A 55,095-nucleotide genomic window follows, 5' to 3' on the forward strand; every position below is an offset into this window, starting at 1 on the left:
CATCACCGGCGAAACGCCGAGCACGGTGCGGGCACGCGCACGGGCGGCGGGGCATGACCTCGGTCGCGTGCCGGCCTGCGTCCTGAGCGCCGCGCACCGGCCCGATCTGACGATGGCAGTTTCGGAGAAGCGGCGCCGCGGGGCCGGCGGTACAAAAGCGCCTGGCAACCAGGAGCTTTGAAATGAACCCAGGCATTGATGTGGTCGGCGTGTACGTGCGCGACCAGGACGAAGCGCTCGCCTTCTACGTCGAGAAACTCGGCTTTCGCGTGCAGGCAGACGTTGGCAATGGCGACTACCGCTGGCTCACCGTGCAGCACCCGGAGCAGCCCGGCTTCCAGCTCGGGCTGTTCAAGCCCGGCCCGCCGGTGCACGACGCCGCCACGGCGCAGACGCTGAATGCGATGGTCGCCAAAGGCGCGATGCCGCCGCTGGTGCTGCGCGTGGCCAACTGCCGCGCCGCCTACGACCGGCTGCTTGGCCTGGGCGTGGAGTTCACACAGGAACCCACGGACCGCTACGGCACCGTGGACGCCGGCTTCCGCGACCCGTCGGGCAACGGCTGGAAGATGATCCAGATGCGCGGCTGAGCTTGGCTCAAGGCGCGCCCGGCGTGCCGACCACGCCGACCACGAACTTCAGGAAGGCCTGCACCTTGGCCGGCACCTGGTGGCGGGACGGGTGGATCGCGTGCAGCGGAAAGCGCTCGTCCGGCCAGTCGGGGAACAGCTCGACCAGCTGGCCCTGCGCCAGCAGCGCCTGTGTGCCGAAGTCCATCACCTGGGCAATGCCGTAGCCGGCCAGGCAGGTGCTGAGCAGCGTGCCGGCATCGTTGACGATCAGCCGGCCATCGGTGGGCACCACCAGCCGGCGGCGCTTGCGGTGGAACTCCCAGGCGAAGGCGCGGCCGGTGGCGGCGTCGCGGAAGTCGATGCAGGCGTGGCCGTCGGCCGCGATGGCCTGAGGCGTGGCCGGGCGGCCGCGGCGCGCCAGGTAGGCGGGCGCGGCGACGGTCAGGATGCGCGTGTCCAGCAGCTTGCGGGCAACCAGCGTGGACGAGGGCAGGTGGCCGAAGCGCACCGCCAGGTCGAAGCCGTCGGCCACCATCTCGCCCAGCTGGTCGCGGGTCACCAGGTCCAGCGTCAGCTCGGGGTGCAAGTTCAAGAACTCGCCCAGGCGCGGGCCCAGCGCCATGCGCGAGAAGAACGGGTCCAGCTGCACCCGCAGGCGGCCCCGAACGGCAGTGGCACCGGCCGCCGCCGTGTTGGCCGCGTCTTCCAGGCCGGCCAACAGTGGCAGCACCTGCGCGTGGAAACGCCGCCCTTCGTCGGTGAGGCTGACCACGCGGGTGGTGCGGTCGAACAGGCGGATGCCCAGCCGCTTCTCCAGCCGGGCCACGGCGCGGCTCACGCCGGGCTGCGACATGGCCAACTGCTCGGCCGCCGCCCCGAAGCTGCCGGCGTCGGCAATCGCCATGAACACGCCCATGCCGCCGAGCAGCCGTTCGTCAAAACCTGGCATTCATGCCTCTGTGTCATCAGTGTTGTGCCATCCATGCTATCGGTGAACGAGCGGTTTCTCCACAGAATCCGGCAGACGCGGCGATGGGCCGCGGGTTTTCTGGAGAGTGAGCATGTGGGCATTGACGGGAATCACGGGGCAGGTCGGTGGCGCTTTGGCGCGCAGCCTGCTGGCGCAGGAGCGGCTGGTGCGGGCCCAGGTGCGGGCAATCGTGCGGGACACGGCGAAGGCAGCGACCTGGGCCGCGCGAGGCTGCGAGCTGGCGCAGGCGGACATGACAGACGCGGCGGCGATGACCGCGGCTTTTCACGGCTGCGAGGGCGTGTTCATCCTGCTGCCGCCCAACTTCGATCCGTCGCCCGGCTTCCCCGAGTCGCGTGCGGTGATCGCCGCCGTGCGCGAAGCGCTGCTGGCGGCACGGCCCAAGCGCGTGGTCGTGCTGTCCACCGTGGGCGCGCAGGCAGTGCAGCAAAGCCTGCTGAGCCAGCTCGGCCTGCTGGAACAGGCGCTGGCGGATGTGCCGCTGCCCATCACCTTCCTGCGGCCTGCCTGGTTCATCGAGAACCTGCAATGGGACATTGCCGCCGTCCGCGCGAGTGGCGAGCTGCCGGCCTTCCTGCAGCCGCTGGACCGGCGCATCCCGATGGTCGCCACCGAAGACGTGGGGCGCGCCGCGGCCGAACTGCTGCTGGAGGACTGGGACGGCCACCGCGTGGTCGAGCTGGCCGGGCCGGCGGACGTGTCGCCGCAGGACATGGCCCAGGCGCTGGCGCGGCGCCTTGGGCGGCCGGTGCAGGCGGTGGCGGTGCCGCGCGGTGAATGGGAGGCCCGCTTCCGCGCGCAGGGCATGCAGCACCCGCTGCCACGCATGCAGATGCTGGATGGTTTCAATGCCGGCTGGCTGACGTTCGAGCGCACGCCGCGGCGCGGCTTGCTCGGGCTGGAACAGGTGATCGAGCAGTTGCTGCGGCGCGCATAGACTGGACTGCGCCATCCACTGTCGATCTCCGAAACGCTGAGAGGGTGTCGTCCCGGACACCGGCGAAAGACGCTCCAGCGCTCAGCCGAAGCGCACTGCGTAGACCGGTGGCAGCCGGGCCGGCAGGGCCGCCCATTGGTCGCCGCTGTCGTGGCTGGCCCACAGGCCGCCGGTGGTGCTGCCCATCAGCAGGCCCTGGCCGCGGCTGTCCACCGCCAGGCCGTGCCGGTACATCAGGTCGTAGCAGTCCTGCTGCGGCAGGCCGGCGCGCAGCGTCTCGAAGCTGGCACCACCGTCGCGGGTGCGGTTGACCACCAGCGCGCCGTTCACCGGCACGCGGCACTGGTCCTTCACGGCAGGGACGAACCAGGCGGTCTGCGGGTCCAGCGGGTGCGCCGCCACGGCGAAGCCGAACACCGACAGCGGCGCGGTGATTTCGGTCCACTGCGTGCCGCCGTTGGTCGAGCGGAAGATGCCGTTGTGGTGCTGGCACCAGAGCACGTCCGGCGCGGCCGCGCAGCGCACGATGGCGTGCGGGTCCTGCACCTCGGGGTTGAAAGCCTGGTCCGGCGGCATGAAGTCCGCGCGCATGCCGTGGGCCGCCTGGCGCCAGGAGGCACCGTCGTCCTGCGTGAGCCACGCGCCGGCGCAACTCACGCCCACCAGCAGCGTGCCGCCGGGCTGCGGGCAGATCGAATGGATGCCGGGCTGGTCATAGCCGCCGCCGGTCCAGGATGGGCGCTCGGGGCGCTGCCACAAGGCCTGCTCCAGCTGCCAGCTGGCGCCGCCATCGCCGGAGCGGAAAAGAGCGCCGGGCAGGGTGCCGGCGAAGATGGATGCGCCAGCCCGTTCGAGCGACCAGACCATCGTCACCTTCCACGGCGGGCCCTCGGCGTCGCTGGGTTGGGCCGGCAGGCTGGGCGCGTCCACTTCGTGCCAGCTCGCGCCTGCGTCATCCGAGCGGTGCAGCTTGACGCCGAAGTGGCCCAGGTGCAGGGCGGCCAGCATGTGGCCCGAGGCGTCCGGCGGCAACACGTTGCTCACCGGGTCGCCAACGAAGCTGGCGCGCTCCACCGCCCAGGCACCTGCCCGAAGCCGGAGTTCGAACAAGCCTTTGCGGGTGGCCACCCAGGCACGATCATCCATGTCTTGTGCTCCTTGCGAGGCGGGCCAGCGCCGCCGGTCAACCGCCCGTCAGGGCTTGCAACACGTAGACCCGGTCGGCCGGGGCCAGCGGGTCGCTCAAGCCAATGCGGTCCTGCGCCCGCCGGTCCTCGATGAAGATCACCACATGCTGGCGCAAGTGGCCCTGCTCGTCCAGGATGTACGGGCGCAGTCGGGCGTTGCGCTCGAAAGCGGCCGCCAGCGCCTCGCCCAGCGTGGCCGCGGGCGTGTCGAACTCCGGCGTTTCAGTGAAACGCTGCAGTTGCGAGGTGAAGGCGATGTGGGCCACGGCGAAATGATGCCGCAAGCACGCCGCTCTGGCGCCAGGAGATGCCCTTGGCGCCGCGAGCGACTTTGCCGTCGGTGTACAAGGCACGCACCTTTTCCTCAACCCAAGGTCCTGCCATGACTCAGTCCGCTGCGCGCGTCAGCCCCACCGTCACCACGCTGGAGATCGATCCCGAGCTGTGGTGCCTGTTCGATCAGTACGTGCACGGCGACATTGACCGGCGGGGCTTCCTGGACCGGGCCACCCGCTTTGCCACGGCTGCCGGCACCACCTCGCTCGGCCTGCTGGCCGCCTTGAGCCCGGACTTTGCGCGGGCGCAGAAGGTTCCGCCCACGGACGCACGGATCAAGACCGAATCGGTCGAGTTCGCGTCGCCCGCCGGCTACGGCAAGGTGCGCGCCTACGTGGCCCGGCCGGCGCAGGCCAGCGGGCCGCTGCCGGTCGTGTTGGTCGTGCACGAGAACCGCGGGCTGAACCCGCACATCGAGGACATCGCGCGCCGGCTGGCATTGGAGAACTTCATCGCCATCGCGCCGGACGCACTGTTCACGCTGGGCGGCTACCCCGGCGATGAAGACAAGGCGCGCGACCTGTTCGGCAAGCTGGACCAGGCCAAGACCCGCGAGGACTTCCTGGCCGCTGCAGCCTATGCCCGCACGCTGCCGGGCAACAACGGCAAGCTCGGCGCCATCGGCTTCTGCTACGGCGGCGGCATGGTCAACTTCCTCGCAGCTCGCGTGCCCGAACTGCGGGCCGGTGCACCTTTCTACGGCGCGCCGCCGCCGGCCGAGGAAGTTGGCCGCATCAAGGCCGAACTGGTGCTGGCCTACGCCGACAACGACGAACGCATCAACGCCGCCTGGCCGGCCTACGAGGCCGGCCTGAAGACGGCGGGCGTGAAGTACGAAGCCTTCAAGTACGCCGGCACCCAGCACGGCTTCAACAACGACACCACGCCGCGCTTCGACGCCGCCGCCGCGCAGCAGGCCTGGGGCAGGGCGCTGGCGTTGTTCAACCGCACGTTGCGCTGAACCTGCCGAGACCGATGTTGGCGATGGTGCAACGACCTGGATGCAGTTTGTGATGAAGATTGAGGCAGTTCTTTTCGACATGGATGGCACCCTGGTCGACAGCGAAGGCACACACCACCGCGCGCTGTCCGACGTGCTGGACGGCCTGGGCTTGGCCAAGCCGGCCGGCTTCGACGCCGCGATGACCGGCCAGTCGCTGCGCGCGGTCTATGAGCACTTGGTGGCAGAGGCTGGTTTGCCGCTGAGCTACGCTGAACTCGCCACGGCCAAGTACCGCGCTTTCCTGGACCGCATTGGCGAGCTGCATTGGCGGCCCGGCGCGCAGCAGGCGCTGGCCGCGGTGGCCGAGGCCGGTTGCGCTTTTGCGGTGGTCACCAACTCCGACCGCATGCTGCTGGACGCCAGCCTGAAGGTGCTCGGCCTGACTCGGCCGGACCTGATCACCGTTTCGCGCAACGACGTGCGCGAAGGCAAGCCACAGCCCGAGCCCTACCTGCGCGCGGCCTGGCTGCTGAGCCTCACGCCCGCCCAATGCCTGGTGGTGGAAGACAGCCAGGCCGGCGCAACTGCGGGCCTGGCTGCCGGCATGACGGTGATCGGCTGGCCCGAGGCCAGTCGACCCGACATGAGCTTTGGCGCTGGTGCCCTGGTGGCGCCGCCGCACGACCTCGCCAGGCTGTTGGCCGGGCTGCTTTGATGGCCGGCGGCTTGCGCCGCCGGCCGCGGGCGCTTCAGGCCCGCTCAGTGCTCAGGGGGCTGCGTCAGAGGCAGCAGACCAGGTGCTGCAGGCAGCAGGCCAGGTCGCCGCAGCAGGCGTTGGCTGCGAGGGCGACGGTGGACAGGGTGGCCAGCGCAATGGCGGCCGAGAGCTTGAGGAAACGGGATTTCATGGTTTGCATCCTTGATGTTGAAAACTTTGTTCAGATGAGCAGAGTCTTCAGATTCGGTGGACGCCAAACGTCGCGGATCATGCCTTCGGGCGAAGGCGCCAAGTTTGCAGGCGCGGCGCGCGCAGCAGTGGCAGCACGCAACGGCGCGGTCGCCGGAGTGGGCAGCGCGGCCGGGACCTGGCAGGTCTGGCAGCCCATGTCGACGCAGTGGCCCGCGCCCTTGCAATCTTCCAGGCAACAGCCACGGTAGACCGCGGCCACGGCCATGCTGGACTGGGCCATGAACAGGCAGCCCAGCAGCAAGGCGAAGATCGCGAAATGCTTGCGCATGGGGCCGACTGTAAGCGAGCCGAGGCGGCGCGGGCCGGGAGGGCTCAATCCGGCAGGAACAGCAGGTCCACCACCCGGCGCAGCAGCGGCACCAGTTGCTGCCGATCCAGTGCCGGGCCGATGCCTTCCCGGAACAGCCGACCTTCAGCCAGCGAGGCGACGATCTCCACCCGCAGCGCGGCCTGGGCTTGGCTGAGCGCAGGCTGCTGGCTGCGCATGGTGGCCACCGCGCGTGCGTGCAACTTCAGGTCGGCCGCTTTCACCAGTTCGGCCACGGCCGGGTTGCGGGCGCTTTCGGCCTGGATCTCCAGCAGCAGCGCGCGTTCTCCCGCCAGCGCGTAGGCGTCCAGCGTGCCGGGAGGCGGCGTGGGCGCGCCGGGTGGGCGGGGTGCCGGTGTGTCGGCCGCCAGTGATTCGGCCAGGGCCTGGGCGGTGGGCGCGGCGTCTATCCAGGCCAGGCGGGCAGCAACGATCTGTTCAACCAGGAAACCGATGATGGCTTCCTTGCTGGGGAAGTAGCGGTAGATCTGGCCCACGCTCATGCCAGCCTCTTCTGCCACCTGGGCCATGCTGGCGCGGTGGAAGCCGGTGCGCAGCACGCAGCGCGCCAGCGCGTTGGCAATCTGCAGGCGGCGCAGTTCGTCCCGCTCGGCCTTGGCGAGGCGGGCCGGCGAAGCGGCGGGCGAATCAGCGGAAGGGTTCACGTTTCTTTGCACGGCGCGGTGGGTTCAGCAGCACACAGGTTCATAGAATAAATGAGAATGAACGTTCACACTCACACGTCACCATGAACTTTACCTGCCACCTCCGCCGTCCCGGCTCGCGTCCGGCCTTGTTGATCGTTGCCGCCGCTTCGTCGGTCGTCGTCGCGCTGGCGGGCTGCTCGCCGGCTGCCCAGGCACCGGCTGCACGGCCGCCGGTGGAAGTGGGCGTGGTGACGCTGAAGCCCGAAGCGCTGGCGCTGCAGACGGAGCTGCCCGGCCGCGTGCGTGCCGCCAACAGCGCCGAGGTGCGGCCCCAGGTGGGCGGCGTATTGCGCGCCAGGTTGTTCGAGGAAGGCAGCGTGGTGAAGGCGGGCCAGGTGCTCTACCGCATCGAGCCGGCCACCTACCAGGCGGCGGTGGACCAGGCGCAGGCCGCGCTGGTGAACGCCGAAGCCAGCGTGGGCGCGGCCAGGCTGAAGGCCGAGCGCTATGCCGCGCTGGTGAAGATCAACGGCATTGCCCAGCAGGACGCGGATGACGCGCAGGTCAGCTACCAGCAGGCGCTGGCCTCGGTGGCCGAGAAGAAGGCGGCGCTGGCCAGCGCCCGCATCGACCTGGCGCACACCGAGGTGACCGCGCCCATCAGTGGCCGCATCGGCATCTCCAGCGTCACGCCGGGCGCGTTGCTCACGGCCAGCCAGACGACTGCGCTGGCCACCATCCGCGGGCTGGACAAGGTGGACGTGGACCTGACGCAGTCCAGTGCCGAGCTGTTGAAGCTGCGCCGCTTGCTGGCCGGCGCGACGATGAAGGCCGGCAGCACCGCCGTCAACCTGAAGCTGGAAGACGGCAGCGCCTACGCGCAGGCCGGCACGTTGAAGCTGCAGGAAGTGGCGGTGGACGAAGCCACCGGTTCGGTCACGCTGCGCGCCTCTTTCCCCAACCCCGAAGGCCTGCTGCTGCCCGGCATGTACGTGCGCGCGGTGCTGGCCCAGGCGCAGGACAGTGCGGCGCTGCTCGCGCCGCAGCAAGGCGTGACCCGAGACCCCAAGGGCAATGCCACCGCGCTGGTCGTCAACAGCGCCAACAAGGTCGAGCAGCGCACGCTGACCACGGACCGCGCGATTGGCGACCGCTGGCTGGTCGGCAGCGGCCTGGCCGCCGGCGAACGGCTGGTGGTGGAGGGCAGCGACAAGGTCAAGGCCGGTGACACGGTGAAGCCGGTCGCGGTCGAACTCGGCGCCAAGCCAGCGGCGACCGCCGAAGCCGCGGCCTCTGCCGTGAAGGGAGGCTGAGATGCTGGCCCGCTTCTTCGTTCACCGGCCCATCTTCGCGTGGGTCATCGCCATCGTCATCATGCTGGCGGGCGGCGCGGCCATCACTTCGCTGCCGGTCGCGCAGTATCCGAACATCGCGCCGCCCACGGTGCGCATCTCGGCCACCTACACGGGTGCTTCCGCCGAGACGGTGGAGAACAGCGTCACGCAGATCCTGGAGCAGCAGCTCACCGGGCTGGACGGGCTGCTGTACTTCTCGTCGTCGAGCTCGTCGTCCGGCTCGGCCAGCATCAGCGTGACCTTCGAGGAAGGCACGAATGCCGACACCGCGCAGGTGCAGGTGCAGAACAAGGTGCAGCAGGCGCTGACCCGGCTGCCCCAGTCGGTGCAGACGCAGGGCGTGACGGTCACCAAGTCGCAGAGCGACTTCCTGATGATCGTGGCGCTCTACGACCAGACCGACAAGACCACCGCGACCGACATCGCCGACTACCTGGTGAGCAACCTGCAGGACCCGATCGCTCGTGTGGACGGCGTGGGTGGCGTGCAGGTCTTCGGCTCGCAGTACGCGATGCGCATCTGGCTGGACCCGGCCAAGCTGGCCTCGTTTGCGCTGATGCCGTCTGACGTGGCGTCCGCCATCGAGGCGCAGAACACCCAGGTCTCGGCCGGCAAGATCGGCGCGTTGCCGGCCGCCGCCGAGCAGCAGCTCAATGCAACCGTGACCGCGCAGTCCAAGCTGCAGACGCCCGAGCAGTTCCGCCAGATCGTCATCAAGCACGACAGCACGGGCGCCGCGGTGCGCCTGAGCCAGGTCGCGCGCATCGAGATCGGCAGCGAAAGTTACGACAACGTGACCCGGCTCAACGGCCACCCGGCTTCGGGCCTGGCCGTTCAACTGGCGCCAGGCGCCAATGCACTCTCCACCGCAACGCGTGTGCGCGACACGGTCTCGCAACTCCAGCACGGCATGCCCGACGGCTACCAGGTCGCCTACCCCAAGGACAGCACCAAGTTCATCAAGATCTCCATCGAGGAGGTCGTGAAGACGCTGTTCGAGGCCATCGCGCTGGTGGTGGTCGTGATGTTCGTGTTCCTGCAGAACTGGCGCGCCACGCTGATTCCGGCGCTGGCGGTGCCTGTCGTGCTGCTGGGCACCTTCGGCGTGCTGGAGGTGTTCGGCTACTCGATCAACACGCTGACCATGTTCGCGATGGTGCTGTCCATCGGCCTGCTGGTGGACGACGCCATCGTGGTGGTGGAAAACGTCGAGCGCGTGATGCGCGAGGAAGGCCTGTCGCCTCGCGAGGCCACGCTGAAGTCCATGGGCGAGATCACCGGCGCGCTGGTGGGCATTGCCACCGTGCTGTCGGCCGTGTTCCTGCCGATGGCATTCTTTGCCGGCTCCACCGGCGTGATCTACCGCCAGTTCTCGCTGACCATTGTCGCCTCCATGGTGCTGTCGGTGGTGGTCGCGTTGACGCTCACACCGGCTTTGTGCGCGACGCTGCTGCAACCCCACCACGGCCCGGCCGCCACGCGCGGTTTTGCCGGCTGGTTCAACCGCAATTTCGATTCGCTGATGCAGCGCTACGACGGCCGCGTGGCCCGCGTGCTGGTGCGCCCGCTGCGCTGGCTGCTGGGCTACGGCGCCATCGTCGCGGTGCTGGCGTTGCTGTTCCTGCGCCTGCCCACCGGCTTCCTGCCGCAGGAAGACCAGGGCGAGGCCATGGTGCAGTACAGCCTGCCGGTGGGCGCCTCGGTGGCGCGCACGATGGAGGTGGCCAAGCAGGTCGAGAACCACTTCCTGAAGGACGAGGAGGACAACACCGAAGCCATCTTCACGATTGCCGGTTTCAACTTCAACGGCAGCGGCCAGAACGCAGGCATGGCCTTTGTCGCGCTGAAGGACTGGAGCCAGCGCAGCGGCACGGCCAACCGTGCGGATTCGATCTCCGGCCGCGCCACGCAAGCGCTGTCCACCGTGCGGGACGCGCGCGTCTTCGCGCTGAACCCTCCTGCCATCCAGGGCCTGGGCCAGTCCAACGGCTTCGAGTTCCAGCTGCAGGCTGCCGCCGGCACCACGCGCGCCCAGCTGAAGGACCTGCGCGGCCAGTTGCTGGCCAATGCCGGCAAGGACAGCCAGCTCAGCGCCGTGCGCGCCGGCAGCATGGAAGACACGCCGCAGCTGAAGGTGCAGGTGGACAACGAGAAGGCCTTTGCATTGGGCCTGTCGCTGGACGACATCAACAGCACGCTGAGCGCTGCCTGGGCCGGCGACTACGTGAACGACTTCATCGACCGCGCCCGCGTCAAGAAGGTCTACATCCAGGGCGACGCGCCGTTCCGCGCCAAGCCCGAGGACCTGGACCAGTGGTACGTGCGCAGCAGCGCCGGCACCATGACGCCGTTCTCCGCCTTCGCCACCACGCAGTGGACCTACGGGCCCGAGAGCCTCTCGCGCTACAACGGCCTGGCCTCGTACGCGATCCAGGGCTCGGCCGCAGAAGGCAAGAGCTCAGGCGTGGCGATGGACCGCATGGACACGCTGGCCAGCGAACTGCCGGCCGGCACCAACCATGCCTGGAGCGGCCTGTCCTACCAGGAGCGCCTGGCCTCGGGCCAGACGCTGAAGCTCTACACCATCTCCATCCTGGTGGTGTTCCTGTGCCTGGCCGCGCTGTACGAAAGCTGGTCGGTGCCGTTCTCGGTGCTGCTGGTGATCCCGCTGGGCGTCGTCGGTGCGGTGCTGGGCGCGACCGTGCGCGGGCTGGAGAACGACGTGTACTTCCAGGTCGCGCTGCTGACCACCATCGGCCTGTCGGCCAAGAACGCGATCCTGATCATCGAGTTCGCCCAGGCCGCCGTGGCCCGCGGCATGGACACGATGGCCGCGGCGCGGGAGGCTGCGCGGCTGCGCCTGAGGCCCATCCTGATGACCTCGCTCGCCTTCATGGCTGGCGTGCTGCCATTGGCGCTGTCCACCGGCGCAGGGGCCAACAGCCGCATCTCGATTGGCACCGGCATCATCGGCGGCACGCTCACCGCCACCGTGCTGGCCGTCTTCTTCGTGCCGCTGTTCTTCGTGCTGGTGCGCCGCCTCGGTGTGCGGCGCGGCAAGCAGGCCGCGGCCACCCCCGTGATCCAGGAGGCTTGAGCCATGCGTTCCGTTTTCTCCACTCTCGCCATCGCTTCGTTGATCGCGCTGCTCGCCGGCTGTTCCACGCTGGCGCCGACCGACGCCGCACCCACCGGCGCCGTGCCCACGCAGTGGCCCACCGGCGCGGCTTACGCGCCAGCCACAACCAGCGCTGACGCCAGCACGCTGCCCTGGCGCGACTTCGTGCAGGACTCGCGGCTGCGCCAGGTCATCGAACAGGCGCTGGCCAACAACCGCGACCTGCGCGCGGCTGCCGCCAACGTGGTCGCCGCACGCGCCAGCTACCGCGTGACCGCGGCCGCCGATCTGCCCACGCTGAACACCGGCATGAGCACCACGCGCGCCAGGTCCGCCGCAGGCAGCAATGGCAACGGCGGCACCGCCACCAGCTTCTCGCAAACCGCTTCGGCCAGCGTGGGCCTGAGCGCCTACGAGATCGACCTGTTCGGCAAGCAGGCCAGCCAGTCGCAGTCGGCCCTGGAAAGCTTCCTCGCCACCGAGGCCGGCGCTCGCGCCACCCGCATCAGCCTGATCGCCGAAACCGCGCAAGCCTGGCTCACGCTGGCCGCGGACCAGAGCTTGCTCAAGCTCGCCCAGGACACCCAGCAAAGCGCCGCCAGCTCGGTCGAAGTGACCAGGCAGCGCCAGGGCTTTGGCGTGGCCTCGGCGGTGGACGTGCGCCAGGCCGAGACCGTCTACCAGCAGGCGCGCGCTGACGTGGCCGCGCAGACGACGGCCATGGCCCAGGCCCGCAATGCCTTGCAATTGCTGGTCGGCGCACCGGTGGACGATGCATTGATCCCCGGCGCATTGGCGGACGACTCGCTGCTGGCCCAGGTGCCTGCCGGCCTGTCGTCCAGCGTGCTGCTGCAGCGGCCGGACGTGCAGCAGGCCGAGCACACGCTGCTGGGCGCGCAGGCCGACATTGGCGCCGCCCGCGCCGCGCTGCTGCCCTCGCTGTCGCTCACCACCAGCGCGGGCCTGGCCAGCGCTGCGCTGTCCAGCCTGTTCACCGGCGGCGCGGCGTCCGTCTGGTCGCTCGCGCCCAGCCTCAGCTGGAGCCTGTTCGACGGCGGCGCCGCTCGCGCCACGGTCGCCAAGACCCAGGCCCAGCGCGAAGCCGCCGTGGCCGCCTACGAAAAGGCGCTGCAGACCGGGTTCCAGGAAGTGGCCGACGCCCTGGCCCGCCGCGGCTCCGTGCAGGAACAACTCGACGCGCAAACCGCCTTGCTCGCCGCCGCCCAGGACAGCCAACGCCTGGCCGACGCCCGCTACCAGCAAGGCGTGGCGACCTACCTCGCCGCCCTCGAAGCGCAGCGCACCGCGTACAGCGCCGGCCAGTCGCTGATCAGCCTGCGGCTGGTGGAACTGGGCAATCGGGTCACGCTGTATCGGGCCCTGGGTGGTGGCTTGGCGGAACCTGCGGCCAGTGGCGCACAGGTTGCCAACAACTGATCGAAGGCGGGCCTCTACGGCCGCGACGAGTCCTCCGGGCGCCGCTGCGGCCGGAGCGGGGCCGGCCCGGCTCGTCCAATACAGTGCGGGACAAACAGCAGCAGCGTGACCCCATCACGCTTCGCGTTCCATGACGCTGAGCAAGCACCTGAAGACCTGGGCCAGGCGAATCAAGCGCGACGGCGTGACGCTCTGGTTCGCCGGCAAGCATCCCCGCACGCCCTGGTACGCGAAGGCCCTCGGGGTGTTCGTCGTGGCCTACGCGCTGAGTCCCATCGACCTGATCCCGGACTTCATTCCGGTCCTGGGCTACCTCGACGACGTGCTGCTGCTGCCTGGCCTGATCTGGTTGACCATTCGGCTCCTGCCACCGGAAGTCCTCGCCGAATGCCGCGCGCAGGCGGACGCGTGGATGCAAGCCAACGGCAGGAAGCCGAACTGCCGGGCAGGGGTCGTGCTCGTGGTGGCGCTGTGGTTGGCCATCGGCTTTGCGCTCTTGTACTGGCTGCGCGGGGCGGAGTGACCCTCGGCCCGTTGGCCGATCAGTGCAACAGCCGCAACAGACCCGAGACGATCACGTTGATCACCAGCAGCACGAGCAACGGGAAGACCGCCGCGCGCAGCCGCGACCGCCCTGCGGCGGGCCCGCTGCCGCGCGGCACGAAGCCGGCAAGGGCCAGCAGTTCGAACACCTTCGCACTGCCGCCGCTGCAGTAGAAGCTCATCAAGCGCGGGTAATCCGCCTGGTTGTGCACGATGCGCACCCCACCACTGAGCCAGCGAGGCCCCAGCGGTTCGATGGCCACCACCTGATCGGGCGTGAAGCGGTAGGTCCGCAGACCGCGCAAGCTCAGAACGCCGCCTTCAACAGCGAACAGATCGGCCCCCCCGCGGCCGCCCCAGCCCACACGGGTCTTGCCGCCGAGGCTGAGTCGAGAAGCACTTGCGTTCATGGCCGCCTCCTTGACAAGACGGGTGCCATCGTGCCCGCGCCGATGCCGGCAATCATCGCGATCAGACCGCGCAGCCTGTCCATGGTGTTCCCTCCGATGGTGGTTCGCCTCCGGCCCCGAGCAACACGGAGATCGCGGTGGCTGTCTACCTGGATGAACGAGGAGGGGGCGCGTCGATGGACATTGAGGTCGGAATTTTTTGTGTCCAGTCCGCGGCAAGCGGGCGGCGGCGCGGGGCGGCGATGCTCGTCGCCAGGAGCGCCGGTTCCTCCTGCCAAATGGTCGTTTCGTCGCGCGCTGGCGGACGCTGCGGCGTGCGCTCGCTACAGTCGCCGACGCGAAGCGGTTGGCGGGAAGCGATGGTGCTTCTCCCTGCCGAAGCTGCGCTTTCAACCTCGGGAGACATGCGAAGTGGGCACGTGGAAAAAGTGGCTGGGCGGGTCGTGGGTGGCGCTTGCCGTCGCGATGCAGGCGCAGGCGCAGGCGCAGGTCGACCTGGCCTCGCTGGACCGGGACATGGTGGGACCTCGGGCGCAGGTGCTGGTGCTGGGCACCATGCACCTGCGCGGATTGCCGCAGGGCTTTGATCCGGCAACGCTGCAGGGCTTGCTGGACCGGTTGGCCGGCTTCAGGCCAGACATCATCACCATCGAGGCGCTGCCTGGCGAGGAATGTGATTTCGCGGCGCGCCATCCGGCCAAGTACGGCGCGGACTACTGTGCGCCGACCGACCTGGCGAAGGCGGCCACCGGGCTGGACGTGCCGGCCGCCATTGCCGAAGTGAACAAGGCGCTCAAGGCCTGGCCTGCGCAGCCGACGCCGGTACAGCGGCGGCGCCTGGCTGCGCTGTTCCTGGCGGCGAGCGAGCCAGCGTCGGCCTATGTGCAGTGGCTGCAGTTGCCGGCCGCCGAGCAGCGCGCTGGTGACACGTTGGACGCGCCGCTGGTGGCCATGCTCGGTCAGATCGGGACGCGCAACAACGAGGACTACCAGTTGGGTGCGCGCCTGGCGGCGCGGTTGGGCCTGCAGCGCGTCTTCGCCGTGGACAACCACACCGGGGACAGCCTCGATGTCGCGGACACGAAGGCGTTCGGGCGGGTGATCGAGGCTGCATGGGCTTCGGGAAGAGGGGCGTTGAACGAACGTGAGAAGCGGGAGAAGGTCTTGCTCCAGGCCCCTGACCTGCTGCCGATGTACCGCTTCCTCAACGATCCCGAAGGCTTGCGCGTGCTCGCGGAGGTCAACGTTGCCGCGGCTTTGCGCGCCAGGTCGCCTGAGGGTTATCCGCAGATCTGGGTTGCAGGCTGGGAGATCCGCAACCTGCGCATGGTGGCCAACATCCACGAGACCTTCCGCGAACGCCCTGGCGCCCGAGTGCTGTCCATCGTCGGCGCCTCGCACAAGCCGTGGTTCGACCATTGGCTGGGCCAGCTGTCGGGGGTGGACATCGTCGACGTGGCTGGGGTGTTGAGGTGACGCGATGAGCGGTCCGGTGTCCGCTCAACTGGCGGCTGGCGTGTACCAGCGCCAGCCGCGGCGGCCGGCGCGCTTGGCGGCGTAGAGCGCGAGGTCGGCGCATTTGTAGAGCTCGGCCGCGCTGTCGGCTTCGTGCGGGCCGCGGGCCAGGCCAATGCTGGCGCTGGCCTGCAGGCGCTGGGACTGGTGTTCGACCGGCAGGTCCAGGCTGTCGATGATGCGGCGGCAGACCTGCTCCACGTCCTCGGTGGCGGTGGTGCGGGTGAGCAGCAATGCGAACTCGTCGCCGCCCAGCCGGGCCACGCGGTCCACCTCGCGCACGGCGTCTCGCAGGCGCTGGGCCACGGCCACCAGCAGCGCGTCACCGGCATCGTGGCCCAGGGTGTCGTTGATCTGCTTGAAGTGGTCCAGGTCCAGCAGCATCAGCGTGAAGGGCTGGCCACGCTGGGCTTCGGCCAGCAGGCGCTTCAGGTCCTCGTTGAACAGGCGACGGTTGGCCAGGCCGGTCAGGCCGTCGTAGTAGGCCATTTGCTGCAGTTGGCGCTCGCTCTCGTGCAGCTCGGCGCTGCGCTGCTCCAGCTCGGCCGTGCGGCTGGCCACCAGCGTTTCCAGCACCTGCTGGCGGCGGCGCAGCATCAGCGTGCGGCCCTGCACCAGGCCGGCCACCAGCAGCAGCGCGGCCAGCCCCAGCGCGACGCGGAACCAGGCCGTCTCGTACCAGGCCGGCAGCACCCGCACCGGCCAGCGCAGCGGCTCGGACCACTGGCCCTGGCGGTTGGAGCCGCGCAGCTCCAGCAGGTAGTCGCCGGCCGGCAGGTTGGTGTAGCGGGCCAGCCGGCGGCTGGGGTCGGTGGGCGTCCAGTCGGGGTCGAAGCCTTTCAGGCGGTAGGCATAGCGGTTGGATTCGGGTGCCGAATAGTCCAGCGCGGCGAATTCGACCGACAGGTCACGCCGGCCGACCGGCAGCGTCAGCCTGGCAGTCGTGTCGCCCGCTGCGCCCGGCGGCGGTACCGGGCTGCCGCCGACCAGCGCCTCGGTCACCACCACAGGCGCCGCAAAGCCCCAGGGCGCCAGCCGCTCCGGCTTGACGATGGTCAGCCCGCCGCTGCCGCCGAACAGCAGTTCGCCATGCGGCGTGATGCCGCCAGCGCCCACCCAGTACGACGGGATGCCGACGCCATCGGCCGCGTGCAGCGGCGTGACTGACAGGTCGCTGCCGGCAATGCGCGCCAGGCCGTCGTCGGTGCTGACCCATGCGTCGCCCTGGGCGTCCATCAGCAGCGCGTCCACACCGTTGTTAGGCAAGCCTTCGGCCAGGCCGATGCGCCGCACCCTCGGCGCGCTGCCATCGGCCGGCGCGGGGTCGACCACGCGCAGCCCGCCACCGAACGAGCCCACCCACAGCCGGCCGCGGCTGTCCCGCTGCACGGCACTGATGTAGCCGCCGGGCATGCCAATGCGGTCCGGCGCGTCTTCCGGCAGCCGCGTGACTTCGTGCAGCGCGCGGTCGTAGCGCAGCAGCCCGGCGCGCGTGCCCACCCACAGCCCGTCGCCTTCGGCGAGCGCCAGCTGGGTGACCCGGCCGTCGCCCAGCTGCGCCGGGTCGGCCCGCGCCCCGGGCAGCGGCTGCAGCGTGCCGTCGGCTGCGATGCGAAAGCCCCACAGGCCGTCCAGCCCACCGAGCCAGAGCTGGTCCCCGTCCACGCACAGGGCCCAGGTCGCGGCGTTGTCCACCCTGCCGGGTACCACCAGCCGGCGCACGGCCTGGCCGCTGGCCTCGGCGCGGTAGAGGCCTTGCTGGGTGCCCAGGTAGACGGCACCACCGGCCGCGCCGGCCATGACCAGCACGCGGCCCTTGGGTAGCGCGTCCCGCGGACGGGTGGCGTCCGGCTGCAGCTGGGCCACGCGGCCCTTCTGGGGATCCACGATGTCGATGCCACCGTTGCCCAGCGCCAGCCAGGCCCGGTCGTCCGGCTGGGCCAGCAGCTGGGTCACGGTGCTGTGGCTGATGCCTTCGGCCCTGCCGGCCTGGCCCAGCCAGGTCAGCACGGCCTGCTGCGCCGGGCGGTAGGCGCTGAGCCCGTTGTTGGTGCCCACCCACAAGGTGCCGCTGCTGTCACGGAAGAACATGCTGATCTCGTTGTCCAGCAGACTGGCCGGCGCGCCTTCGAGGTGGCGCAGCCGACGGGTGCGGCCACTGCTGCTGTTCACCTGCACGATGCCGCCGCCGTCGGTGCCGATCCAGATCTCGCCGTCGCCGGCTTCGATCAGTGCGAAGACCGAGTCGCTGGCCAGGCCGGCTGCGCCGCCGTGCTCACTGTCCCGCACCACGGAGGCCCTGGATTCGCCCGGCGCCACCACGTAGGCGCCGTGCGGCCGGGTGCCGATCCAGACCCGGCCCTGGCGGTCCTCGATCAGCTGGCTGACCGTGCTCGGGCTGCCGTCCGCGCAGGGCAGCGACACGGCTTCGAAGCGCATGGCGCCGGCCGCGCGGCGGAACAGGCCAACGCGCGTGCCCACCCACAAGGCGCCGCTGCGGTCGCGCAGCAGCGACTGCACCGCGCCATCCGGCAAGCCCTGCTCGCGTGCCTCCTTGGCATGTCGACTGACCTGCTGGCCGTCGGCTGCGAGCTGGTCCAGCCCGGCACCGCCGCCGACCCACAGGCCACCCTGGCCGTCATCCGCCAGCGCGAACACGCTGCGGTGGCTCAGGCCGTTCGGGCCGCCGGGCACGCGGATGAAGCTGGCATGGTCGGCCGCCAGCCGCGACAGGCCGCCGGCACTGCTGCCTATCCACACCTGGCCTCGCGCGTCCCGGTGCATGGTGGTGATGTAGCTGTCGGGCAGCGCACCCGGGCGGTTGGCATCGGCCTCGTGGTTGCGGAAACGGTAGCCGTCCCATCGCGCCAGGCCGTTCTGCGTGCCCAGCCAAAGAAAGCCCTGGTCGTCCTGCACCATGGCGGTGGCCTGCAAGGCGGTGGGAATCGGGAAATGCCGGAACACCGGGTCGGCCAGCCGCTGCCAGCGACTGGCATCGGCCGTCGGGGAGGCGTCGGTCGCCTGCGCCGCCTGGGGCCAGGTGAAACCGAGGATCAGGCCAAGCCAGAGGCTGGCCCAGCTGCGTGAAACGAAGGAGAGCAGGTGCACGGTGCCGTTCAGAGGCCAGCGCACACCGCGGGCCATTCGCTGGTTTCGGCCGATTTGATGCGAGGCTGAGCTGGATGAGTCACGGAATTGCGGGGCCGCGTGACGAAATCCGCTGGCCTGGCCGCCTACCGCGCCGTCAACCGCGCCAGCAGGTTCTGATCCGGAAACCCGTCTGGCGGCACACCGATGCTGCGCTGGTAGCCGCGCAGTGCGGCGCGGGTCGCGGGGCCGAAGCGGCCGTCTGGCGTGCCGGTGTTGAAGCCGCGCTGGTTCAGCGCGGTCTGCATGGCCAGCAGCTCGGTGCGGGTGAGGGCGCGCAGGTCGCGTGGCCAGGCACCTTGCACGCCGGGGCCGCCGGCCAGGCGCTGGGCCAGCAGGCCCACGGCCAGCGCGTAGCTGTTGGAATTGTTGTAGCGCAGGATGCTGCGGAAGTTGGCACCGACCAGGAAGGCCGGGCCGCGGATGCCGGCGGGCAGCAGGATGCTGGCTTCGGGCATTGCGGGCAGCGGGCTGCCGTCCGGCGTCTTCACGCCTTCGGCGGCCCACTTGGCACTGGGCTGGCGCACTTCGGTGTCGGCGCGGCCGGGGTCGAAGTCCTTGGGCAACTGCACTTCGGCGCCCCAGGGCTGGTCGGCCTGCCAGCCGGAGCGGGCGAGGAAGTTGGCGGTGGAGGCGGTGACGTCGGCCATGCTGCCCCAGATGTCGCGCTTGCCGTCGCCGTCTGCGTCTTCGGCGTAGCTGAGGAAGGCGGTGGGCAGGAACTGGGTCTGGCCCATGGCGCCGGCCCAGGAGCCGATCATGTGCGCGCGATCGATGTCGCCACGCTGCAGGATCTTCAGCGCGGCGATGAGCTGGCCGCGGGCCCAGTCCTCGCGCCGGCCTTCGAAGCCCAGCGTGGCCAGGGCGTCGATGGTCGGGATGTCGCCGTAGTGGCTGCCGTAGTTGCTCTCCATGCCCCAGATGGCCACGACCACGTTCGGCGGCACGCCATGCCGCGTGGCCGCGGCCTCGGCTTCGCCGCGGATCTGCTGCAGCTTCTCCAGGCCTTGCGCAATGCGCTGCACCGAGACGGCGCGGTCCAGGTAGTCCCACACGCTGCGGGTCAGCTCGGGCTGGGCCTGGTCCTGCTCGATGACTTGCGGCAGGAACTGCACGTTGCCGAACGCGCTGCGCAGCGTGGCCTCGTTGATGCCGGCGCTGCGGCCGCGGTCGCGCATGTCCTGCACCCAGCGGGCGAAGGCAGCCTGCTGCCGCGCCAGCTCTTCCGGCGAGGAGGCCGCGGAGGCGGCGGGGCTGGCCGCCTCCGCGGCCGATGCCGCAGGCGCTGGGGCAGCGGCGGCGACGGAAGCGGGCGTGGCCGCAGGGCCGGCGGCGCAGCCGTTGAAGGTCGCGGTGGCCAGCGCGGCGGCCAGCCGCCAGTGGCGCAGGGGAAGAACGGTCGAAGGCATGGGGCGATTCTCGTCGCCTGCGCCGGCAGCTTTGCCGGACCAACCCTGCGCGGAGGCGGGAATGCACCCGGCTGGTGGCCCTTTCCGCCCGCTTTCGTAGGAGTTGTTCGGAATCCGGGAAGGATTCGAGGGCGGGCCACCGCTTCAATCACTCCGGCAAGTTGAAGAGGACTTGTTGACGCTGTCCAGCGCGCCGCCGTGCCGTGCCGAGTCAGGCATGCACCGGCGCCTGCATCCCTTTTTCCCATTTGCATGGAGCACATCATCATGTCGGTGAATCAAATTTGGGGCCGTCTGGCCCTGGGGTCTCTCTTGTCGGTGCTGGCCGCCTGCGGCGGCGGCGGTGGCGATGACGACAAGAGCAGCGGCAGCGGGCAATCCCTCGACGTCGCAGGGACCTGGGACATTGCCGAAACCAAGGGCAGCAACAACTGTGGCGACCCGGTGGGCGAAAAGACGCTCTACAGCGTCACCATCCAGCAGACCGGCAATTCGCTGAAGCTGCAGACCGAAGACGGGCAGGTGTTCAACGGCTCGATCCAGACGGACACCGTGGAATGGACCGGCAGCTATCCCGAAGAGGGCGGCACCACCACCTTGAACGAGCTGAAGGTGACGGTGACCTCGGATGCCAAGAGCCTCAGCGGGTCTTCCTCCTGGACCTGGACCAAAGGCAGTGAATCCTGCTCCGGAACCACGGAGGTGAGCGGCACCCGAGCGGCGTCCTGAAGCTCAGGGCTTGCCGGGATCGCCCAGGCAGCTGCGGCGCAGTTCGATGGCCTTGCGTGTCTGCGGGTGCGCATCGCCTGCGGTGCGCTGCAGAAACGGGATGGCCTGGTCGAAGTTGGCGCGAGCCTGCTCGGCCTGGCCGACATGGCATTGGGCTTCGGCGAGTGCGGACTGCATGACCCCGCGCCGGGAATCGTCCGCGGGCAAGGCCTTGCTCGCCAGTTCCCAGGTGCGGCTGTGCCAGCGCAGAGCTTCGTTCCAGCGCTTGAGCTGGGCCAGGCTGCCGCCCACGTGGTACGCCGCGACCAGCGTCTCCGGGTGCGACTCGCCGTCCAGGCGCTTGTCCACCTCGTGCACATGCTCGAAGAGGGGCAAGGCATCCGCGCTGCGGCCGCTGTGTTCATACAGCACACCCAGGTTGACCGTCAGCACGCGGGTGTTCGGCGCTTCTTCGCCAAAGCGGCGCCGCAGGATCTCCAGCACGCGCCGGTACTCGGCCTCCGCCTCGCCAAACCGCTGCAGGCTTTCATAGACGCCAGCCAACTCGCCGCCCGCGGTGAGGGTGAGGTCGTGTTCCTCGCCCAGTGTTTCGCGGGCCAGGGACGTGGCGCGTGCCAGGATTGGCAGCGCCTCGGGGTTGCGGTCGGCCCGCTCGTAGCCTTCCCCGAGCCCGATCAAGGCCCGGACCAGCCGCGCATCGCGCGGGCCGTAGAGGGCGGTCTGTCGTTGCAGCAGGTCGCTGAACGCCTGGATGGCAGCGTCGCCGCGGTTGGCGACCACGTAGGCCTCGCCCAGGCGGCCGAGGAAGGCCTCGATGCGGTCGGGCTGTTCGGCTGCCAGCGCCTGGTAGGCGCCGCGCTGCGCCTCCATGGCCTGGATTGCCGCGGTGTAGTGGCCTGCCCGGAAGTCCAGCCAGGCGAGCGCGGTCGCCAGTCCGAGCGCCGTGTCTGCCGCCAGAGGCGCGCGTGAACCCAGGTCCTTGGCCTCCACGCTCGCTGCATCCGGTTTTTCGGCGGCCAGCAGCACCTCGACCATTGCAAGCTGCTGCTCGTCCCGGCGCGCGCGCGCCGGCGGCAGGCCGTCCAGCAGCCGCACGGCCTGCCGCAGCTCTCGTTCGGCCGCGGCGTAGTCGCCCAGGCCCGCATGCGCCTTGCCGATGGCTTCGCGCACCGCGGCCTCCTGCTCGGGCCGACCGGCAAAGCGCGCGGCCACCTGCTGCTGTGCGCGCGCCAGCACTTCGGAGACCTGCACGTCGCGCCGGCCCGCGTGCAGCGGGTTGGCACCGGCCAGCAGGTCATCGGTGAGGAAGCGGTTGACGGCAGCCGCCAGTGCCGACTCGCGCAGCGCGAGCTGGTTGGCCCTGTCGGCGCGCAGCCATTGCTGGGTCGAGACGGCCAGGCCCGCCAACAGCAGCAGCGCGCTGGCCACCAGCCAGGGCCGGCGGGTGCGCATGCGTTCCAGGCGTGCGTGCAACTGCCGGGTCCGCGCCAGTTCGGCCTGGACCTGCGCCTGTTGCTCGCGGCGTGCGGCCAGGTCGCGCAGGCGCTGGGCGAGCACGCGGGCATCGGCCAGCCGGCGGGCGGGGTCCACGTCGGCGCAGGCCCGGATGTCCTCGCACAGCAGCGGGTCCGTCACGTCACGCTCCCAGCCGGGTGCCAGCGGCCGGCGGAAGTCGCCGGCCACGATCTGGTAGAGCATCACGCCCAGCGCGTAGATGTCCGAGCGCAGCGTGGGCGGCTGGCCGGCGAGCAGTTCCGGCGCCAGGTACAGCGGCGTGCCGCTGCTGTCGTCGCCCGGGAGGTCCAGCGACTGGGTGAAGCCCAGCCGGGTGATCTCCAGGCGCGCCAGCCGCTCCAGGTCGATCAGCCGGCCGCTGCCGAAATCCGCCAGGCGCACCAGCGGCCGGCCCTGGGCGTCCAGGTCGACCAGCACGTTGCCGGGCTTGACGTCCTTGTGCAGCACGCCGGTGTCGTGCGCGGCGGCCAGTGTGTCGGCGGCCTGCGCGATCAGCGCCAGGCGCAGGGACAGGTCGATGGCCGCGATGCCGCCGCCCTGTTCGCACCAATGGGCCAGGTTGCCGCCGGCGATGAAGGGGCATTCGATGAACCAGGGCGGTTCGTCGAGGTTCCAGTCGAGGATTTCCAGCAGGTGCTCGCCGGCGCCGGGCGCCTCGCGCAGCAGGCGGAACACGGTGACTTCGCGCTTCAGGGCGCGCAGGCCGTCGGCATCGCGCGCGAACTTGAACACGCGCGGCTGCCCGGTCTTGGCATGGCGGGCCAGCCAGACCTCGTTGCGTCCGCCGCTGCTGAGCTTCTCGCGCAGCACCCAGTGCGGGCGCAGCGGTGGCATTTCGCCAGCGGCCAGGCCGGGCGCAAAGTCTGGCGTGTCCACCGGCGCGGCGTCGGCCTGGGCCTTCACCGACACCGGCGCGACCAGCCGATAGCCCTGGCCGTAGACGGTGCGGATCAGCGCCTGGTCCTCATCGCGCAGCGCCTGGCGCAGCTTGGCCACCGTCTTGGTCAGCACCGATTCCGAGGGGATGCGGCCGGGCCACACCGCCTCGATCAGTTCGTCCTTGGTCACCAGTTCGCCGGCATGGTGCAGCAGGTGCACCAGCAGCTCCAGCGGGCGAGCCTCGGCGGCGACCAACTCGCCGTCCACGCTGAGTTCCAGGCGGCGCTCGTCCAGCGTGCAGCTTCCGAAAGACCACAGCAGCGGGCCGGAAGCCCGAAAGTCGTCCGCCTCGGCTGCCAACGCCGGTTTCTCCCATTTCATCGCTTGCGCCCCCGGCTCGCATGCCGTCTGGTGACTTCGGTAGGAATTGTTCGGAATCGGGGAAGGATTGGCCCCGGGGTTCCGCCTGAAATCGTACCGGCAGGTGCCGTCATCTCGGCACCAGGGAACAGCCATGAACATGTTTCAAAAGGTGGGTAGGGTCTTGGGCCTGACCCTGGCATTGACCGTTGCCGCCTGCGGTGGTGGTGGTGGCGGGGACTGCCTGGCGTATTGCGCCAAAGCCCATGAGAGCAGCGTGGTGCAGGGCGCCGGAGGGTACCCGGGACGATTCCGAGTCGAGGTCTACACGCCCTGATGGGGCCAGTGCTGCGCCGCCTGAGCCTGGCCAGGACTCAGGCCTGAGCAGCCTTCAGCGGACCCTGGCCATTGAAGAGGTCGAAGATGAATGACGAAATCATCCAGAAGTTGTCCACGTGGGCCATTCTTGCGGTCATCGCCATCGTGCTGTTCGCCTTCGCAAGGCTGGTGCTTGAAAACTTCTGGTTCATTCTTGCCATGGCCGGAGCTGTCGTGGCCGCCTGGTTCGTGTATCTCAAGCTGAAGCAGGGGGAGGAATGAAATGTCAGATCCCGCAACTGTGCCAGTCCATCGGCCATACCTGATGCAAGGGCAAGGCGCGACGCCGCCAGACGGGCCCAAGCCTTCGGATACCTCTTTGCAGGACACTGCCGGACGCTTCTTCATGCATTGGGTCTGCGCGTCATTCGGATTCTTCCTGCGCACCCTGCTGCCTGTGGTCCAGAAATGGCAGGATCCATCTGCGCCGGTCGAGTTTCCCAGGTGGTGGGCTTTTTCGATATTTGCGCTGTTGATCTGCCTGCTGGCGGGGGCCATCAACTCCAACATGCCGGTGAAACCGCGTGAGCTTCTGAAAAGCATCGGCCTTGGTTTTGCGCTGGACGCAGCGGCTGTGCTGAGCAAGATCCCCATCCACTGATGTGAAGGCGGCGACGGCGGTGCGTTTGTCGCACACTCGGGTCATGCACCCGATTGCGCCTGCATTCCTCCGCCGCCGTGAACTGCTGGCCTGTGCCGGCGCTGCCCTGCTGCCACTGTCCGGGCGTGCCCAGGTGCACTTCCCTGACAAGCCCATCCAGCTGCTGGTGCCGTTCGGGCCGGGAGGCGTGGCCGACATCACCGCGCGCACCGTTGCCGAGGTCATGGGCAAGCGCCTGGGCCAGCCGTTTGTGATCGACAACCGGCCCAGCGCCGGCAGCATCGTCGCCAGCCAGGCGGTGGCCACTGCCAAGCCCGATGGCCACACGCTGCTGCTGATGAGCAACGCCCACGCCGTCAGCGTGGCGCTGTTCAACAAGCTGCCCTACGACCCGGTGAAGGCCTTTGCGCCCATCAGCACCTTCGGCTATTTCGACCTGGGTTTTTTCGTGCAGGCGGGGAGCCGCTTTACGTCGTTGAAGGACGTGATCACCCATGCCAAGGCGCATCCGGGCAAGCTCAATGTGGGCACCATCGCGGTGGGCAGCACGCAGCACCTGGCGGCCAAGCTTTTCGAGACGGTGGCCGGGCTGGACCTGCTGGTCGTGCCCTACAAGGCCAGCCCGGCGGTGCTGACGGCGCTGCGGGCTGGCGAGATCGACCTGGCGGTCGAGATCCTCGCGCCGATGCTGCCGCAGGTGCAGGCCGGCGCGGTGCAGGCGCTGGCGGTGTCGTCGGACCGGCGCAACCCGGCGCTGCCTGCGGTGCCCACCGCCATCGAGACCGGCGTGGCCGGCTACAACGTGGCCTCGTGGAACGCGCTGGCCGCGCCTGCCGGCACACCCGCAGCCGTGATCGAGGTGCTGAACAAGGCCGTGCGCGAGGCGCTGGACACGCCTGCATTGAGGGAGAAGCTGGTCAAGCTCGGCATGCGCCCGGCGGCCAGTTCGCCGGCCGAATACGGGCAACTGCTCAGCAGCGAGATCCGGCGCTGGGGCGAGGTGATCCGCGCGGCGAAGATCGAGCCGGAATGACGCTCAGGTGTCGGGGTCGCGCACCCCGTGGGTCCGGTCGAAGCGCCGCTCGGCAGCGCTGAGGTGCTGGATCAGCACATGCGAGACCACGTTGATGCCAATGCCGGCGAACAGCGCCGGCAGCAGGTACAAGCCGATCGACAGCTCGGACAGGAACACCGTGTCGTCGGTCAGCGAAGGGGTGTGGCGGGCCAGGTTGCTGAGGCTTTGCAGCAGGTAGACGTCAATGCCGGCAATCAGCACCAGCGCCAGCCCAAAACCCAGCACCGCCAGGCGCGAGACGCTGCGCCGCATCATCGCCAGGTAGATGCCGGTGGCCGCCATCAGCGAGAACAGCACCAGCAGCCAGAAGCGCAGTTCGACGAAGACCGAAGCGTGCATGGTCAGCCTTTGCCGGGGCTGTTGCGTCCAAGCGGCATCAGCAGCCGCACGCCGCGCCAGGCGGCCCACAGGAACAGCAGCGGCAGCACCAGGGTTTGCAACAGGAAGACCGCGGCCAGCCGCACCAGGTGCTCCACCAGGCCCTCGGCCTGGGCCTTGATGTCGCCCAGTTGGCGCGCCAGTTCGGGCGCCTGGCCGAGCCAGGCGCGAGCCCGGTCGGTCCAGCCTTCGCCTTGCGTGGGTGGTGGCAGTTCGGGTGTCTTCACGGCGCTGATGCGGGCCTGGGCCTGTTCGTATTCGGGGGCCAGGAAGCCCTGGTAGATGGCCTGGTTGCCGAGTGCGATCAGCGGCACCAGCAGGCGCAGGCACAGCAGGCCCAGCGCCGCGCCGGCCAGCAGGCGCGGCGCCGCCGCGGGCCGGCGCCAGGCCCAGGCCAGCCAGGCGAGCAGCAGCACGCTCAGCGCCAGGCACAGTGGCCAGGCGCTGAAGATCTGCTGCACCAGGCGCTGCAGCGCAAACGACAGCGTGGCGCCCAGCATCAGCGACGAAAACTGCTCGACCAGTTCGTCCACCGGCGCCAGCACCGCGCCAGGGTGGAACGAGCCGCCCACGCCCAGCACCGTGCCTGTGATTTCGACCTCGCGGGCCAGGCTGAGCGCACCGTTGAGCAGGCGGGCTGCGGCGAAGGTGGTCAGCGCGCGTTTCCAGCCCTGGTCGGTGTAGCGCTCGGCGAGCTGGTCCATGGGCCGCAGCCAGACCAGCGCCAGGGCCAGCAGCACGAAGACCGTCAGCCGCCAGGGGCGCCGGGGGAGGTGGGGGACCGGGTGAGCGAACTCCTGGGCAGGCGGCATGGCAGAGGGGCTACGGAAAACCCGATGGTAGACCGGCCCTGCCAAACGTTTGTTGCCGTCAGCGCTGCGTCAATGCTGCAGTTGCGCCAGCGCCTTGAGACTGGCGAGGGTGCGCAGGCAGGCCTGGGCCACCTCGGTGCCTTTCTTGACGAAGTGGGCGTGGAAGAACTGGCGGTGTTCGTCGTGCTCGTGGAAGTCGCGCGGCGTGAGCACGGCGGAGAAGACCGGCACGCCGGTGTCCAGCTGCACGCGCATCAGCCCGTCGATGACGGCCGACGTGACGAACTCGTGGCGGTAGATGCCGCCGTTGACCACCAGCGCGCAGGCGATGACCGCGTCGAAGCGGCCGCTGCGGGCCAGCGCTTGCGCATGCAGCGGGATCTCGAAGGCGCCGGGCACCTCGAACAGCTCGACCTGCGAGCGCGGCAGGCCTTGTCGTTCGAACTCGGCCAGCGCGGATTCGCGGGCCTGGCCGACGATGTCGGCATGCCAGCCGGCCGAAATGAGCGCGATGCGGGTCGGCCCGGCCTTGGCGTGGGACGTGGAGAGGGAAGAAGCAGAAGCAGGCTGATTCATGGGAAACCTCGAAATCTGAGGGGTTGGCCAGAATCAGGGCGCGCGCCACCACAGCCATCTGGCCCCAGGGCAACGCAGCGGCTGCCCGGGCCTGGTGGCCGGGATGTTGCGGTCTCTTTCATCCGGACTGTGACCGTCGGCTCTGGCATCGCACCAGATCTGCTGACCCTGCCGCCGTGAGGCCGCAGGCGCTCGCGGGCTCCCGCACTCGGGCCGGGAGGCCTTTGCGCGGATACCGCCGGTGGGGACTTTCACCCCGCCCTGAGAACGCACCGGCGCAGCCGAAACCGCACCGGAGCCGGGATTGTAGGCAGTGCGGGTTGGGGCGTGGCAGTGGACACGGCAAGGCCTTTCACGGCAGTCCCTGCGGGCCGTGCGAAGGCTCTCAGCTGTTCAGCTCGGCGTGCTCGCGCCTGCACCAGGGCTGCTCGTCCGCGCCGAGCTGGGCATGGGCCGCGAGCGCCAAGCTGCGGGCTGCCGCATGGCCGCTGGCGTCACCCGCGGCGCGCAAGGCCAACGCGTGCACCGCATGGCCGAAGAACAGCTCGAATGCCGGCGCGGACTCGCGTTCGCAGATCGTCACGCACTGCAGCGCGCTGGCCGCCGCGGCCTCAGGCTGGCCCGCGGCCAGTTCGCAGCGGGCCAGCTGGTAGTGGGCGCGCTCTTCTTCCAGCCAGCCACCCGCCAGGCGCCAGTAGGTCAGGCCAATGCGGGCGGCGCGCAGCATGGCTTCGGTTTCGGCGGCGCTGCGGCCTGCCTGGCCTTCCAGCGCGGCGGCCAGGTTGTTGCCGGCCACGGCCATCGCGCGCCAGCCGGGGCGGGCGGCGCTGGCATCTTCTTCCGGGCTGGCCTTGGCCTCGGCCTGCAGCGCGGCTTCCAGTGCCTGGATGGCGGCGGGCAGGTTCTCGCGGCCCGTCTGCATGGCCGCGACCTGGGCCAGCACGCTGACATGTTCGCTGACCGGCAGCGTGGCCAGTGCGTCGGCACCTGGCTCGCCTGAAGCGATGCGCAACGCAGCCTGGCCGCGCTGCACCGCGAGCAGGGCCGCAGGGTCTTGCGCGCACAGTGGCAACCCGCCCATGCGCTCCAGCAGCGCCAGGCCCGCCTGCCACGCGCCCAGGTGCTCGCCGTAGACATGCGTGGCCAGCCGCACCAGCGGGCTCACATCGGCCGGCACCTGCAGCAGGTCGAGGGCGCCAGGCAGGCGCTCGGCCACGGCCTGTGCTGCGTCAGCGTGTTCATCCCAGGCGGTGCGGAGGAAGGCTTCCAGGGTCATCGCAGTGCGCTTTCGTTTGGAAGGGCCGGCGCAGGGGAACGCCGGGTCTGGGGAGCGATCTTCAGTAGGGTTCGAAGTCCACGTCGTGCGCGCGCAGCGTGTTGACGATGAATTCGCGCCACACGCCGCTGGGCGCCCAGACCTTGGTGACCGAGGCATAGGCCACTTCCGGGTCTTCCTTGCCGGTGATCACGCGGTGGAGGAAGACCATGGACGAGCCGCGCATGTTGACCTGGCAGTGCACCAGCACCTTGCGGTCGCCGGCGGCGGCCATGGCTTTTTCGAAGTCCGCGAAGTCCTGCGGGCCAGGCTTGTTGAACTCGATCGGGATGTTGGTGAACTGCAGGCCCTGGCGGCGCACGATCTCGGCCTCGCCCTTGACCGCGTCGGACGAGGTGGGCGGTGCGAGGTAGATCACCGCGCCGAAGCCTTGCGCACCCAGCTTGCCCAGCGCGGCGGCCGTGGGCTGGCCGGCGCTGATGAGACGCGGGGTGATGGGCACGACATTGGGCGCGTCGATCTTCGGTGCCGCGTCGCTTGCTGCGGCGGCAATGCCGGACATGGCCGCGAGGCTCAGCGTGAGCAGCCAGGCGCGGCGGGAGGGGTTCAGGGCAAGCGGCATTCGGGCCTCGGGAAGGAGTCAATAAACACCCGGCACGAAGCGGGGTGTGCGGTCGCAGTAGTGGCGGTAGGTGCTGCCGAAGGCCTGGGTCAGCAGGCGCTCTTCGGCGCGTGCGCGCAGGTCGCTGCCCAGGCACATCAGCACCAGGGCGGCCAGCATCAGCGGGCTGGGCACCCACAGCAGCGAGCCCAGCGCCAGCAGGTTCAGCGCCATGTAGATCGGGTGGCGCAGCCAGCGGAACGGGCCGCCGGTGGCCAGGCGGTGGCCGGTGTCCAGCTTGGCCTGGAAGCGCCAGGAGGCGAAGTAGCGCAGCGCCCAGCAGGCCAGCCAGGCACCGAGCGCAATCACCGCCGTGCCGGCCAGCCGCTGGCCGGGGAACAGCGAGGGCACCCGGCCGCCCAGCACGCGCGCGCCGATCTCGAAATACATCAGGCCGAAGGCCACCGAATGAAACGCGATCAGCAGGCCGGCGCCGCGCACGGCCTGGGAGGTGCCGGTGGTGGCGGGGGCTTCTTCGGTGGCCACGGCGGCGTGCCGCGAGACCCACCAGCGGGTCAGCCCGAAGCTGGTCCAGAACAGGCCATGCGTGAGGTAGAGCAGTGGATCGACCGGCATCGGGACTTCCAGGGGCAAGGGATCGGGTGGGAGCAGCGTCGCGCATCCTACGGCGCAGGCGGCAGCCCCGCCATCCCCCGGGCCCAGCGGCTCAGGCGGAAAGCTGCTTGGCCATGTTCAGCCCCGTCACACGATAGCCCAGCGCCGCATACAAGGCCTGGGCGCCGTGGTTGAAGCCGAAGACGTGCAGCCCGATGCGGTCCAGCCCCTGGGCCTGCACCACGGCCTCCAGCGCCTGCAAGGCGGCCCTGGCATGGCCGCGGCGGCGCGCTGGCGGCAGGATCATCAGGTCGTAGACGAAAGCGCTGCGGTGGCCGTGGCGATCTTCGATGGCCCACCACAGCCAGCCGGCCAGCGGGCCGTTTTCGGAGGCCAGGATTTCGAGGAAGAAGTGCTCCGGCGTGGCCAGGCCTTGCGGCAGCAGCAGCGCGAAATCGGCCTGGGCCTGCGGCAGCGCCTGTTCGGCGGTGACGCGGCCGGCGCGCAGGTTCTGCTCGGCGTAGTTGGCAATCGCGGCCTCGCAGTAGCTGGCGAAGTGCTCCGGTGGCAGCGGGCGCAGGCGGGTGGTGGCGACGCCGGTTTCGCTCCGGTGCAGCGTGGCAGCCATGTGGACCTTGGCGACAAAGCCGCCGGCCACGGCCACCGCCATCGGCTCGGTGCCAAACGGCACGAAGCCGCAGCGCTGGTAAAGCGCCTGCGCGGCCGCATTGCCCTCGCTGACGGTCAACTGCACCTGGCGCACGCCGGGCCGCGCCCTGGCCTGGGCCAGCACCGCTTCGACCAGCCGCCGGCCCAGGCCGCGCTGGCGAGCCGAGGCGGGCACGTACATGCCATACAGCGTGGCCTTGTGGCGGGTTTTCTCGCGGGCTTCGAAGGCCAGGCCGGCCACGCCTGCGAGCTGGCCATCGACGAAGGCGCCGATGACGAGTTCATCCGGCACGTCACCTTCCGCCAGCCGCGCCTCCCACCAGCCCTGCGGCAATGCGGCCCGCTCGGCGGCGGTCGAAGTGAAGGCCTCCGGGTGCAGCGTGTAGGCCTGCAGCATGAGCTGGCGGTATTCGGCGGCGTGGGCCGGGGCCAGGCGTTGCAGGGTTGGCGTCATGGGGTCTTGGCCGGCGGCGTCGGCAGCAGCGCCTTGGCGGCGTCGATGCGCAGGGCGAGCGGCACGCTGGCGTCGTTCATCACGGCTAGCAGGAACTGGCGGGGGTCCGTGCAGGCGACGGGCAGGCTGGCGAAGCCTGGCGCAGCGGCCAGGGTCGCGGCCGTTGCCGGCTGCGCTTGCAGTTCCGCCATCGCCGAAGCCAGTGCGGCCGGCGACACGCTTTGCATGCTGCGCAGCAGCGTCAGCTGTCCTTCTTCGCCGGGCGGGATGTCCAGCCACGGCGCTTCGACGAACACCGCCGCCAGGTCCTGCGATACAAAGGCGGACCAAAGGCCGGTCTCGGCTTGCTCGGCAGGCACTGGCGCGGTGTGTCGTGCTGGGTCTGAGCCCGGGCCGCGCTGCGTCGGCCACAGGTCCAGCCGCTGTGCCGGCAGGCCGGGCAGGTAGCGGGCGCAGAGCGCTTGCAGCAGCTGCCTGGCGCTGTCTGCGGCCAGCGGCTCGGCCAGGGAGAACCACAGCTGGAAGGCGTCGACACCGGAGACGGCGATGGCTGGCGCAGGCCATCCCAGGTCGGCCTGCACACCCTGCCAGACCTGCGACAACAAGGCCCAGTCAGCCGGGCGGCCCAGCGCCAGCACCAGTGCCCGCACGCGGCCCTGGGCGTCGACCAGGTCCGCGGCTGTCGTGCTGCCAGCGGGCAGGGCGGAGGGATCCGGCGCGTAGAGGCGGAGGTATTCGGCGTGTAGTCGGTTCATCGCGAATCGGGGTGACGGCGCATGGTAGCCGCCGCGCGGCGCGACGGTGGAATGTGCTGATCGGCGTCGCGGCGTTTGCGCTTGTCGCGGCGCTTTGACCGGTCGCAGTCGCCGCAGCCGTCACAGCAGTCGCCGAGGTCGCAACAGTCACCGAAATCCAGCGGACAGTCGCCCACGTCGCCCACGTCGCAGCCATCGCAGGACCCCCGTTGCGCCACCAGCGCCGAGATGCCCGGCCCGCGCGCATGACCGCAGCGCCGGTGCGCCACGCCGCAGCGGTAAGTGCGCTCGCGCAGCAGCTGCAGCCCGCGCCACAGGCCATGCCGGCGGATGACGCGCAAGCCCAGCGCCGAGCAGCTGGCGCCACCGGTGTGCACGCGCCAGGCGCAGGCAAAGCCCTTGTGCGGGGAGATGAAGCGCTGGTAGCCGCGGATGGCCGCGAGCGCGGCCAGGCGTGGCCAGGACTGCATGCGGATGGATGGACAGGAAAGTCGGGGATGGCTGTGGGAGACGGTCGCAAAAAGTGTAGTGCAGCCGGCGGACATGCCCCGAGCTGCGGCTTCAGGCAGCCTCAGGCGGCAGTCACCGCGAAGGTGTTGCGGCCGGCGGCCTTGGCGCGGTAGAGGGCCTGGTCGGCGCGGGCCACCAGGCTTTCCATGGTGTCGTGCGGACCGTCGTAGAACGACACGCCGACACTGGCCGAGACCTGCACGCTCAGGTCGCCATGCAGCATCGGCCGGCGGATGGCCTCGACGATTTTTTCGGCAACCAGGTGGGCGTCGTCCGGGTGGTGCAGGTTCTCCAGGATGGCCACGAATTCGTCGCCAGCCAGGCGGGCCACGGTGTCGGTCGCGCGCACCACCTGCAGCAGGCGGCGCGCGAGCTCGGCCAGCACTGCGTCGCCGGCCGGGTGGCCGTGGGTGTCGTTGACCTGCTTGAAATGGTCCACGTCGAGGAACAGCAGCGCCAGGGGGCGCCGGCTGCGGCGGCTGCGGGCGAGGGCTTGCGGCAGGCGTTCGTCGAACTGGCGGCGGTTGGGCAGGCCGGTCAAGGTGTCGACCCTGGCCTGGGCGTTCAGCTCCTGCTGCACGGCCTTCAGCGCGGAAATGTCGCTGCTCAGCGCGTAGACGCCGACGACGCTGCCGTCTTCGGCCACGTCGGGCAGGTAGGTGGTGTGCAGCCAGACGCCCGCGCCATGCACCTCGGACTGGCTTTCGAACTCGACCCGTTCCCCGCGCAGGCAGCGCTGCAGCGGCTGGCTGCGCTCGGCATACAGCGTCGGCCCCAGCAGTTGGTTCAGCGGTTTGCCGAGGATGTCCTTGACCGGCACGTCCATCCAATGCTGCAGCGTGGCGTTGGCAAAGGCGACCGTCTCGTCGGGCTTGATGTAGGTGATCTGCACCGGCAGGTTGTCGGTGATGGTGCGCAGCTGGCGTTCGCTCTGCGCCTGGCGCTGCTCGGCGAGCTTGCGCTCGGTGATGTCGAACATGAAGACGAAGTAGCCGCGGATCAGGCCGGCTTCGTCGCGGTCAGGCGCGTAGTGCTGCTGGAAATGGCGCTGCACGCCGGCGATGACAGGCGAGGTTTCGAAGACGACGGATTCGCCGGCCAGCACCCGCTCGATGTACGGCTTCATGGCCTGGTACGAGGCCTCGCCACGCACTTCGCGCACGGTGCGGCCCAGCATGCTCTCCTGGGTTTCGCCGAGCAGCATGCCGGCGGCCGGGTTGGCGAACAGGATGCGGGCTTCGCGGTCCAGGCGCACGACCATGGCCGGGATGTTGTCGGTCACCGCCCGCAGCCGCCGCTCGGACGCGACCTGGGCCGTGGCCGCCTCCTGCGCTTCATGGGCGCGCTGCAGCTGCGAGCGGTAGACCAGCCCGCCAGCGCCCAGCAGCAGCGCGACGAACAGCAGCTCGAACCAGGTCTCATCGCGCCTGGCCTGCTGCACCACCTGTGCCAGCGTGGCCTGCGCGCCCGACTCGCGTTCGCGCAGCGCGTCGATGATGCGGCGGATCTGTTCCATGTCGTGCTGGCCGCGCTCGTCGGCGACCCGTTCGCGGGCCGCGCTGAGTCCGCTCTCGCGCCGCACGTCGATGATCTCCTGCAGCTCGTTGAACTTCAGCAGTTCCCAGCGCTGCAGTTCGTCCAGACTGGCCAGGCCTTCGGCGTCTTCGGCATACATCGGCCGCAGCCGCTGCAGCGATTCGTTGGCCCGCTGGTGCGCGCCCTGGTAGGGCGCCAGGAAGCTGGGCAGGGCAGTCAGCACGTAGCCGCGTTGGCCGGTCTCGGCGTCCAGCATGGCGCCCAGGCTCAGGCCCAGCTCCAGGTAGCGCTCGCGGGCCTGGCTGCGGGCCTCTTCGGCGCGGGTCACGCTGTTGTTGAACACCGTGCGGATGCCCAGCAGCATCAGCAGGCCGACCGCTGCGCCAATGGCGGCAGTCATCAGCCGGGTCCTGATGGCGGGATGCTGGGACATGGGGGCGAAGCGAGGGGCGGCGGATTCACGCACGGTAGGCGGGAACTTGAAGTGTGCGCAGGCTTGCGTTTGGCCGATGGGCCGAAATGCCGGGCCAGCACAGGCCAGTTCGGTCCGCGGTGCAGGGTTGTCGGCAAGCTGGTTGGCAGGCGGGGCCGGAGTCGAAGGACAATCCGGGCGATGAACAAGGTGATGACATGGCTGCCCGCCGAAGGGCGGCCCGAACAGTTGATGCTGCTGTTGCACGGCGTGGGCAGCAATGCCGCCGGCATGGCGCCGCTGGCCCGGTTGGTGCAGAAGGAATTCCCGCAGGCGGCCATCGTCGCGCCGGAGGGCTTCTCGCCGTTCGACGGTGACCCGACCGGCCAGGCGCGGCAGTGGTTCTCGGTCCAGGGCGTGACCGAGGAGAACCGCGTGACGCGCGTGGCCGAGGTGCTGCCTGCGCTGGCCGACTGGGTGCATGCGATGCAGCAGGAAACCGGCTTGGGCCCGGCCGCCACGGCGCTGTGGGGCTTCTCGCAGGGCAGCATCATGGCGCTCTCGCTGGTGCAGGCGCATGACGGCATTGCCGGCCGGGTGCTGGCCTTTGCCGGCCGCTACCCGGCGCTGCCGGACGTGGCGCCGCAGCACACCACGCTGCACTTCTTCCACGGCAGCGCCGACACGGTGATTCCCGAAGTGCATGCCCGCGCCGCGATCGAGCGCCTGGGCGAGCTGCATGGCGACGCGACCATCGACATCGCCGAGGGCGTGGGCCACGAGATCAACGGCCACCTGCTGCAGTGCGCCATCCTGCGCCTGCGCAGCCACATTCCGCATCGTTCGTGGGCTGCGGCAATGGGCGCGGTGCCGGGCCTCGCCGGCCGCCTGCCGGCCGAAGACGAAGAAGACTGAGCGAGCGCTGCGCCCGATGCTGTTCCTGCTTTCCCCTGCCAAGTCCCTGGACTACGAAACCCCCGTGCCGGCACCGGTGCTGGCCCGTGCCACCCGGCCGCAATTCGTGGCCGAGGCGGCCGCGCTGATCGCGGTACTGAAGACGCAAACGGTCTCCGACATTGCCGGGCTGATGGACCTCTCCGAGCCACTGGCCGAGCTGAATGCACAGCGCTACGCCGCCTGGTCGACCCGCTTCACGGCGCACAACAGCAAGCCCGCGGTGCTGGCCTTCAACGGCGACGTCTACGAAGGCCTGCGCGCCGCCACGCTGAGCGAGGACCAGCTCGACTGGGCGCAGCGGCATGTGGTGATCCTCTCCGGCCTGTACGGTGTGCTGCGTCCGCTGGACCGGCTGCAGCCCTACCGGCTGGAAATGGGCACGCGCCTGGCCACCGCCGAGGCGGACGATCTCTACGGCTACTGGGGCGACACGCTGGCCGGCTACCTGAACGCCCAGCAGGCGCGCGACAAGGCGCCGGTGATCGTCAACCTGGCCTCTCAGGAGTACTTCCGCGCGGCGCGCCGCAAGGCCTTGAAGGCACGTGTGGTGGACTGCGTGTTCGAGGACTGGAAAAACGGCGAGTACAAGATCATCAGCTTCTTCGCCAAGCGGGCCCGCGGCCTGATGGCGCGCTACGCGATCGAGCACCGGTTGCAGCAGGTCGAGCCGCTGACCGGCTTCGACGCCGAAGGCTACCGCTTCGACGCCAAGGTCTCGGAGCCGGACCGCCTGGTCTTCCGCCGCCGCGTGGCAGCCTGAAACCCGGGTGCGGGGCCGGTCGCTGGCGCCCGGCCGCGAGGCAATGACAAAATCGCCGCCATGAACGTGCAGCAGACCATCACCCCTGAACTGCGCGCCTGGATCGTGGCCCAGGCGCAAGCCGGTTGCCAGCCGGCCGATGTGCTGAATGCCATGCGCGCCAGCGGCTGGGACGAGCAGGTCGCCATGACGGCACTGGAAGACACGCTGGAAGCTCACCTCGGCCGGCCTGCGGTGGAGGCCTTGCAGCAAGGGATCTCGCCCGGCGCCGTGGCCGCGCAGCTGGCCCAGCCGCAGCGCCTGCCCGAGCCGGCGCTGGAAGCCGGCGCCACCACGCTGCAGCTGCCGGACCGAGAGGTCCAGGTGCTGATGCAGATGGCGCTGCCGCGGGTGGTGGTGCTGGGCGGCTTCCTGTCGCACGAGGAGTGCGACGCGCTGGTGGCGCTGGCCAACCCGCGGCTGTCGCGCTCGGAAACCGTGGTCAACGCGACCGGCGGCAGCGAAGTGAACAGCGCCCGTACCAGCGACGGCATGTTCTTCGGCCGCGGCGAACACGCGCTGTGCGCCCGCATCGAGCAGCGCATTGCCGACCTGCTGCGCTGGCCGGTGATCAACGGCGAGGGCCTGCAGGTGCTGCGCTACCGGCCCGGCGCCCAGTACCTGCCGCATCACGATTATTTCGACCCGGCCCAGCCCGGCGCGCCGACCATCCTGTCGCGCGGCGGCCAGCGCCTGGGCACCTTGCTGATGTACCTCAACACGCCCGAGCGCGGCGGCGCGACGACCTTCCCGGACGTCGGCCTCGAAGTCGCCCCGATCAAGGGCAACGCGGTGTTCTTCAGCTATTCCCGGCCCAGCCCGACCACCCGCACGCTGCACGGCGGCGCGCCAGTGCTGGCCGGTGAAAAGTGGGTGGCGACGAAGTGGCTGCGCGAAGGCGAGTTCCACTGAACCCGTGCTGAGGGGACACTGAACCTGCCCGTTCCGAGGGCAGGTTCAGCCGGCGGTCAGTCGCCTGCCAACGGTGCGCAGGCCACGCCGCCCGCTTCGCTGCTGACGCTGGCCAGCGCCGCTTCGGCGGCTTGCAGCAGCGGCAGCAGCTGGTCCCCATGCGACGGGAACCAGGCCACGCCGATGCGTGCGCTCAGCGGAATACGGGCCACGCCGACATTGACTGGCGCGGCCAGGGCTTGCGCGATCTTGTTGGCGACCAGCGTGGCTTCGTCCGCGTGGTGCAGGTCGACCAGCATCGCGGCGAACTGGCCGCCATCCAGCCGCACTGCCGTGTCGGTCTTGCGCAGCTCGAAGTGCAGCCGGCTGGCGGTGGCGCGCAACACGTCGTCGCCGACGCTGTGGCCATGGGTTTCGCACAAGGCCTCGAAGCCTGTCAGCTCGACCAGCATGAAGGCCACCACGCTGTGCTGGCGCGCGGCGCGCTGGATGGCCATCTCGGCCCGGTCGGGCAGCACCGCGCGGGTGGGCAGGCCGGTCAGGCTGTCGTGGTGGGTCAGCTGCAGCCGGGCTTCATCGTCCGAGCGCTGCGCGGGCTCCACGGCAATCAGGCCGACCACGCTGCCCTGGTGATCGCGCAGCGTGCCCAGCGCCAGGCGGGTGGGCTGGGGTGAGCCGTCCTTGTGGCGCAGCACCCATTCGTGTTCGTCGGTGAAGCCGCGCTGCAGCCTGGCGCTGAGCACGCTGGCGTCTGCCGGGATGCGTTCGCCGAGTTCGCGCGAGAGCTGGGTGGCGCGCACCTCCAGCTCTTCCAGCGCCATCAGGTTGCCGGCCAGTTCGCGGCCGCTCAGTTCGTCGCGGCCACGGCCCAGGCGCTCGGCACCGGCCGGGTTGATCCAGCGTATTCGGCCGTCCAGGTCCAGCCCCAGCACCAGGCCGGGATAGGAGTCCAGCAGCAGTCGCTGCACTTCACCGAGTTCCAGCCAGGTGCGGGACTGCGGGTCGAAGGAAGGGGGGCGGCGGTCCATGCGGCCAGTTTCTACCGAGCCGCCAGCGCCGACAAGCGGCACCTGCGCGGCAGAAGGCTTGGGCGCCCTATCGTTTACCCGCGGGTTGAACCGCGGGCCGCCTGGTCAGAAGCTGCTCCAGTCGCTGTCGCCCGCCGTGGTGGCCGGTGCGGCGGTGGTGCGAGACACGCTGGCCGCCTTGGGCCCGGGTGCCTGCGCGATGATCGGCTTCGCAGCGCCGGTGCTGCTGGCCGCCTTGGCCACCTTGCGCAGCGCCACGGCAGCGGGCGCTGCGGCCGGCGTGCCGGCCTGGCCCTTGAGGCGGAACACGCCCACCGAGTCGGCCACCTCGCTGGCGCGTTCGTGCAGCGTGCCGGCCGATGCGGCGATTTCCTCGACCAGCGCAGCATTCTGCTGCGTCATCGTGTCCATCTCGGCAACGGCCTGGTTGATCTGGCCGACGCCCAGCATCTGCTCGCTCATGCCGTGGCTGATCTGCTCGATGAAGTGGTGCACCTTGTCGACCGCCGCCTGCGCCTTGTCCATCGCGGCGCGGGCGTTGTCGGTCTGCTGGCTGCCGGCGGCGACCTGCTCGACCGAGGCCTGGATCAGCCCGCGGATCTCGCGCGCTGCCGAAGCACTGCGCTGCGCCAGGGCCCGCACCTCGCCCGCCACCACCGCGAAGCCGCGGCCCTGTTCGCCAGCGCGCGCAGCCTCGACGGCGGCATTCAGCGCCAGGATGTTGGTCTGGAAGGCAATGCTGTCGATGACCTGGATGATCTCGCTGATCTTGCCCGAGGCTTCGCTGATGCCGTGCATGGTGCTGGCCAGGGCCTGCACCGCGTGGCGGCTTTCCTCCGCCACTGCACGCGCGCTGCCGGCCTGCTGCGTGGCCTGGGCGGCCATGTCGGTGCTCTGGCGCAGCGTGCTGGTGATTTCTTCCATCGACGAGGCTGTCTCTTCCAGGCTGCTGGCCTGGGCTTCGGTGCGCGAGGACAGGTTCTGGTTGCCTTCGGCGATCACCGCCATGTCCTGGCGGATCTGCATCACGCCGTTGCGGGCGTCCCGCACGACCGACATCAGGTTCACGTTGAGCTGTGACAGGGCGCGGGTGAAGGTGCCGATCTCGTCCGCGCGGTTGCTGGTGAAGGCCTGGGTCAGGTCGCAGCTGGCCATGCGGTTGGCATGGCCGAGCAGGCGTTCCAGTGGTTCCAGCGTCATGCGGCGCAGCAGCCAGCCGCTGAGCGCGACGGCCGGCAGGACCATCGCGACGGCGCCCCAGCTGCCCACGCGCTGGCCGAGCTCGCCGGCCAGCAGGCACCAGGCGCCCATGGCCGCGCAGATCAGCCACATCCGGCCCGCCAGGCTGGGGTGCAGCAGGCGCATCAGGCGAGGCAGTGGCCGCAGGTCGTGCAACTGGCCTCTTTCCAGCCTGAGCTGCGGCTTGGCCGCGCGGGCGTCGTCGCGCATGCGCAGGTACAAGGCCTCGGCGGCTTCGATTTCCTGCCGGCTGGGCTGGGTGCGCACCGACATGTAGCCACTGGGCTGGCCCTTGTCGTCCAGCAGCGGCGTGACGTTGGCCATCACCCAGTAGTGGTCGCCGTTGAGGCGCCGGTTCTTGACCATGGCCGACCAGGGCAGGCCGCTTTTCAGCGTGGCCCACATGTCGCGGAAGGCCTCGGCGGGCATGTCCGGGTGGCGGATCAGGTTGTGCGGCTGTCCCAGCAGGGCTTCACGCGTGAAGCCGCTGACGGTGATGAACGCGGCATTGCAGTAGAGGATGCGCCCTTGCAAATCGGTGCAGGAGACCAGGGTTTCGCCATCGGGAAATGGGTATTCCTTCTGGGTGACGGGATGGTTGATTCGCATGGGCCTGATCTTTGCGTTGGAGTGCCGGGGTGGCGGGGTGCGTCCTGACGACCGGACACAAGCTTGGGCACGACGGGGCGAAGGCCAAATCTGCTGTCGCCATTGAATGAGCTTTCATCGGAAGGGAATTCCCGGAAATGAAGCCCGAACACCCGCTGAATCCCCGCCAACCACTCGCCGCTTGCGCCAGATCAAGCGGGGCAAAAAAAAGACACCCGCAGGTGTCTTCATGTGTTGCCGGCCGGCGCTCAGCGGCCGCCGCCGCGGCGCGGGCCGCCGTTGCCGCCACCACCGCCAGAGCCGCCGCCGGCCGGGCCACGCCCGCCGCCGCTGCCACCACCGGGGCCACGGCCACCGCCACCACTCGGACGGCCGGAACCGGCGCCAGCGCGAGCGGCCGGAGGACGGCCGCCGTCACGGCTGCCGCCGCCACCGAAACCGCCACCACCGCTGCGGCCACCGCGGCCACCACCACCGCCACCGGCGCCGACGCCGATCGTCATCCGGCGACCCAGCACGATGGGCTCCGCCCGTTCGTTCGGGTCCGGCGCAAAACCGGGCACGATTTCCTTCGGGATGCTGCGCTTGATCAGCTTTTCGATGTCGCGCAGGAACGAGTCCTCGTCCACGCAGACCAGCGACACGGCTTCGCCCTGTGCGCCGGCACGGCCGGTGCGGCCGATGCGGTGCACATAGTCCTCCGGTACGTTGGGCAGCTCGAAGTTGACCACGTGCGGGAGCTGGTCGATGTCGATGCCGCGGGCGGCGATGTCGGTTGCCACCAGGACCTGCAGGTCGCCGCTCTTGAAGTCGGCCAGCGCCTTGGTGCGGGCACCCTGGCTCTTGTTGCCGTGGATTGCCATCGCGCTGATCTCTTCCTTGTTCAGGAACTCGACCAGGCGGTTGGCGCCGTGCTTCATGCGGGTGAAGACCAGCACCTGGTGCCAGTTGCCGCTGCGGATCAGGTGCGCCAGCAGTTCCTTCTTGCGCTCGCGGCCGACCGGGTGGATCTTTTGCGAGATCGTCTCGGCCGTCTGGTTGCGGCGGGCGACCTCGATCAGCGCCGGCTGGTTCAGCAGGCGGTCGGCCAGGGCCTTGATTTCGTCGCTGAAGGTGGCCGAGAAGAGCAGGCTCTGCTTGGCCTTGGGCAGCATCGCGAGCACCTTCTTGATGTCGTGGATGAAGCCCATGTCCAGCATGCGGTCGGCTTCGTCGAGGACGAAGATTTCCACGTGCGACAGGTCCAGCGTGCCTTGCTGCGCATGGTCCAGCAGGCGGCCGGGGGTGGCTACCAGGATGTCCACGCCCTTGCGCAGGCGCTCGATCTGCGGGCCCATGCCCACGCCGCCGAACATGACCATGCTGGTCAGCGGCAGGTACTTGCCGTACAGGCGCACGCTTTCCTCGACCTGGGCGGCGAGTTCGCGAGTGGGGGTGAGGATCAGTGCGCGGATCGCGACGCGGCCTTTGGCGTCTCGCTTGGTGCCCAGCGCTGCCAGGCGGTGCAGCATGGGCAGCGTGAAGCCGGCCGTCTTGCCGGTGCCGGTCTGGGCGCCGGCGAGCAGGTCACCGCCCAGGAGGACGGCGGGAATGGCCTGCGCTTGAATGGGGGTGGGTTGTGTGTAGCCTTGTTCGTGCACGGCACGCACAAGCGGTTCGGCCAAGCCGAGGGTGTCAAAGGTCATGCAGACTCAGTTGGGGAGCGTGTCGCCGGCCCATTTGCCGCCGGGAGGGGGCACCAGCCAGGGGCCCGGCGTGGGGGGAGGGTGAGCACCGAGAGGGCATTCACCGATGTCAGAAGCGACAAGCAGGCATCAGAGCTGGACTCGAAGCCGCTGAGTACAGTGTACCAGTCAGGGGATTGCCCCGCCGCATTGGGCATGCTTTGAATAGAGGGTGTTCCCGGTCCGGTTACATTTCGCCGCTGGCTCCGGACAGCGGACCGTGGGTCCGGGCCCTTGCAACGCCTGTGGCGGGCGCCCTGGCCACCCTTTCTAGGAACGAAGTTGCGCGGTCTTTCTCACATGCTTGGCTCCTGGCAGGACGCGCGCAGCGAAGTGCTGGCGCTGTTTTCGCCCGAGCCTGCGGCTGCCGAGTTGCGGGCGCGCCACCTGGCGATGGTGACCCGGCTGTCGCCTGCCGTCATGCTGGCCAATGCGCTGTGCGGCGTGCTGGTGGCCGGTTCGCTGCTGGGTTCGCTGCGGCGGCCCTGGCCGCTGGGGACCTGGCTGCTGCTGTTGCTGGCCAGCTGCGGCTGGGCCGGCTGGCGCGCCTGGCGCTTGCGCGGCGCACTGGCGCCGGCCAGCGTCTCGCCGCGCGCGCTGTGGCATGCCACCGGCCACGCGGCCTGGCTGGCGCTGCTGTGGTCCGCGGTCTCTGCGCTGTGGTACCCGGAGGTGCCGGTGGGCCAGCAGCTGGTGATTGCAATGCTGGTCTGCGGCATGCTCGGCGCAGGTGCCTTCCTGCTGGCGCCGCTGCTGCCGGCCAGCCTGGCCTGGCTGTGCGTGCTGGCGCTGGGCGCACTGGTGGGCCTGTTGCGCCAGGGTGGCGGCTCGGCGCTGACGGTGGCCGGGATGCTTTGCGTGTATGCGGCGGTGGTGCTGGCCGGTGTGCGCTCGGTGGCGCGGCAGTTGCAGGCGCGCATCAACTCCGAACGCGAGGCGGCCCGCCAGGGCCAACTGGTCAGCCTGCTGTTGCGCGACTTCGAGGAACACGCGACCGATGTGCTGTGGGAGATCGACCGAAGCGGCTTGTTCACCCATGTGTCGGGCCGGCTGGCTGTGCTGCTGGGCGAGCCGGAAGCGGTGCTGGCCGAGACCGGGCTGGTGCAGATGCTCGACGATCGCCACATCGACACCGAACACGCTGGCGGCCTGCGGGCGCTGCGTGCGGCGATGGCCCGCGGCAAGCCGTTCCGCGACGTGCTGCTGCAGGTCAAGGCGGGCGACAGCCACCGCTGGTGGACGGTGACCGCCAAGCCGCTGCTCGACGAGATTGGTCGCTCGAACGGCTGGCGCGGTGTCATTTCCGACGTCACGCAGCAACGCCTGACGCACCAGCGCCTGGCCTACCTGGCCCACTACGACTCGCTGACCGGGCTGGCCAACCGGGTGCAGCTGCGCGAGCGCCTGTCGCAGGCGCTGGAAGCCAGGGGCGACCCGCCGCGGCGCAGCGCGCTGCTGTGCCTGGACCTGGACAACTTCAAGTCGATCAACGATTCGCTGGGCCATTCGGTGGGCGACGGCGTGTTGCGCCTGGTGGCGCAGCGCCTGCAGTCCATCGTGCGCCGCAGCGACCTGGTGGCGCGGCTGGGCGGCGACGAGTTTTCGGTGCTGCTGGACGATGTGCGCAGTGACGAGGAGGTTGCCCAACTGTCGCAGCGCCTGCTGCAGGTGCTGAATTCGCCGGGTGAGGTGCGCGGGCAGATGGTGGCGATCGGCGCCAGCATCGGCGTGGCGCTGATACCGGATCACGGCACGACCATCGACGACGTGCTGGGCAATGCCGACCTGGCGCTTTATGCCGCCAAGGAAGCCGGCCGCGGCCGCTGTGAGTATTTCGCGCCGGCGCTGGGCGAGCGCAGCAGGCGCGTGGTGTCGGTCGAGCATGAGCTGCGGCAGGCCCTGCAGCGCGGCGAGCTGAGCCTGGACTGGCAACCCTGGGTGCGGGTGGACACCTGGGAGCTGCTCAGCGCCGAGGCGCTGGTGCGCTGGCAGCACCCGACGCTGGGCTCCATCCCGCCGGCCGAGTTCATTCCGGTGGCCGAGAAATGCGGGCTGATCGGCGAGATCGGCGCCTGGGTGCTGCAGCGGGCCTGCCAGGAGGCGCAGGCGCTGTTCGGCAACCTGATGATCTCGGTCAATGTCTCGCCGGCGCAGATGATGCGCACCGGCCTGCTGGACGATGTGCGGCGCGCGCTGCAGGTGTCGGGCCTGGCGGCCGAGCGCCTGGAGATCGAGATCACCGAAGGCATCTTCCTGGACGACACACCCACGGCGATGTCCAACCTGCACCAGCTGAAGTCGCTGGGGGTCCAGATTGCGCTGGACGATTTCGGCACCGGCTATTCCTCGCTGGCCTACCTGCGCCGTTTCCCGTTCGACACGCTGAAGATCGACCGTGCCTTTGTGCGGGAGCTGCTGACCCACCACGACGCCCGCGCCATCGTGCGGACCATCGTCGAGCTGGCGCGCATGCTGGGCATGCGCACCGTGGCCGAAGGCGTGGAAGAGCCGGCGCAGCTGGAAGTGCTGCGGCGCGCCGGCTGCAGTTCGGTGCAGGGCTACCTGCTGGCCCGGCCGGCGCCGGCCGAGCAGATGCGCCGGCTGATGGACAGCTGGGACCCCAACAGCCGGCCCGACCCGGGCGACCTGCCGGCCAGCGAGTCGATGCAGTTCGAGCAGTTCCTCCCTCACTGGCCAGCCACCACCGAGCGGGCGAGCTGAACCGGCGGCGAACCGTCGGGGCCGACAGCAGCGATAATCGCGTTTTGCTGCACTGCATTGCCGTGCACCGCTCCGGGTCCGCCCCGGCGGACCGGGCGGCAGCACCTCCTTTTCTCCGCCACTCCTGGCAGGCCCTGTCGGCCACGGGAGATGGCTTCGCCCTTCCAGCAAGGGCCGTCATCGGGACCGCAAATGGCGCAATACGTCTTTACCATGAACCGCGTCGGCAAGATCGTGCCGCCGAAGCGTCACATCCTGAAGGACATCTCGCTGTCCTTCTTCCCCGGCGCCAAGATCGGCGTGCTGGGCCTGAACGGCTCGGGCAAGTCCACGCTGCTGAAGATCATGGCGGGCCTGGACAAGGACATCGAAGGCGAAGCCGTGCCGATGCCGGGCCTGAAGATCGGATACCTGCCGCAGGAGCCGGTGATGAATCCGGACCAGACCGTGCGTGAGGCGGTGGAAGAGGGCATTGGCGGTGCCATTGCCGCGCAGAAGCGCCTGGACGAGGTCTACGCTGCCTACGGCGAAGAAAACGCCGACTTCGACGCGCTGGCCGCCGAGCAGGCCGAGCTGGAAGCCATCATCGCCACTTCGGGTGGCGAGAACACCGATCACCTGCTGGACATTGCCGCCGACGCGTTGCGCCTGCCGCCCTGGGAAGCCAAGATCGGCCCGCTGTCCGGCGGTGAAAAGCGCCGCGTGGCGCTGTGCCGCCTGCTGCTGTCCAAGCCGGACATGCTGCTGCTCGACGAGCCGACCAACCACCTGGACGCCGAATCGGTGGACTGGCTGGAGCAGTTCCTCAAGCGCTTCTCCGGCACCGTGGTGGCCATCACCCACGATCGCTACTTCCTCGACAACGCGGCCGAGTGGATCCTCGAACTCGATCGTGGCCAGGGCTTCCCGTACAAGGGCAACTACTCCGACTGGCTGGACGGCAAGGGCAAGCGCCTGGAAGCCGAGCAGAAGTCCGAAGACGCCCGCGCCAAGGCCTTGAAGCAGGAGCTGGAATGGGTGCGCAAGAACGCCAAGGGCCGCCAGGCCAAGAGCAAGGCGCGCCTGGCCCGTTTCGAGGAGCTGAGCGACGTCGAATACCAGAAGCGCAACGAGACGAACGAAATCTTCATTCCGGTGGCCGAGCGCCTGGGCAATGAAGTCATTGAGTTCACCAATGTCTCGAAGAGCTTTGGCGACCGCGTGCTGATCGACAACCTGAGCTTCAAGGTGCCTGCGGGCGCCATCGTCGGCATCATCGGCCCGAACGGTGCCGGCAAGTCCACGCTGTTCCGCATGATCCAGGGCGTCGAGCAGCCGGATTCGGGCGAAGTGAAGACCGGCAAGACCGCACAGCTGGCTTTCGTGGACCAGAGCCGCGAGGGCCTGGCAGCCGAGAAGACCGTGTGGCAGGACGTTTCCGGCGGCCTGGACAACATCACCGTCGGCAAGTTCGTGATGCCCAGCCGGGCCTACCTGGGCCGCTTCAACTTCAAGGGCAATGACCAGCAGAAGCTGGTGGGCAGCCTCTCCGGCGGTGAACGTGGCCGCCTGCACCTGGCCAAGACCCTGGCCCAGGGCGGCAACGTGCTGATGCTGGACGAACCGTCGAACGACCTGGACGTCGAAACCCTGCGTGCGCTGGAAGACGCGCTGCTGGAATTCGCCGGCTCGGCCATGATCATTTCCCATGATCGCTGGTTCCTGGACCGCATCTGCACCCACATCCTGGCCTGCGAAGGCGATTCGCAGTGGTTCTTCTTCGACGGCAACTACCAGGAGTACGAAGCCGACAAGAAGAAGCGCCTGGGCGAAGAAGGCGCCAAGCCGCACCGCCTGCGCTTCAAGGCGCTCAAGTAAGGTTTCTCAAGGCCTCCGGGCCTCCACGAAAAAAGCCACCCTTGGGTACCTGGGGTGGCTTTTTGCTGGGTGACTGGCGCAGGGGCTCAGGTCGCCTGGATCGGCTCGGTGCGCTTGACCAGCCAGGCCAGCGCATCGCCATCCACCAGCGGCGACAGGCGCTCGCGCACCATCGCGTGGTACTGGTTCAACCAGTCGATCTCGTCCGCGCGCAGCAGGTCGAAGTCCATGCAGCGGGTGTCGATGGGGCACAGCGTCAACGTCTCGAATTCGAGGAATTCGCCGAACTCGCTGCTGGGCGCCGGCACGTTGAGCACCAGGTTCTCGATGCGGATGCCGTGGCGGCCGGGCTTGTAGAGCCCGGGTTCGATGGAGGTGATCATGCCGGCGCGCATGGCCATGTGGGCGTCCGGCACGGCCTTGCTGATGCTTTGCGGGCCTTCGTGCACGTTCAGGAAGTAGCCCACGCCGTGGCCTGTGCCGTGGCCGTACTCCATGCTCTCGGCCCACAGCGGCGCGCGTGCCAGAGCGTCCAGCATCGGGCTCATCGTGCCTTCTGGGAAACGCGCGCGGCTGAGCTGCAGCGTGCCCTTGAGCACCAGCGTGTAGTCGCGCTTGTGCTCGGCGGTGATGGTGCCGACCGGCCAGACGCGGGTGATGTCGGTGGTGCCGCCCTTGTACTGGCCGCCGGAGTCGATCAGCAGCAGGCCGTTGCCTTCGATGGGGGCGAACGATTCGGGCGTGGCGCGGTAGTGCGGCATGGCGCCGTTGGCGTTGTAGCCGGCGATGACCGGGAAGGACAGGCCGACGAAGCCCGGGCGCTTGGCGCGCTCGCCGCTCAGCTTTTCGTCGATGGTCAGCTCGGTGATGCGCTCGCCACGGGCCAGCGCGGCCTCGAACCAGGCGTAGAAGTGGCACATCGCCGCACCGTCCTCGGCCATGGCCTGGCGGATGAAGGCAGCTTCCTCGGCTGTCTTGCGGCTCTTGGCCAGCGTGCTGGGGTTGATGGCCTCGATCACCGCGACGCTGGCCGGCACGGCTTCGCGCAGGCCCAGCGTGACACGCCTGGGGTCCATCAGCAGCGTGCTGCCGGCCGGCAGCTTGGCCAGCGCGGCGGCGGCTTGGGCATAGTCGGCCAGCTGGAAACCTTCGCTGGCCAGCTTGGCCGCCAGCGCGGCGTCGGCCTTGCCGCTGCCGACGAACAGCGTCGCGCCGGCCGGCGAGATCAACACATGGGCCAGGAACACCGGGTTGTAGGCCACGTCGGCGCCACGCAGGTTGGTCAGCCAGGCGATGTCGTCGACGGTCGAGATGAAGTGGTGGCTGGCGCCTTGTGCCGCCATCGCCGCGCGCACCTGCGCCAGCTTGGCTGCGCGCGACACCGGGGCCTCGGGGGCCAGGTGTTCGTAGATGCCGGCGGTCGGCAGCGTGGGCCTGTCATCCCAGGCGGCGTCCAGCGGGTCGGCCTGGGTTTGCAGCTGGATGCCGGCGGCGTCGGTCACGCCGCGCAGTTGCTTGGCCGCGGCCAGGCCCAGCACCTGGCCGTCGACCGCCAGGGTCTCGCCGCGCTTGAGCTGCTGGGCGATCCAGTCCAGGTGGTAGGTGGCGGCGCCGGTCGGGATCTTGACCAGCGCGATGCCGCTGCCGGCCAGCTCAGCCTCGGCCTGCGTCCAGTAGCGGCTGTCGGCAAACAAGGCTGCCTCGGTCAGCGTGACGACCAGCGTGCCCATCGAACCGGTGAAGCCGGAAAACCACTCGCGGCCCTGCCAGCGGCCCGGCAAATATTCGCTGATGTGCGGGTCGCTGGACGGCACCAGCACGCCTTGCACATTGGCGGCGGACATGGCTTCTCGCAGGCGGGCAATGCGAAGGCGGGCGGGGGCGGTGCGGGTGTCCATGGTGTGGCTCCGGTCGGCCAGCCCGCGCGGATGACGCAGGTGGCGCAGGTCGTCAGGAAGGGGGGCGAAGCCGGCGCCATGAGCCCGGCGCCGGACCGGTGATTCTAGGAGCAGCCCGCGCCCGAGGTCTCGTCAGGGCTGCTGCTGGCGGGTGGCCGGTGCGCGGTCCGGCTTGGTGCGCGCAATGGTTCACGTGCCAGTTGTCGGTGAATCACGGGCGCGCGTGGTGCGCGGCTACGTAGTTTCCTAAACGTGAACACCCGCGAGGTCCTTCGAGTCAATGATTTCCCCCTAAGTCGCATGGTAGACACCCCCCTCTTCCGCTGCGAAGCTGTAACAAGGTTTTATATATGTGTTTCCCGTTGGTTTGGAGGTGTCGAGTGAGCAGTTGTTTGAATCGTGGCCTGTCGGCTGTTGCTGTGGCGGTGTCGCTGCTGGGCTGCGTGGGCCTTGCCCATGCGAATGCGGACCTCGTCGAGGCCAGCCTGAGCGCGCATGCCAAGTACGTGCCCGGTGAGCTGCTGGTGCAGTTCCACGGCACCGCGGCGCTGGCTGCGCGGCAGTCCGCATTGGCGCTGGTGGGCGGGCGCTCGGTCGAGCGGCTGCGCGCGGCCAACGGCAGCATGGGCGAATTGCACCGCATCCGCCTGCCGGAAGGCTCCTCGGTTGCCGCCGCCATGCGCTTGCTGAGCGCCAATGGCTTCGTCAAGTTCGCCGAGCCGAACTGGGTCTACACCGCACAGTCGGTGGCCACCGATCCCTACTATGTCAACGGCAGCCAGTGGGGCATGTATGGCGCCACCTCGCCGCTCTTCACCAATGCCTACGGCTCCGGCGCCGCGATGGCTTGGGACAGGGGCAACACCTGCCTGAAGAAGATCCATGTGGGCATCATGGACGAAGGCATCATGCTGACCCACAACGACTTGTTGAAGAACGTCTGGACCAACCCGGATGAGGTGGTCAACGGCATCGACGAAGACGGCAGCGGCTATGTCGACGACATCAACGGCTGGGACTTCGTCAACAAGGACAACACCGTGTTCGACGACGTGACCGACGAGCATGGCACCCAGGTGGCCGGCATCATCGGCGCGCGTGGTGGGGACGACAAGGGCATCGCCGGCGTCTGCTGGGGCGTGAACATGATTCCCGCCAAGATGATGACCAACGGCACCGGCAACGCCGGGCTGGCAGTCAAGGCAATGGATTACCTGACCAACCTGAAATATTCGAAGAACATCAAGCTGGTGGCCATCAGCGCAGCCTGGGGCGGCGGTGGCTTCTCGCAGGCCTTCTCCGATGCGATCGGCCGCGCTGGCGCTGCCAACATCCTGGTGGTGGCAGCTGCCGGCAACAGCAGCAAGAGCAACGACACCGCGCCGTTCTACCCGGCCAGCTATGCGCTGGACAACGTGATCTCGGTCGCGGCGCTGACCGAATACGGCACGCTGGCCAGCTATTCCAACTACGGCGCTACCACGGTTCACCTGGCCGCACCGGGCACCGCCATCGAGACCACCAACCCGGTGATCAAGAAGGGTGTCTACAAGTCGGGTTATGCATCGTTGAGCGGCACCTCGTTCGCTTCTGCGTTTGTGGTGGGTGCTGCCGCGATGTATGCCTCGTCGCACCAGAGCGCCACGGCCCCGGAGATCAAGGCGGCGATCCTGAACAGCGCGGTCCCCACCTCCTCTCTGACCGGCAAGGTTCTCACCGGCGCCCGGCTGGACATGAGCACCTTCTGAGCGTCCTCGCACTTCCGCAAAAAGCCGCCCGAGGGATGCCGAGGGCGGCTTTTTCATTGGGCGGTGAAGGCTAAAGCTCGGTGCGCAGTTGCCAGATCTCGGGGAACAGCACCACGTCCAGCATCTTGCGCAGGTAGTTCACGCCGCCGGTGCCGCCGGTGCCGCGCTTGAAGCCGATCACGCGCTCCACCGTGGTCACATGGCGGAAACGCCAGAGGCGGAAGGCGTCTTCCAGGTCGGTGAGTTCCTCGCCGAGCTGGTAGAGGTCCCAGTGCTGGTCCGGTGCGCGGTAGACCTGCAGCCAGGCCTGCATCACGCCCTCGCTGGCCGTGTAAGGCAGGGTCCAGTCGCGCTCGGTGTGGCTGGCAGGCACCGGGATGCCGCGGCGAGCCAGCAGGCGCAAGGCCTCGTCATACAAGGACGGCCGGTGCCAGGCGGCGTCCACGATCTGCAGCAGGTCCGGCCGGTGCGCGTGCGGCTTGCGCATCGCTGCATTCTTGTTGCCCAGCGAAAACTCGATGCAGCGGTATTGCCAGCTCTGGAAACCGCTGGATTGGGCCAGGTAGGGGCGGATGGCAGAGTATTCGGGCGGCGTCATCGTCGCCAGCACGTCCCAGGCGTGCACCAGCTGCTCCATGATCTTCGAGACCCGGGCCAGCATCTTGAACGCCGGCTGCAACTGGTCGGCCGCGAGGTGGCGCACGGCGGCGGTCAGTTCGTGAAGCATCAGCTTCATCCACAGCTCGCTGGTCTGGTGCTGCACGATGAACAGCATCTCGTTGTGGTCTGGCGAGAGCGGATGCTGGGCGCCTAGCACCTCATCGAGGTGCAGGTAATCGCCATAGCTCATGTCATGCGAGAAGTCGAGCTGGGCGCCTTCCTCGCGGACGATGGTTTCGCCAGCAGCGGTCGGCTTGGCGGGCGTGGCGTCTTGCGGAGCGTGAGGGCAGGCCATGCTCAGGTCACCGCCGCGCGTTGGTTGAAACGCGCCTGGCGCCATTCGCCGCTGTCCAGCACTTCGGCCAGCGCGGTGACGGCGTCGAACACGTCGACGAAACGCGTGTACAGAGGCGTGAAGCCAAAGCGCAGCAGGTCGGGCTCCGCTTCGCTGCTGGCGCCGGCACGGAAGTCGCCGATCACGCCGCGTTCGATCAGTGCGGCCATCACCGCGTAGCCGCCTTCGTTGTGAGCCAGCGAGACCTGGCTGCCGCGCTGCGCATCGTCCAATGGCGAGGCCAGCGGCAGTGCGTGCGCAGCGCAGCGTTGCCGCACCTGATCGATGAACAGCCGCGAGAGCTGAAGCGACTTGGCGCGCAGCGCGGCCATGCCGCCCAGCGGCTCGGCGGCCAGCAACGTGTCGATGCCGCATTCCAGCGCGCTCATTGCCAGCACCGCCGGCGTGCCGCAGAGGTAGCGCGACACGCCCTGGGCTGGCCGGTAGTCGGTGTCGAAGCGAAATGGCGCGGCGTGGCCCATCCAGCCGGAGAGCGGCTGCCAGAAGCGGTCCGCATGTCGGGGGTGCGCCCAGGCGAAGGCGGGTGCGCCAGGCCCGCCATTGAGGTACTTGTATCCGCAGCCGATTGCGAAATCGGCTTGCGCGCCCTTCAGGTCCACCGGCACCGCGCCGGCCGAGTGCGCCAGGTCCCAGATGGTCAGCGCGCCAGCGGCATGGGCCAGTGCGGTGACGCGGGCCATGTCCAGCATCTGGCCGCTGCGGTAGTTGACCTGGGTCCACATCAGCACTGCGATGTCAGCCCCCCCGGCCAGCCGCGCTTGGAGTTCGGCGGCGCTGGTCAGCTCCAGCGTCAACCCGTGCTGGGCGCAGAGGGACTGGGCGATGTAGAGGTCGGTCGGGAAGTTCTCCCGGTCGGACAGGATGACCTTGCGCTCGGGTGCGTCGGCCTTGGCAATCGACAGGGCCGCGCTCAGCACCTTGTAGAGGTTGACCGAGGTCGAATCGGCGACGACCAGCTCACCAGGCGCCGCACCGACCAGCCGGGCGATCTTGTCACCCAGGCGCTGCGGCTGGGCGATCCAGCCGGCGCTGTTCCAGCTGCGGATCAAGCCTTCGCCCCATTCCTGCTGGATCGCTGCAGCCACGCGGGCGGGGGTGGCCGCGGGCAGCGCGCCCAGCGAGTTGCCGTCCAGGTAGATCACGCCTTCGGGCAGCGTGAACTGGTTGCGTAGCTCGCGCAGCGGGTCGGCGGCGTCCAGCGCCAGGCAGTCTTGTCGGGTCAGGATTTCGGACATCGGCAGTCTCAACGGAAAACAGGAATCTCAATCAGAGTTCACGCAGCACGGCGCGCACCGGGGAGGCATCAGCCTGGATCAGCTTGAGTGGCAGGGCGATCAGCTCGTAGTCGCCTTCGGCCACCTCGTCCAGCACCAGGTTTTCCAGCACCCGCAGGTCGCGCTGGCGCAGCACCTGGTGGCTGTCCAGCGTCTTGCTGTCGGCCGGGTCCACGCTGGCCGAGTCGATGCCGACCAGGCGAACGCCGAGGTCGGCCAGCCAGCTCAGCGTCTCGGGCGCGAAGGCGGGCAGGGCGGTGTCGAAGCGGTCCTGCGGCATGCGCTGGTAGGTGCGCACCAGGACGCGCGGCGGCAGGCCGGCCACGGCGTGCCGCAGGTGTTCGATGCGCACCAGCGGGCCGACGCCGATGGCGTGGATCACGCGGCAGGGGCCGAGGTAGGGGGCCAGGTCCACCAGGCCGGCGGTCGCGCCTTCCGGGCTGTAGTGCAACGGTGCATCGGCATGTGCGCCAACGTGTGGCGAGAGCGTCAGCGTCGCGACATTGACCGGGCAGCCGGGGCCCAGCGTGGCGGCCCATTGTTGTTGGTAGGGCGTGTCGCCGGGGAAGACCGGTGCGCCGGTGTGCACCGGCGGGGAGATGTCCCACAGCCGGCGCTCGCGCAGCGCCGGGCGGGGGGGCGGGTAGGAGGCTTCAGGCATGGCGGCGAAAGTTATCGCCGCATGATGCGCCGTGGTGTCGGTTATTTCCAACAGCAACGAGAAATCCGGGGCGTAGGCCCGGGGTTCTCAGGCGCTGTCTGCCTTCAGCAAGGCCAGGCCTACCGTCTGCAGCACTTCGGCAGACAGCGCCGGTTCGTCCACCGCGCGCGCCAGCACCAGCGCACCCACGAGGCTGGCCTAGGTGGTGATGGCCTGGGCGCGCTGCGCTACCGGCGGTTACCGCGCCGCAGGCCCGGGTCGCGCACGATTCGTGCGACAGTCGCCGGTCTTCGGTTTCTGGCGGCGCGGTATCGGCATGAGGTTTGGAACTTCGGGGCTCCTGTGTGCAGGGGCGGCGGCGCTTGTGGCGAGCCTGGGGCTGAGCGGCTGCGGCGCATTTTTCGCGGCGCGCATGGCGCGCAACGTGGTGGGCGACCGCAACGACCTGCTGCAGGCGCAGCGTGAAGCCACCTGGCTGGCGCTGTGGCCGGCATTGCAGGCGCGTTGCCAGGCGCTGGCGGCGGAACTGCCGTCGCCCGCCGCGCTGCCACTGAAGGCGCCCACCGCCCGGCTGCTGCTGGACACCCGGGGCCTGAGCGAACCGGACGACAACGTGCTGCTGCCGCCGCGCGCGGTGCTGAAGACGCTGGCGGTGGCGAGCACGCAGCGCGCGAGCCTGTCACCCGGGCAGGCGCCAGACGATGCGGACTACGTGGTCGGCTGGCGCCGCATGTCGCTGCCCACCGACTGGCCGCAGAGCCTCACGTCACTGACCGCATTGAGCCTTCAGGTGAAGGACCGCGACGGCCGCCTGCTGGCGCAGGACAACAGCTTTGCGCTGGAATGGCTGGGCGGGCTGCAGCCCGAGTACCACAGCTGCTATCGGCTGCAGCGCACCGCGGCGGCGCACCCGAAAGGCGAAGCGGCGCCGGACTTCATCTTCCTGAAGGAAGTGTTTGGCGTGCGCACGGCGCCACAGGCCGCGGCCGGCAAAAGCTAGCGCTCAGGGCAGCGGCTGCAGGCCGTGTCGCAGGCGTGCGCGGGCGCAAGCCTCGTCGCCGAGGCCCAGTGGTGCCAGCATGCCGAACTCCCGGCACGGCGATGGCCGCCATTCGTAGATGCCGCAGCGCGCGTCCTGGCCGACTTTGCCGGTCAGCGCTGCGCAGCGCGGCTGGGCATGGTCGGTGCCACGCATGCGGCAGGTGTGGGCAGTGACTTCGACCGCCAAGCCGTCCGGCACTCGACCGCCTTCGCTGTCCAGCTCGGCGCGGGCAAAGTCGACACGGAAGCTCGCGCAGCAGGCACTGCAGCGCACGCACGGGTTCATGACTGCCCCTCGGCCGACGAGGGAATGCGGGCCGGCTTGGGAGCGGCCCGGCGCTCGCCCCGCGTGCGGCGGGTTGACGCAGAGGGACTCATGGCGCCGGGGCGGGCTCGGGTGGCGGCGTGGTCGTGGCGGCGCTGCTGCTGGCCGGTGCGGCCGGGGCGTCTTCCGGCGACGAGGACGGTGCCGGTGCATTGGCCCGCACCACGGTGACGGTGCATTCGCACTCGGCCACCACCTGCGAGGACACGCTGCCCAGGTAGCGTCGCAGCGCCGACTGGCCGCGCGCGCCCAGCACCACGTGGTCGACCTGGTTGCGGCGGGCGAATTCGATGATGGCGTTGGCCTCGTCCGGCGCTTCCAGCACGTGGTAGGTCAGCCGGCCTTCTTCCAGGTCCAGCGCTTTGCTGATCGGCCGGGCCCAGTGCTTCAGGTTGATCAGCTGCTTGACGTGCACGCTCTGGCCGGCCTTGTCGACCAGCTCGTCCATGCCCATGCGCGCGGTGCGCATCACGCTGACGCAGGCCAGGCGCGCGCCCGGCTCGGTCTGCACGATGCGGCGCACGGTTTCTCGCAACTCGTCCAGCAGGTGCGACGAGGCGTTCTCCACGTCGACCGCGGCGACGATGATGGGACTCTTGTGCACCATTTCGCTGGCGCTGACGCCACGGCTGTCAGGCTCCGAGCCCAGCGCGAAGAACCAGCGCTTGAAGCGGGTGTAGGTGCTGCTGCGCTGCATGCGCTCCGAGCGCGGCCCCAGCGGCACCTGGCCGGGGTTCTGCAGGTCCAGTGCCAGCAGCGCGGCCGTCTGGTAGCGGTGGTCCGGGTTGACCTCCAGGCATTTCAGGATGACTTCCTGCAGCCAGGGCGGGCAGTCGGCACGGATGGCGCGCGGCGGCACCGGGTCGAAATACAGCCGCTTGCGCAGACCACGCACCGTGTTCGGCGCACCGAAGGGCCGCTCACCGGTGGTGAAGTGGTAGAGCATCACGCCCAGCGCGAAAATGTCGCTGCGCGGGTCGTTACGCACGAACTGCACCTGCTCGGGCGACATGTACGGCCCGGTGCCCATCGGCAGCGTGAATTCCTCGTCCAGCAGGTCCGGCAGCTGATCGTGGCGCGACAGGCCGAAGTCGATCAGCACGGCGGTACCGTCCTCGCGGAACAGGATGTTGCTGGGCTTGATGTCCAGGTGCACCACGTGCTGGCGGTGCAGCTCGTGCAAAGCACTGGCCACCCGCTCGCCCAGGTTCACCACTTCCAGGATGGCCAGCGGCGCGCTGTCCAGCCGCGGGCGCAGCGTGGCGCCGGGGATGTGCTCCATGACGATGTGCGGCTGGCGGGTGAAATCACCCTTGGCGACGAACTTCGGCA

At 69.5% G+C, this 55,095-nt stretch carries 50 protein-coding genes and 1 riboswitch (2 of these 51 running past the window's edge); of the genes, 21 read left to right on the plus strand and 29 right to left on the minus strand.

What is annotated here, in order from left to right; genetic code table 11:
• Together LRH25_RS12865 and LRH25_RS12870 are read left to right on the plus strand one after the other, a co-directional pair.
• A protein-coding gene (locus tag LRH25_RS12865; protein WP_141290551.1) for a helix-turn-helix domain-containing protein crosses the window boundary here: on the plus strand, positions 1-181 show its final stretch. Its footprint begins 347 nt before the window's first position; 181 of the gene's 528 nt are visible here — the last part of the coding sequence; its start codon lies off the left edge, out of view; the stop codon is at positions 179-181.
• A gap of 1 nt (position 182) precedes the next feature.
• Complete coding sequence (locus LRH25_RS12870; RefSeq protein WP_141290553.1) at positions 183-590, plus strand: VOC family protein; 408 nt, start codon at positions 183-185, stop codon at positions 588-590.
• 7 nt (positions 591-597) lie between these two features.
• On the opposite strand, the gene LRH25_RS12875 is transcribed toward LRH25_RS12870, so the two are convergent.
• Complete coding sequence (locus LRH25_RS12875; protein WP_231011301.1) at positions 598-1,521, minus strand: LysR family transcriptional regulator; 924 nt, start codon at positions 1,519-1,521, stop codon at positions 598-600.
• Between the two features lie 112 nt (positions 1,522-1,633).
• Here LRH25_RS12875 and LRH25_RS12880 point away from each other — a divergent pair, with 112 nt between their 5' ends.
• On the plus strand, positions 1,634-2,500 hold the full coding sequence (locus tag LRH25_RS12880; protein WP_231011302.1) for an NmrA family NAD(P)-binding protein: 867 nt from the start codon (positions 1,634-1,636) through the stop codon (positions 2,498-2,500).
• A gap of 81 nt (positions 2,501-2,581) precedes the next feature.
• Here the strand turns inward: LRH25_RS12880 and LRH25_RS12885 are convergent, their stop codons facing one another.
• Positions 2,582-3,646, minus strand: a complete 1,065-nt coding sequence (locus LRH25_RS12885; RefSeq protein ID WP_141289964.1) for a WD40/YVTN/BNR-like repeat-containing protein — start codon at positions 3,644-3,646, stop codon at positions 2,582-2,584.
• Positions 3,647-3,683: 37 nt separating this feature from the next.
• Positions 3,684-3,953, minus strand: coding sequence for a MoaD/ThiS family protein (locus tag LRH25_RS12890; protein ID WP_141289965.1), 270 nt, complete (start codon positions 3,951-3,953; stop codon positions 3,684-3,686).
• 116 nt (positions 3,954-4,069) lie between these two features.
• Here LRH25_RS12890 and LRH25_RS12895 point away from each other — a divergent pair, with 116 nt between their 5' ends.
• Both LRH25_RS12895 and LRH25_RS12900 read left to right on the plus strand, forming a co-directional pair.
• The gene (locus LRH25_RS12895) at positions 4,070-4,984 is read left to right on the plus strand and encodes a dienelactone hydrolase family protein (protein WP_141289966.1); all 915 of its coding nucleotides are present in this window, start codon (positions 4,070-4,072) and stop codon (positions 4,982-4,984) included.
• A gap of 52 nt (positions 4,985-5,036) precedes the next feature.
• Complete coding sequence (locus LRH25_RS12900) at positions 5,037-5,681, plus strand: HAD family hydrolase (RefSeq protein ID WP_170201025.1); 645 nt, start codon at positions 5,037-5,039, stop codon at positions 5,679-5,681.
• Between the two features lie 64 nt (positions 5,682-5,745).
• Here LRH25_RS12900 and LRH25_RS32790 read toward each other — a convergent pair whose 3' ends face one another.
• From LRH25_RS32790 to LRH25_RS12910, 3 genes are read right to left on the minus strand one after another with little or no spacing between them, the layout of a single operon-like run.
• Positions 5,746-5,874, minus strand: coding sequence for a hypothetical protein (locus LRH25_RS32790; RefSeq protein WP_259372459.1), 129 nt, complete (start codon positions 5,872-5,874; stop codon positions 5,746-5,748).
• Positions 5,875-5,904: 30 nt separating this feature from the next.
• The gene (locus tag LRH25_RS12905) at positions 5,905-6,204 is read right to left on the minus strand and encodes a hypothetical protein (RefSeq protein WP_141289968.1); all 300 of its coding nucleotides are present in this window, start codon (positions 6,202-6,204) and stop codon (positions 5,905-5,907) included.
• Positions 6,205-6,248: 44 nt separating this feature from the next.
• A complete protein-coding gene (locus tag LRH25_RS12910; protein ID WP_231011303.1) occupies positions 6,249-6,908 on the minus strand; it encodes a TetR/AcrR family transcriptional regulator in 660 nt (219 codons plus the stop codon).
• Positions 6,909-6,991: 83 nt separating this feature from the next.
• Here LRH25_RS12910 and LRH25_RS12915 point away from each other — a divergent pair, with 83 nt between their 5' ends.
• From LRH25_RS12915 to LRH25_RS12930, 4 genes are all read left to right on the plus strand, one after another.
• Positions 6,992-8,203 carry an efflux RND transporter periplasmic adaptor subunit gene (locus LRH25_RS12915; protein WP_141289680.1) on the plus strand — a complete coding sequence of 404 codons (1,212 nt, stop codon included), beginning with the start codon at positions 6,992-6,994 and terminating at the stop codon, positions 8,201-8,203.
• A 4-nt stretch (positions 8,204-8,207) separates the two neighbouring features.
• Complete coding sequence (locus LRH25_RS12920; RefSeq protein ID WP_375140604.1) at positions 8,208-11,342, plus strand: efflux RND transporter permease subunit; 3,135 nt, start codon at positions 8,208-8,210, stop codon at positions 11,340-11,342.
• A 3-nt stretch (positions 11,343-11,345) separates the two neighbouring features.
• Entirely contained in the window at positions 11,346-12,800 is a 1,455-nt protein-coding gene (locus tag LRH25_RS12925) for an efflux transporter outer membrane subunit (RefSeq protein WP_231011304.1), read from the plus strand.
• Between the two features lie 130 nt (positions 12,801-12,930).
• Positions 12,931-13,323, plus strand: coding sequence for a YkvA family protein (locus LRH25_RS12930; RefSeq protein WP_141290332.1), 393 nt, complete (start codon positions 12,931-12,933; stop codon positions 13,321-13,323).
• Positions 13,324-13,342: 19 nt separating this feature from the next.
• Here LRH25_RS12930 and LRH25_RS12935 read toward each other — a convergent pair whose 3' ends face one another.
• Positions 13,343-13,753 carry a hypothetical protein gene (locus LRH25_RS12935; RefSeq protein WP_141290333.1) on the minus strand — a complete coding sequence of 137 codons (411 nt, stop codon included), beginning with the start codon at positions 13,751-13,753 and terminating at the stop codon, positions 13,343-13,345.
• 411 nt (positions 13,754-14,164) lie between these two features.
• Here LRH25_RS12935 and LRH25_RS12940 point away from each other — a divergent pair, with 411 nt between their 5' ends.
• Positions 14,165-15,229: a DUF5694 domain-containing protein gene (locus tag LRH25_RS12940; protein ID WP_211361569.1), complete on the plus strand. Its 1,065-nt coding sequence runs from the start codon at positions 14,165-14,167 to the stop codon at positions 15,227-15,229.
• A gap of 24 nt (positions 15,230-15,253) precedes the next feature.
• Here LRH25_RS12940 and LRH25_RS12945 read toward each other — a convergent pair whose 3' ends face one another.
• Both LRH25_RS12945 and LRH25_RS12950 read right to left on the minus strand, forming a co-directional pair.
• Entirely contained in the window at positions 15,254-18,376 is a 3,123-nt protein-coding gene (locus tag LRH25_RS12945) for a ligand-binding sensor domain-containing diguanylate cyclase (protein WP_231011307.1), read from the minus strand.
• A gap of 125 nt (positions 18,377-18,501) precedes the next feature.
• Positions 18,502-19,824, minus strand: coding sequence for a lytic murein transglycosylase (locus tag LRH25_RS12950; RefSeq protein WP_231011308.1), 1,323 nt, complete (start codon positions 19,822-19,824; stop codon positions 18,502-18,504).
• A gap of 267 nt (positions 19,825-20,091) precedes the next feature.
• Here LRH25_RS12950 and LRH25_RS12955 point away from each other — a divergent pair, with 267 nt between their 5' ends.
• Positions 20,092-20,553 carry a hypothetical protein gene (locus tag LRH25_RS12955; protein WP_141291718.1) on the plus strand — a complete coding sequence of 154 codons (462 nt, stop codon included), beginning with the start codon at positions 20,092-20,094 and terminating at the stop codon, positions 20,551-20,553.
• Between the two features lie 3 nt (positions 20,554-20,556).
• On the opposite strand, the gene LRH25_RS12960 is transcribed toward LRH25_RS12955, so the two are convergent.
• A complete protein-coding gene (locus LRH25_RS12960; protein WP_231011310.1) occupies positions 20,557-23,328 on the minus strand; it encodes a tetratricopeptide repeat protein in 2,772 nt (923 codons plus the stop codon).
• Positions 23,329-23,730: 402 nt separating this feature from the next.
• Here LRH25_RS12960 and LRH25_RS12965 point away from each other — a divergent pair, with 402 nt between their 5' ends.
• Genes LRH25_RS12965 through LRH25_RS12975 form a run of 3 tightly spaced genes read left to right on the plus strand, consistent with a single transcriptional unit; the run spans position 23,731 to position 25,319 of the window.
• A complete protein-coding gene (locus LRH25_RS12965; RefSeq protein ID WP_170201121.1) occupies positions 23,731-23,907 on the plus strand; it encodes a hypothetical protein in 177 nt (58 codons plus the stop codon).
• 1 nt (position 23,908) lies between these two features.
• Positions 23,909-24,286 carry a hypothetical protein gene (locus tag LRH25_RS12970; RefSeq protein ID WP_231011311.1) on the plus strand — a complete coding sequence of 126 codons (378 nt, stop codon included), beginning with the start codon at positions 23,909-23,911 and terminating at the stop codon, positions 24,284-24,286.
• Between the two features lie 43 nt (positions 24,287-24,329).
• Positions 24,330-25,319 carry a Bug family tripartite tricarboxylate transporter substrate binding protein gene (locus tag LRH25_RS12975; RefSeq protein ID WP_231011313.1) on the plus strand — a complete coding sequence of 330 codons (990 nt, stop codon included), beginning with the start codon at positions 24,330-24,332 and terminating at the stop codon, positions 25,317-25,319.
• Between the two features lie 3 nt (positions 25,320-25,322).
• Here LRH25_RS12975 and LRH25_RS12980 read toward each other — a convergent pair whose 3' ends face one another.
• From LRH25_RS12980 to LRH25_RS13025, 10 genes are all read right to left on the minus strand, one after another.
• Positions 25,323-25,700 (minus strand): hypothetical protein, encoded by a 378-nt coding sequence (locus LRH25_RS12980; protein ID WP_231011315.1) that lies wholly within the window; start codon positions 25,698-25,700, stop codon positions 25,323-25,325.
• Positions 25,701-25,702: 2 nt separating this feature from the next.
• Positions 25,703-26,551 (minus strand): hypothetical protein, encoded by an 849-nt coding sequence (locus LRH25_RS12985; RefSeq protein WP_231011316.1) that lies wholly within the window; start codon positions 26,549-26,551, stop codon positions 25,703-25,705.
• 69 nt (positions 26,552-26,620) lie between these two features.
• Complete coding sequence (locus tag LRH25_RS12990; RefSeq protein WP_141291943.1) at positions 26,621-27,127, minus strand: 6,7-dimethyl-8-ribityllumazine synthase; 507 nt, start codon at positions 27,125-27,127, stop codon at positions 26,621-26,623.
• A 106-nt stretch (positions 27,128-27,233) separates the two neighbouring features.
• Positions 27,234-27,400, minus strand: a riboswitch (FMN riboswitch).
• A gap of 112 nt (positions 27,401-27,512) precedes the next feature.
• Positions 27,513-28,403 (minus strand): hypothetical protein, encoded by an 891-nt coding sequence (locus LRH25_RS12995; RefSeq protein WP_231011318.1) that lies wholly within the window; start codon positions 28,401-28,403, stop codon positions 27,513-27,515.
• Positions 28,404-28,464: 61 nt separating this feature from the next.
• Positions 28,465-29,025, minus strand: a complete 561-nt coding sequence (locus tag LRH25_RS13000) for a protein tyrosine phosphatase family protein (RefSeq protein WP_141291501.1) — start codon at positions 29,023-29,025, stop codon at positions 28,465-28,467.
• Positions 29,026-29,043: 18 nt separating this feature from the next.
• Positions 29,044-29,640 (minus strand): methyltransferase family protein, encoded by a 597-nt coding sequence (locus tag LRH25_RS13005; protein ID WP_141291502.1) that lies wholly within the window; start codon positions 29,638-29,640, stop codon positions 29,044-29,046.
• A 91-nt stretch (positions 29,641-29,731) separates the two neighbouring features.
• Positions 29,732-30,742 (minus strand): GNAT family N-acetyltransferase, encoded by a 1,011-nt coding sequence (locus LRH25_RS13010; RefSeq protein ID WP_231011320.1) that lies wholly within the window; start codon positions 30,740-30,742, stop codon positions 29,732-29,734.
• On the minus strand, positions 30,739-31,497 hold the full coding sequence (locus tag LRH25_RS13015; RefSeq protein WP_231011322.1) for a hypothetical protein: 759 nt from the start codon (positions 31,495-31,497) through the stop codon (positions 30,739-30,741). The genes LRH25_RS13010 and LRH25_RS13015 overlap by 4 nt, the downstream gene beginning before the upstream one ends.
• The gene (gene yidD, locus LRH25_RS13020) at positions 31,494-31,967 is read right to left on the minus strand and encodes a membrane protein insertion efficiency factor YidD (protein WP_231011323.1); all 474 of its coding nucleotides are present in this window, start codon (positions 31,965-31,967) and stop codon (positions 31,494-31,496) included. Before yidD ends, LRH25_RS13015 begins: the two co-directional genes overlap by 4 nt.
• Positions 31,968-32,068: 101 nt before the next feature.
• Positions 32,069-33,976: a diguanylate cyclase domain-containing protein gene (locus LRH25_RS13025; protein ID WP_141290033.1), complete on the minus strand. Its 1,908-nt coding sequence runs from the start codon at positions 33,974-33,976 to the stop codon at positions 32,069-32,071.
• Between the two features lie 192 nt (positions 33,977-34,168).
• Between LRH25_RS13025 and ypfH the strand changes: the two genes are divergently transcribed.
• Genes ypfH through LRH25_RS13040 form a run of 3 tightly spaced genes read left to right on the plus strand, consistent with a single transcriptional unit; the run spans position 34,169 to position 36,623 of the window.
• Complete coding sequence (ypfH, locus tag LRH25_RS13030) at positions 34,169-34,870, plus strand: esterase (RefSeq protein WP_231011324.1); 702 nt, start codon at positions 34,169-34,171, stop codon at positions 34,868-34,870.
• Positions 34,871-34,886: 16 nt separating this feature from the next.
• Positions 34,887-35,672: a peroxide stress protein YaaA gene (gene yaaA, locus LRH25_RS13035; protein ID WP_141290035.1), complete on the plus strand. Its 786-nt coding sequence runs from the start codon at positions 34,887-34,889 to the stop codon at positions 35,670-35,672.
• Between the two features lie 60 nt (positions 35,673-35,732).
• Positions 35,733-36,623, plus strand: coding sequence for a 2OG-Fe(II) oxygenase (locus tag LRH25_RS13040; RefSeq protein WP_231011325.1), 891 nt, complete (start codon positions 35,733-35,735; stop codon positions 36,621-36,623).
• A gap of 56 nt (positions 36,624-36,679) precedes the next feature.
• Here the strand turns inward: LRH25_RS13040 and LRH25_RS13045 are convergent, their stop codons facing one another.
• The 3 genes from LRH25_RS13045 to LRH25_RS13055 form a co-directional block, all read right to left on the minus strand.
• Entirely contained in the window at positions 36,680-37,651 is a 972-nt protein-coding gene (locus LRH25_RS13045; protein ID WP_141291669.1) for a sensor domain-containing diguanylate cyclase, read from the minus strand.
• 105 nt (positions 37,652-37,756) lie between these two features.
• Entirely contained in the window at positions 37,757-39,499 is a 1,743-nt protein-coding gene (locus tag LRH25_RS13050) for a methyl-accepting chemotaxis protein (RefSeq protein ID WP_231011326.1), read from the minus strand.
• 248 nt (positions 39,500-39,747) lie between these two features.
• Complete coding sequence (locus tag LRH25_RS13055; protein ID WP_231011328.1) at positions 39,748-41,184, minus strand: DEAD/DEAH box helicase; 1,437 nt, start codon at positions 41,182-41,184, stop codon at positions 39,748-39,750.
• Positions 41,185-41,523: 339 nt separating this feature from the next.
• Here LRH25_RS13055 and LRH25_RS13060 point away from each other — a divergent pair, with 339 nt between their 5' ends.
• Positions 41,524-43,944 carry a putative bifunctional diguanylate cyclase/phosphodiesterase gene (locus LRH25_RS13060; protein WP_231011330.1) on the plus strand — a complete coding sequence of 807 codons (2,421 nt, stop codon included), beginning with the start codon at positions 41,524-41,526 and terminating at the stop codon, positions 43,942-43,944.
• Between the two features lie 192 nt (positions 43,945-44,136).
• Positions 44,137-45,801: an energy-dependent translational throttle protein EttA gene (ettA, locus tag LRH25_RS13065; RefSeq protein WP_141289605.1), complete on the plus strand. Its 1,665-nt coding sequence runs from the start codon at positions 44,137-44,139 to the stop codon at positions 45,799-45,801.
• Between the two features lie 86 nt (positions 45,802-45,887).
• Here the strand turns inward: ettA and LRH25_RS13070 are convergent, their stop codons facing one another.
• Positions 45,888-47,699, minus strand: a complete 1,812-nt coding sequence (locus LRH25_RS13070) for an aminopeptidase P family protein (protein ID WP_231011331.1) — start codon at positions 47,697-47,699, stop codon at positions 45,888-45,890.
• A 392-nt stretch (positions 47,700-48,091) separates the two neighbouring features.
• Between LRH25_RS13070 and LRH25_RS13075 the strand changes: the two genes are divergently transcribed.
• On the plus strand, positions 48,092-49,447 hold the full coding sequence (locus LRH25_RS13075; protein WP_170200961.1) for a S8 family peptidase: 1,356 nt from the start codon (positions 48,092-48,094) through the stop codon (positions 49,445-49,447).
• A gap of 70 nt (positions 49,448-49,517) precedes the next feature.
• On the opposite strand, the gene kynA is transcribed toward LRH25_RS13075, so the two are convergent.
• Genes kynA through kynB form a run of 3 tightly spaced genes read right to left on the minus strand, consistent with a single transcriptional unit; the run spans position 49,518 to position 52,397 of the window.
• Positions 49,518-50,402, minus strand: coding sequence for a tryptophan 2,3-dioxygenase (kynA, locus tag LRH25_RS13080; protein WP_141289310.1), 885 nt, complete (start codon positions 50,400-50,402; stop codon positions 49,518-49,520).
• Positions 50,403-50,404: 2 nt separating this feature from the next.
• On the minus strand, positions 50,405-51,688 hold the full coding sequence (gene kynU, locus LRH25_RS13085) for a kynureninase (protein ID WP_141289312.1): 1,284 nt from the start codon (positions 51,686-51,688) through the stop codon (positions 50,405-50,407).
• Between the two features lie 40 nt (positions 51,689-51,728).
• Positions 51,729-52,397, minus strand: a complete 669-nt coding sequence (gene kynB / locus LRH25_RS13090; protein WP_141289311.1) for an arylformamidase — start codon at positions 52,395-52,397, stop codon at positions 51,729-51,731.
• A 412-nt stretch (positions 52,398-52,809) separates the two neighbouring features.
• On the opposite strand from kynB, the gene LRH25_RS13095 reads away from it, so the two are divergent.
• Positions 52,810-53,397, plus strand: a complete 588-nt coding sequence (locus tag LRH25_RS13095) for a hypothetical protein (RefSeq protein ID WP_231011332.1) — start codon at positions 52,810-52,812, stop codon at positions 53,395-53,397.
• Positions 53,398-53,400: 3 nt separating this feature from the next.
• Here the strand turns inward: LRH25_RS13095 and LRH25_RS13100 are convergent, their stop codons facing one another.
• Complete coding sequence (locus LRH25_RS13100; RefSeq protein WP_231011333.1) at positions 53,401-53,724, minus strand: YkgJ family cysteine cluster protein; 324 nt, start codon at positions 53,722-53,724, stop codon at positions 53,401-53,403.
• Between the two features lie 88 nt (positions 53,725-53,812).
• Positions 53,813-55,095, minus strand: partial view of a serine/threonine protein kinase gene (locus tag LRH25_RS13105; RefSeq protein WP_231011338.1) — the 3' portion only. The gene runs 298 nt beyond the window's last position; the window shows 1,283 of its 1,581 coding nt (coding positions 299-1,581); its start codon lies off the right edge, out of view; it ends in the stop codon at positions 53,813-53,815.

This window comes from Ideonella azotifigens (assembly GCF_021043325.1).
In the GTDB taxonomy this organism is placed as follows: Bacteria; Pseudomonadota; Gammaproteobacteria; order Burkholderiales; family Burkholderiaceae_C; genus Ideonella; species Ideonella azotifigens.

What these genes read in the sequence shown, in the direction of transcription:
- ettA (WP_141289605.1), top strand. Translation starts at nt 44,137, where the DNA reads ATGGCGCAATACGTCTTTACCATGAACCGCGTCGGCAAGATCGTGCCG.
- LRH25_RS12965 (WP_170201121.1), top strand. Translation starts at nt 23,731, where the DNA reads ATGAATGACGAAATCATCCAGAAGTTGTCCACGTGGGCCATTCTTGCG.
- LRH25_RS32790 (WP_259372459.1), bottom strand. Translation starts at nt 5,874, where the DNA reads ATGAAATCCCGTTTCCTCAAGCTCTCGGCCGCCATTGCGCTGGCCACC.
- ypfH (WP_231011324.1), top strand. Translation starts at nt 34,169, where the DNA reads ATGACATGGCTGCCCGCCGAAGGGCGGCCCGAACAGTTGATGCTGCTG.
- LRH25_RS12915 (WP_141289680.1), top strand. Translation starts at nt 6,992, where the DNA reads ATGAACTTTACCTGCCACCTCCGCCGTCCCGGCTCGCGTCCGGCCTTG.
- LRH25_RS12985 (WP_231011316.1), bottom strand. Translation starts at nt 26,551, where the DNA reads ATGCCGCCTGCCCAGGAGTTCGCTCACCCGGTCCCCCACCTCCCCCGG.
- LRH25_RS12925 (WP_231011304.1), top strand. Translation starts at nt 11,346, where the DNA reads ATGCGTTCCGTTTTCTCCACTCTCGCCATCGCTTCGTTGATCGCGCTG.
- LRH25_RS12875 (WP_231011301.1), bottom strand. Translation starts at nt 1,521, where the DNA reads ATGCCAGGTTTTGACGAACGGCTGCTCGGCGGCATGGGCGTGTTCATG.
- LRH25_RS13095 (WP_231011332.1), top strand. Translation starts at nt 52,810, where the DNA reads ATGGCGCGCAACGTGGTGGGCGACCGCAACGACCTGCTGCAGGCGCAG.
- kynB (WP_141289311.1), bottom strand. Translation starts at nt 52,397, where the DNA reads ATGCCTGAAGCCTCCTACCCGCCCCCCCGCCCGGCGCTGCGCGAGCGC.
- LRH25_RS13055 (WP_231011328.1), bottom strand. Translation starts at nt 41,184, where the DNA reads ATGACCTTTGACACCCTCGGCTTGGCCGAACCGCTTGTGCGTGCCGTG.
- LRH25_RS12900 (WP_170201025.1), top strand. Translation starts at nt 5,037, where the DNA reads ATGAAGATTGAGGCAGTTCTTTTCGACATGGATGGCACCCTGGTCGAC.
- LRH25_RS12975 (WP_231011313.1), top strand. Translation starts at nt 24,330, where the DNA reads ATGCACCCGATTGCGCCTGCATTCCTCCGCCGCCGTGAACTGCTGGCC.
- LRH25_RS13005 (WP_141291502.1), bottom strand. Translation starts at nt 29,640, where the DNA reads ATGCCGGTCGATCCACTGCTCTACCTCACGCATGGCCTGTTCTGGACC.
- LRH25_RS12950 (WP_231011308.1), bottom strand. Translation starts at nt 19,824, where the DNA reads ATGCCTTCGACCGTTCTTCCCCTGCGCCACTGGCGGCTGGCCGCCGCG.
- LRH25_RS13060 (WP_231011330.1), top strand. Translation starts at nt 41,524, where the DNA reads ATGCTTGGCTCCTGGCAGGACGCGCGCAGCGAAGTGCTGGCGCTGTTT.
- LRH25_RS12885 (WP_141289964.1), bottom strand. Translation starts at nt 3,646, where the DNA reads ATGGATGATCGTGCCTGGGTGGCCACCCGCAAAGGCTTGTTCGAACTC.
- LRH25_RS12990 (WP_141291943.1), bottom strand. Translation starts at nt 27,127, where the DNA reads ATGAATCAGCCTGCTTCTGCTTCTTCCCTCTCCACGTCCCACGCCAAG.
- LRH25_RS12895 (WP_141289966.1), top strand. Translation starts at nt 4,070, where the DNA reads ATGACTCAGTCCGCTGCGCGCGTCAGCCCCACCGTCACCACGCTGGAG.
- LRH25_RS12870 (WP_141290553.1), top strand. Translation starts at nt 183, where the DNA reads ATGAACCCAGGCATTGATGTGGTCGGCGTGTACGTGCGCGACCAGGAC.
- LRH25_RS13000 (WP_141291501.1), bottom strand. Translation starts at nt 29,025, where the DNA reads ATGCCGCTTGCCCTGAACCCCTCCCGCCGCGCCTGGCTGCTCACGCTG.
- LRH25_RS12970 (WP_231011311.1), top strand. Translation starts at nt 23,909, where the DNA reads ATGTCAGATCCCGCAACTGTGCCAGTCCATCGGCCATACCTGATGCAA.
- yidD (WP_231011323.1), bottom strand. Translation starts at nt 31,967, where the DNA reads ATGCAGTCCTGGCCACGCCTGGCCGCGCTCGCGGCCATCCGCGGCTAC.
- LRH25_RS12905 (WP_141289968.1), bottom strand. Translation starts at nt 6,204, where the DNA reads ATGCGCAAGCATTTCGCGATCTTCGCCTTGCTGCTGGGCTGCCTGTTC.
- LRH25_RS12930 (WP_141290332.1), top strand. Translation starts at nt 12,931, where the DNA reads ATGACGCTGAGCAAGCACCTGAAGACCTGGGCCAGGCGAATCAAGCGC.
- kynA (WP_141289310.1), bottom strand. Translation starts at nt 50,402, where the DNA reads ATGGCCTGCCCTCACGCTCCGCAAGACGCCACGCCCGCCAAGCCGACC.
- LRH25_RS13025 (WP_141290033.1), bottom strand. Translation starts at nt 33,976, where the DNA reads ATGTCCCAGCATCCCGCCATCAGGACCCGGCTGATGACTGCCGCCATT.
- LRH25_RS13045 (WP_141291669.1), bottom strand. Translation starts at nt 37,651, where the DNA reads ATGGACCGCCGCCCCCCTTCCTTCGACCCGCAGTCCCGCACCTGGCTG.
- LRH25_RS12880 (WP_231011302.1), top strand. Translation starts at nt 1,634, where the DNA reads ATGTGGGCATTGACGGGAATCACGGGGCAGGTCGGTGGCGCTTTGGCG.
- LRH25_RS13010 (WP_231011320.1), bottom strand. Translation starts at nt 30,742, where the DNA reads ATGACGCCAACCCTGCAACGCCTGGCCCCGGCCCACGCCGCCGAATAC.
- LRH25_RS12980 (WP_231011315.1), bottom strand. Translation starts at nt 25,700, where the DNA reads ATGCACGCTTCGGTCTTCGTCGAACTGCGCTTCTGGCTGCTGGTGCTG.
- LRH25_RS13040 (WP_231011325.1), top strand. Translation starts at nt 35,733, where the DNA reads ATGAACGTGCAGCAGACCATCACCCCTGAACTGCGCGCCTGGATCGTG.
- LRH25_RS12960 (WP_231011310.1), bottom strand. Translation starts at nt 23,328, where the DNA reads ATGAAATGGGAGAAACCGGCGTTGGCAGCCGAGGCGGACGACTTTCGG.
- LRH25_RS12955 (WP_141291718.1), top strand. Translation starts at nt 20,092, where the DNA reads ATGTCGGTGAATCAAATTTGGGGCCGTCTGGCCCTGGGGTCTCTCTTG.
- LRH25_RS13070 (WP_231011331.1), bottom strand. Translation starts at nt 47,699, where the DNA reads ATGGACACCCGCACCGCCCCCGCCCGCCTTCGCATTGCCCGCCTGCGA.
- LRH25_RS13015 (WP_231011322.1), bottom strand. Translation starts at nt 31,497, where the DNA reads ATGAACCGACTACACGCCGAATACCTCCGCCTCTACGCGCCGGATCCC.
- LRH25_RS13050 (WP_231011326.1), bottom strand. Translation starts at nt 39,499, where the DNA reads ATGCGAATCAACCATCCCGTCACCCAGAAGGAATACCCATTTCCCGAT.
- yaaA (WP_141290035.1), top strand. Translation starts at nt 34,887, where the DNA reads ATGCTGTTCCTGCTTTCCCCTGCCAAGTCCCTGGACTACGAAACCCCC.
- LRH25_RS12995 (WP_231011318.1), bottom strand. Translation starts at nt 28,403, where the DNA reads ATGACCCTGGAAGCCTTCCTCCGCACCGCCTGGGATGAACACGCTGAC.
- LRH25_RS12935 (WP_141290333.1), bottom strand. Translation starts at nt 13,753, where the DNA reads ATGAACGCAAGTGCTTCTCGACTCAGCCTCGGCGGCAAGACCCGTGTG.
- LRH25_RS13100 (WP_231011333.1), bottom strand. Translation starts at nt 53,724, where the DNA reads ATGAACCCGTGCGTGCGCTGCAGTGCCTGCTGCGCGAGCTTCCGTGTC.